The organism is Enterobacter cloacae complex sp. ECC445 (assembly GCF_021892025.1).
Taxonomy (GTDB): domain Bacteria; phylum Pseudomonadota; class Gammaproteobacteria; order Enterobacterales; family Enterobacteriaceae; genus Enterobacter; species Enterobacter chengduensis.
Genome location: NZ_JAKLRZ010000001.1, coordinates 1 through 57,210 on the forward strand (window position 1 = coordinate 1; position 57,210 = coordinate 57,210).

Sequence of the window (57,210 nt, forward strand, 5' to 3'; positions counted from 1 at the left end):
TTTTTAACTAATGTAATGGCTTTAGAAACTAAAAAAATCATTATATTAATATCATGACATCGGCTAATAACGACGAAATAAAAAACTAATCCGATAACGAATTCTTAATTTTTAAAGTTTGGAGTTTCTATTATGAGCACTAACGAACGCATTCTTAGCCCCTTCACATTACCGAATGGCACTGAACTGAAAAACCGTTTGTTAATGGCCCCGATGACCACCTGTACCGGCTACTATGACGGTACCGTCACCAGCGAGCTGGTGGAGTACTACCGGGCCCGCTCCGGCAGCATCGGCACCATCATCGTGGAGTGCTGCTTCGTCGACGATCTCGGTCTCGCCTTCCCGGGCGCCATCGGTATTGATAATGACGAGAAGATAGCCGGGCTGGCGAAAATTGCAGAGGCCATTAAGTCCAAAGGATCCAAGGCGCTGCTGCAGATCTACCACGGCGGCCGCATGGTCGACCCTAAGCTGATCGGCGGCCGTACCCCGGTTGGCCCAAGTGCCGTAGCCGCACCGCGTGAAGGTGCCGCAACGCCGGTTGCGCTGACCGCTGAAGAAGTCGAAGGCATGATCGGCAAGTTTGGTGAGGCTGTGCGCCGCGCCATTCAGGCCGGTTTCGACGGCGTGGAAATCCACGGGGCGAACACCTACCTGATTCAGCAGTTCTACTCACCGAACTCTAACCAGCGCGACGACGAGTGGGGCGGCAGCCGCGATAACCGCGCGAAGTTCCCGCTGGCGGTGCTGGACATCACCCACAAAATGGTGCGCCAGTACGCGGACGACGCCTTCATCATTGGTTACCGTTTCTCCCCTGAAGAGCTGGAAGTTCCGGGCATCCGTTTTGAAGACACCATGTACCTGCTGGAGAAGCTGGCCGCGCGCGGCGTAGACTATCTGCACTTCTCCGTCGGCGCGACCCTGCGTCCTTCCATTGTCGATACCCAGGACCCGACCCCGCTTATCGAAAAATACTGCGCGATGCGTTCTAAAACGCTGGCGCAGGTTTCGGTCATGGGCGTGGGCGGCGTGGTGAATGCTGCAGACGTGAATGACGCGCTGGACCACGGCTACGACCTGATTGCCGTTGGCCGCGCCACCATCGCGTATCCGGACTGGACAGACCGCATCGCGGCCGGCGAAAGCCTGGAGCTGTTTATGGACAGCACCCAGCGCGAAGCGCTGAGCATCCCGGAACCGCTGTGGCGCTTCTCGCTGGTAGAAGCGATGATCCGCGACATGAGCATGGGCGAGTCCAAATTCAAGCCCGGCACCTTCGTTGAGAAAGTGCAGGACGACGCCAACGAGCTGGTGATTAACGTCAGCCTGGAAACCGACCGCATTGCGGATATCGCGCTGGCCTCCGGCCCAAGCGAAGACGTTGAGTTTGTGACCAGCTTTGAAGAGATCCGTACCCGCATTCTGGACGCCAATACCCCGCACGTGGACGCCATTACCGGCGCAACCAGCCAGAGTGAAGCGGTGAAAAAAGCGGTCTCTAAAGCGATGCTGAAATCCAGCAAGGCGCTGGCGGCGGAAGAGGGCGTTGACCCGAACGAAACCCGCAGCGTGGACGTGGTCGTTGTTGGCAGCGGCGGTGCCGGTCTGGCGGCGGCGATTCAGGCTCACGACGAAGGCGCGAGCGTGCTGATCGTTGAAAAAATGCCGACCATCGGCGGGAACACCATTAAAGCCTCTGCCGGGATGAACGCCGCTGAAACCCGCTTCCAGCGCGTGAAGGGCATTCAGGACAGCAAAGAGCTGTTCTACCAGGAAAGCCTGAAGGGCGGCGGCAACAAGAACAACCCGGAACTGCTGCGTCGCTTTGTCGAGAACGCGCCGGAAGCCATTGAGTGGCTGGCAACGCGCGGCATTATGCTGAACGACATCACCACCACCGGCGGGATGAGCATTGACCGTACCCACCGTCCAAAAGACGGTTCTGCGGTGGGCGGCTACCTGATCAGCGGCCTGGTGCGTAACGTCAACAAACGCAACATCGAGGTGATGCTGGATACCTCCGTTAGCGACATCGTTTTCGAAAACGGCGAAGTGACCGGCGTGCGTCTGACCACCGAAGAGAATGAAACCGTCATCGTGGCAACCAAAAGCGTGATTGTCGCCACCGGCGGCTTCAGCGCCAACAGCCAGATGGTGGTGAAATACCGTCCGGATCTGGAAGGGTTCGTCACCACCAACCACAAAGGGGCTACCGGCGGCGGCATCGCGCTGCTGGAGCGCATCGGGGCGGGCACCGTGGATATGGGCGAAATTCAGATTCACCCCACCGTGGAGCAGAAAACCTCGTACCTGATTTCCGAATCCATCCGCGGCGGCGGGGCGATTCTGGTCAATCAGAAAGGGGAACGCTTCTACAACGAAATGTCGACCCGTGATAAGGTCTCGGCGGCAATCATCGCCCTGCCGGAGAAATACGCTTATATCGTCTTCGACGAGCACGTACGCGCCAAAAACAAAGCCGCGGATGAGTATATCGCCAAAGGCTTCGTGACCAGCGCCAGCTCGCCAAAAGCCCTGGCGGAAGCGCTGGGCATGGACCACCACGCCTTCCTGGCCACGCTGGAACGCTACAACGGCTTTGTCGAAAAACAGCACGACGATGATTTTGGCCGCACCACCGCGCTGCGTGCGCCCATCAATGAAGGGCCGTTCTACGCCATTCAGATTGCGCCGGGCGTGCATCACACCATGGGCGGCGTGACCATCAACACCGAGACCTGCGTGCTGGACAGCAGCCACAACGTGCTGCCGGGCGCATTTGCTGCGGGTGAAGTGGTCGGCGGGATCCACGGCGGTAACCGTATCGGCGGTAACGCGGTGGCAGACATCATTATTTTTGGTACCCTTGCCGGACATCAGGCGGCGATGCGCGCAAAAATGGCATAAAGCACCTGTGCTGTAGGCCGGATAAACGCAACGTTATCCGGCGATTTCCCCGGCGGCGCGGTGCCTGCCGGGGCTACATCTGAGGAAACATGCCATGTCTGATAACCGTGTTTACAGCTACTCCGCCGTTCTGATGGGCTCGCCCATCCTCCTGAAACTCTTCTCCCACGACGAAGCCCTCGCGTCCCGCGTGTTTCGACTCATCAAACAGTATGAAGATCTGCTTACCGTCAACCGCGCGCGCTCGCAGGTGATGGACATCAACCATGCGGCTGGGCAACATCCGGTAATCGTCAGCCGAGCGGTGTTCGAGCTGATCCGCTGCGCAAAAGCGGCAAGCCTGCTCAAGGACAGCGCCTTTAACCTGGCGATTGGTCCGCTGGTGAAGCGCTGGAAAATTGGCTTTCGGGGCGACAGCGTACCGCCCGCAGACGAAATCGCGGCGCTGCTTGAGATAACCCGTCCTGAAGATGTCATTCTTGACGAGGCGCAGAGCAGCGTGTTTCTGACCCGAGCAGGGATGGAGATCGATCTGGGGGCCATCGCCAAAGGCTATATCGCTGACCGGGTGCGGGATTACCTTCACAAAGAGGGCGCCGGGCGGGGGCTGATCAACCTCGGGGGAAACATTCAGACGTTAGGCTCGCTGGAAGGCGGCTGGAGCGTGGGGCTGAAAAAACCGTTCGCCGGTGAGGCGCTGATTGGCGCAATGACGGTGGAAAACCGCTCCGTAGTAACGTCGGGCACGTATGAGCGTTTCTTTGAGCAAAACGGCAGGCGCTACCACCATATTCTCGACCCGCGTACCGGGTATCCGCTGGACAACGAGCTGGACAGCGTGACCATCATTTCAAAAGATTCCATCGACGGCGATATCTGGACCACGCTGATGTACGGCATGGGCGTGGAAAAGGGCTGCGCGGTGCTGCGTTCTCGCCCGGATATCGAAGCCATTTTTGTGACCAAAAACAAAGAAGTGGCGATCTCTTCGATGCGCCACTTCCGCTTTACGCTGCTGGATAATACCTACCGCGTTACTGACAGTACTGCTTGAGCAACGCCGTTTGTTCCGGCTGGAGGCGATAGCGATACACCGGGCGGCCGGTGGCGCCGTAGTGGATGCTGGTGAAGAGAATGTTGATTTGCGCCAGCCAGATCAGGTACTTGCGACAGGACACGCGGGAGATATTGACCGCGTTTGCCAGGTCATCGGTAGAAAACTCCATCTCCGGATGAGCGTCAATCCACTGGCAAATCGTGCGCAGCGTTTGCGGCGTTAACCCCTTCGGCAGCTTTTTACTGTCCGCCAGTTCCGGCGCCCCGCCGTGGATCAGCCGGTCGACGTCGGCCTGCTCGTAATACTGATGCGAACCCATCAGATGGTGCTTTGCCTTCCAGCCGTTCAGCGCCTCTTCAAAGCGCGGGAACTGGAACGGTTTAATCAGATAATCCACCACGCCGTAATGGATGGAGGTCTGGATCGTGGCGGCGTCGGCAGCAGACGAGATCATAATCACATCGATCGGGCGGCCGGAGGCGCGGATAACCGGCAGCAGATCCAGCCCGTTATCCTGCTGCATATAGACGTCCAGCAGCACCAGATCGACCGGCTGGCCGGGGTTATTAATGATGGCCTCGGCCTGGCTGAGCGTGGAGGCGACGCCGCAGCAGCTAAAGCCTTCAACCCGGTTGACGTACAGACGGTTGAGGTCGGCTACCATGGCGTCATCATCGACAATTAATACATTTATCACGCGATATTCCTCTCGCTATCCCAGGGGATGTGAACAAAAAATTGGGTAAACACGCCAGGCTCAGACTCGACGGTGATATCGCCGCCAAGGTTCTGAATTTGCTGGCGAGCAAGGAACAGCCCAACGCCGCGGTTTTCACCTTTTGTTGAGAAGCCCTTTGTAAAAATAGCCTCCAGCTGAGTGGGATCGATGCCGGGGCCATCGTCGCTGACCTCGCAGCTGAGCCAGCCGTTCTGATAATGCAGCAGCAGGCCGATCTCACCGTCCTGCTGTCCTTCCATCGCGTCGAGCGCGTTTTCAATGAGGTTACCCAGCGCGGTAATCAGTACCGCGACCTGCTCTTCGCTGGCGGTATCCGGTATCTGGCATTCATCCGCCAGCGTCAGGGTGACGCCCGCTTCTTTCGCCCGATTGATTTTACCCAGCAGGAAGCCGGCGATAACCGGGGATTTTACCTTGCTCTGTATTGTACCGATATCCGTCTGGTAATGATGTGCCGTCTGGAGGATGTACTCCTCCAGCTTGTCGTAACGCTTGATGTGCAGCAGGCCCAGGATCACATGAAGCTTGTTCATAAACTCGTGCGTATGGGTCCGCAGGGCGTCAACGTAGTTCACCATGCCGTCAATACGCTGCATCAGCTGGCTGATTTCCGTTTTATCGCGGAAGGTAGTGATAGCGCCGATCACCCGATCCTGACTTTTCACGGGCACCATATTGCACAGCAGCAGGCGCCCGTTGCAGCTGATCTCCTGATCCTTTCGCGCGACGCCCGTCTTTGAGACGTCACGCAGGCTGGCCAGCAGGGGCGCGCTGGCGTTTTCGGTCTGCTTGCCGGAGGGGAGAAGCAATATTTCTCTGGCCGTCTGGTTGATCATCGTCACGCGCCCGTGAATATCGACGGCCAGCACCCCCTCGCGCAGAGACTGCAGCATCGCCTGGCGCTGTTCAAACAGGGCGGAAATTTCGTACGGTTCAAGGCCAAACAGAATGCGCTTCAGTACCCGCACCAGGCCCCAAATCGCCATGGAGCTCATAAAGATGCTGAATAAAATGGTCCACAGCGCATTAAGCCGCCCGCGGGCAATCTGGTCTTCCACCTTTTTAAGGGAGATACCGACCACCACCACACCAATCTGGTCGTGCTGGCCGTCATAGACGGGGGTGAAGACGCGAAGCGCTTCAGCGAGGGCGCCGCGGTTGACGGAGACGTTCTCTTTACCCTCCAGCGCGGGTTCGAGGTCGTTGCCAATAAAGTGCAGGCCGATAAGCGCTTCGTTCGGGTGCGAGTAGCGAATCCCCCGCATGTCGGTGACCACGGTGAGCAGCAGATCGTTGCGCTGGGTGACGGCTCTGGCGATGGGCTGAATGATGTCCGCCTGCGGGGGCTGCATCAAACCTCGCTTGATTTCGGGGCTGTCGGCCAGCGTGCGGGCAATACCCAGCGCCGTATCTTTCACGTCATCGCGGGTCGCCCGGGTGATTTGAACGGAGTAGAGCGCAAAGACCACCAGCAGCACAGAGGCAATAATCGCGCACACCATCAACGTGACCAGCGTGTTCAGCTTCATGGGGCGCTTGCGCGTCGGAAGGAAAGGCTGCAAATCGCTCATCAATACTCCGCGATAGTAAGAAAGGGGTAATTATCGCCGATGACGCGCTTTTCTTAAAGCCATGTAAAGGCGTGGATTGGGGCCGCTTTTCGTGACCCTCCTCGCAGGTCATCTATATAAAACACTTTATAGTGTGTGGGTACTCATAATAAGGAGGCTGTTTATGAGCATTACGCTTACCGGTTCGGTCAAGGAAAGACGGCACGCCAGCACGATGAATATTGATAGATTGTCCACGCTGGACATGCTGAAGGTCATTCACCAGGATTATGCACTTATTTCTGCTGCCATCGCTCCCTGTTTATCTGATCTCGCCCGCGTGGTGGACAACGCCGCCGCGACGCTCGGCCACGGCGGTCGCCTGGTTATCGTCGGCGCGGGCCCGTCGGGGCGAGTCGTGCAACAGGTTGTCGATGACTATGCGCCGGGCAAAACCCCCGTAATTGCCGTTACGGCCCAGGAAGGGGAAGGGAGCTACGAGCGCGGCGTTGCCGATCTGCAGGCCATCAGGTTTGGTGAACACGATATGATGCTGGCGGTCACGGTCAGCGGAAAAACGCCGTGGGTCTGGGGAGCCATGCGCCATGCGTGGTCGCTGGGTTCACCGGTCGCCATTGTTACCGGTGATGCGCAAAGTGAAGCCGCGCAGCTGGCAAGCATGGTTATCGCTCCCGAGCTGGGTCCCGATGTGGTCGCAGGCTATATCAACACCAAAGCGGGGATTGCGCAAAAAATGATCCTCTCGACGATCGCCACCGGGCTGGCCGTCCGAACGGGGCGCGTATACAGCAACCTGCGGGTGGATCTTGAGGCAAGCAGTACCAAATGGGCTGAACGCCAAATCGCCATTGTGATGGAGGCGGGGGGATGCTCCCGGGCGCAGGCAAAGGCCGCGCTGGAGAGCTGTAACCATCACTGTAAAACGGCGGTATTGATGGTGCTGACGGGGCTGGACGCGTGGAAGGCGCATGAGCTGCTGGCGCAGAATAACGGGTTTATCCGCGTGGCGCTGCAGGAGGCGCCGTAATATCGTAGTTGAAGAAATGAAAAAGGCCGCGATTGCGGCCTTTGGCATTTTGGGGATTAGAACTGGTAGGTCATGCCTACGCCAACGATGTCATCGGTAGAGATACCGTACGCATCATACAGCGCTTCATCGTTGTCCAGCATATTGATTTTGTAATCAACATAGGTGGAGAAGTTTTTGTTGAAGCTGTAGGTCATGCCGAGGTCAATGTAGTTAACCAGATCCTGGTTGAAGCCCTGGCCGTCCAGGTCTTTACCTTTTGAGTAAACCCATGCCAGGGAAGGACGCAGACCGAAGTCGAACTGGTACTGTGCAACCGCTTCGAAGTTTTGAGTCTGGTTGGCGATACCAAAGTTGCCAATTGGCGTCATGTTGCGGGTTTCCGCATACATCATTGCCAGGTAAACGCTGTTTGCGTCATATTTCGCGCCAACGGTCCAGGCTTCAGCTTTTTCGCCACCGGCATAGCCCATATCTTCCAGGCCTTTGCCGTACGCAACCTGCTCGTTAGTACGGTCAGAAGAAGAGTATGCCGCACCCAGGCTCAGGCCGGACAGGTCGCCAGAGAAGTCATAGGAGGTAGACATGCCGAAGCCGTCACCGTTCTGGAAGCGTACGTCTTTATGACCGTTTTTAGTGCCTTCCTGAACATTAATAATATTGCCGTTTTGATCTTCATGCGGGCCACCTTCATTCGCACCCTGATACTGCAGCGCGAAATTCAGACCTTCAACCAGACCGAAGAAGTCCTGGTTACGGTAGGTTGCCAGACCGTTGGCACGGCCGTTCATGAAGTTATCGGTCCAGGTGTAAGAATCACCGCCGAATACCGGCAGCATATCGGTCCAGGCTTCAACGTCGTACACGACGCCGTAATTACGACCATAGTCAAATGAACCGTATTCGCCATATTTCAGGCCAGCGTATGCCAGACGGTTAAAGGATTTGTCACCCGCGCCTTCGGTATCGTTAGCGTAAGTTTTATATTCCCACTGACCGTAACCGATCAGGTCGTTAGCGATCTGAGTTTCGCCTTTGAAACCAATCTGCACATAGGTTTCGTCGCCGTCATCGCCAGCGTTGTCAGAGAAGGTGTGACGCGCATCGACTTTGCCGTACAGGTCAACCTTGTTGCCGTTTTTGTTGTACATCTCAGCCGCATTTGCTGCGCCTGCCATTAATAACGCGGGTACCAGAATTGCCAGAACTTTTCTTTTCATTATATATTCCCTTTAAAGATAATTTATATGAATATATGTAATCACCCTCCGTAATTACAGGGTCGATACTATTCCAGGAGATGGCGTTTAGTTTCAAAAATAAATGTAATTAAATTCTTTGAAATATTGCAAAATATTTCTATTAATCTCTTTATTTTTCTGATGAATCAATGCTTTGAATTCATGTGATTTAATTATTATTAAGTATTTCTCAATTCTATTTTTATATTTGTTTGATTTGGCTGTGTTATAATTCACGCTCTTTTAAATAGCAGGATATGACGATGGAAATTGCCGGGTGGCAGCACATTTTTGAGCGCTGGCTAGAGGAACACCACAGCGCCGACGATACCGCACACGATATTTCGCATTTTCGTCGGGTCTGGATGTCGGCGCAAAAAATCATGGTCCACCAGACGGTGGAGCCGCTGGTGATCCTCACCGCCTGCTATTTCCACGATATTGTCAGCCTGCCGAAAAACCATCCCGAACGCAGCCAGTCATCACGGCTCGCTGCTCGCAAGACGAGCGATATTCTGCGCCGCGACTTCCCGGACTTTCCGCCAGAGCATATTGCCGCCGTCGCGCATGCGATTGAAGCGCACAGCTTCAGCGCCGGGATTGCGCCGCAGAGCATGGAAGCCAAAATTGTGCAGGACGCCGATCGGCTGGAAGCGTTAGGCGCTATCGGTCTGGCGCGCGTCTTTGCCGTCTCAGGCGGGCTGGGCGTGCCGCTTTTTGATGCCAACGATCCCTTTGCCGATGCGCGTCCCCTCGACGACCGGGCGTTTGCCCTCGACCATTTTCAGACCAAGCTGCTGCGATTGCCTGATACAATGCAAACGGAAATGGGCCGCGAGCTGGCGCGTCATAATGCCGATTTCCTGATCCACTTTATGGCGAAACTCAGCGCCGAATTACGCGGTGACTGCATTGGCCTGGATAGCCAGGCGGTGAACCGCTTCCGTCGCAGTTTGCACAATTGAACTGTGGTAATCTGTTTCCAGTCTTTATTCTCCGGTTAAAAGAATGCAGGAAAATCGATCAGTGACAGAGTCCGCGCCCGAGCAGGCTGAGAAATCAACGGCAACGGTGCAGGCGTTGCTGCGCCAGCTGTTGGATATCTATGATGCTAAAACGCTGGCCAATCTGCTGGTGGCGCACGGCGAGAGCCACTGGAGCCCGGCGATCCTTAAACGTCTGCTGACCAGCGAACGCGCGGGGCGTCGCCTGAGCGAAGGCGAGTTTCGCTATCTGCAAAACCTGCTTCCGCGTCCTTCTGCCGCGCACCCGAACTATGCTTTCCGCTTTATCGATCTGTTTGCCGGAATCGGCGGCATCCGACACGGTTTTGAAGCCATCGGCGGGCAGTGCGTGTTCACCAGCGAGTGGAACAAACACGCCGTGCGTACCTACAAGGCTAACTGGTACTGCGACCCGCACGAGCACCATTTCAACGCGGATATTCGCGACGTGACCCTGAGCCATAAAAGCGGCGTTACGGATGAACAGGCCGCCGAGCACATTCGTCAGACGATCCCGGCGCATGACGTTCTGCTGGCGGGCTTTCCGTGTCAGCCCTTCTCGCTGGCCGGTGTCTCCAAAAAGAATGCCCTCGGACGCGCCCACGGCTTCGCCTGCGATACCCAGGGAACGCTGTTTTTTGACGTGGCGCGCATTATCGATGCCCGCCGCCCGGCCATCTTCGTGCTGGAAAACGTTAAGAATTTAAAGAGCCACGACGGCGGGAAAACCTTCCGCATTATCATGCAAACGCTGGATGAGCTGGGCTATGACGTGGCCGACTCGCAGGACATGGGTGCGGATGACCCCAAAATCATTGATGGGAAACATTTCCTGCCCCAGCACCGCGAACGTATCGTGCTGGTGGGGTTCCGCCGCGATCTCAATCTCAAGGGCGATTTCACCCTTCGGGATATCCCGTCTCTCTATCCCGAGCGGCGTCCCACCGTGGCTGACCTGCTGGAGCCGGCGGTCGATGCGAAATTTATCCTTACGCCGATCCTGTGGAAATACCTTTACCGCTATGCCAAGAAGCATCAGGCGAAGGGCAACGGCTTCGGTTTTGGTATGGTCAACCCGAACGATCCGCACAGCGTCACCCGCACGCTCTCCGCGCGCTACTACAAGGACGGCGCGGAAATCCTGATCGACAGAGGCTGGGACAAGGCGCTGGGCGAAAAAGATTTCGACGACCCGCACAACCAGCGTCACCGTCCGCGACGCTTAACGCCGCGGGAATGCGCCCGGCTGATGGGCTTTGAGACCCCGCAGGGTTACCGCTTCCGCATTCCTGTATCGGACACCCAGGCGTACCGCCAGTTTGGCAACTCGGTGGTGGTTCCCGCGTTCGCGGCCGTGGCAAAGCTGCTGGCCTCGCGCATCAGACAGGCGGCGGCGCTCCGTCAGGGTAAGGCCGTCAATGACGGACGTTCACGATAAGGCCACGCGCAGCAAAAACATGCGGGCCATCGGCACGCGTGACACCGCCATCGAAAAGCGCCTGGCCGGGCTGCTGACGCTGGCGGGATTTGACTTCCGCGTGCAGGATGCCGCCCTGGCGGGTCGCCCGGATTTCGTCATCGACGCCTGGCAGTGCATCATCTTTACCCACGGCTGTTTCTGGCACCATCACGACTGCTACCTTTTTAAAGTCCCCGCGACGCGCACCGATTTCTGGCTGGATAAGATTGGCAAGAACGTCGAGCGCGACAGGCGGGATCTTTCGATGCTTATTGCGCAGGGCTGGCGGGTGCTGATTGTCTGGGAGTGTGCGCTGAGAGGCCGCTTAAAGCTGAACGATACCGATCTGCGCGAACGGCTGGAAGAGTGGATCTGCGGCGGCGGCCAGACCGCGCAGATCGACACGCAGGGGATCCACCTGCTTACGGTTTCTCCGCCCCGCAAGGCGTGACCACCGGTTTTGCAGGCAGCAAATATTTGCCCAGGGTAACCAGCACGACGGCAAAAACAATCACCCCTAATGCCAGCCATTCAACGGAAGAGAGCGTTTCTCCCCCCAGTCCCGTCCCGAGCAGCACGGCCACGACCGGGTTAACGTAGGCATAGCTGGTGGCGACGGCCGGGGAGACGTTGCGGATCAGGAACATATAGGCGTTAATGGCAATCAGGGAGCCAAACAGCGCCAGGTAGCCTACCGCCAGGAAGCCCGACAGCGGCGGCAGGGCAGTCAGCTTCTCTCCCGTCAGCGCGGAGGCCAGCAGCAGCACAATCCCGGCGGCGAGCATCTCAATCGCACCGGCCATCATGCCGGTCGGCAGTTCAATACGTGAACCGTAGACGGAACCAAACGCCCAGCTCATTGAGCCAATCAGGATAATCACCGCGCCCCACGGATTCCCGCTCAGGTTGCCCCCGCTGTTGAGCAGAATAATGCCGGCCAGGCCAATGCCTATCCCCAGCCACTCCAGCTTGCGGGTACGGATACCGAAAAGGCGGCTAAAGCAGAGGGTAAACAGCGGTACGGTGGCCACGACCACGGCGGCGATCCCGGACGGGACGTTCTGGTGCTCGGCAATCGTCACAAACCCATTTCCCACCGCCAGCAGCAGCAGGCCGATCAGGGCGGCATTGAGCAGCGGCCGCAGCGGGGGAAGCTTATGCCCGCGCAGCAGCAGGAACGCCAGCAGCAGCACGCCAGCAGAGAGAAAGCGGATGCCCGCCATCATCAGCGGCGGCCAGCTCTCCACGCCGATGCGAATGACAAAATAGGTTGAGCCCCAGATGATGTACAGCGAAAAGAGTGCCCCGATGAGCGGTAGCAGTTGCCGGAAACGCATAATCCCTCACGACGAAATAAAAAGGTCGCTGATAGTAAACGCGAAAACTATCGCGCTGGCGAGACCTTTAATTGTATGGATGATGTGAAATTTCTGTTGACGTAAGGTGGGTGTTTCCGGGTTTGCGCTTTTGCTCCATACTATTCACTTAATTACCAAAAAACGAAGGATGACCATTTTGGCAGGAAGTAGCTTATTAACATTGCTGGACGATATTGCCACCTTACTGGACGACATTTCAGTGATGGGGAAGCTGGCGGCGAAGAAAACCGCTGGCGTGCTGGGAGATGATTTATCGCTTAACGCCCAGCAGGTGAGTGGGGTTAGAGCAAACCGTGAACTGCCGGTGGTGTGGGGCGTGGCGAAAGGCTCCTTCCTGAACAAGGTGATTCTGGTGCCGCTGGCGCTGCTGATCAGCGCGTTTATTCCGTGGGCCATCACGCCGCTGTTGATGATCGGCGGGGCGTTTCTCTGCTTTGAGGGCGTCGAGAAGGTTCTGCACTCCTTTAGCGCGCGCAAGCAGAGCGATACCCCGGAGGTGCGCCAGCAGCGTCTGGAGGCGCTGGCCGCGCAGGATCCAAAAACCTTCGAGCGCGATAAGGTCAAAGGCGCCATTCGGACCGACTTTATCCTGTCGGCGGAAATTGTCGCCATTACGCTGGGCATTGTCTCCGACGCGCCGCTCCTCAATCAGGTGCTGATCCTCTCCGGCATCGCCATTCTGGTCACGGTAGGCGTCTACGGCCTGGTGGGGCTGATCGTGAAGCTGGATGATATCGGCTACTGGCTGGAAGAAAAGTCGAGCGCGGTGGCGAGAGGTATCGGCAAAAGCCTGCTGGTGCTGGCCCCGTGGCTGATGAAGAGTTTGTCGGTGGTGGGCACGCTGGCGATGTTCCTCGTGGGCGGCGGGATCGTGGTTCACGGCATTGCGCCGCTGCACCATGCCATCGAACATTTCGCCTCCGCGCAGGGGGCCGTTATTGCGGCGATCCTGCCCACGCTGCTGAATCTGGTGCTGGGATTTATCATTGGCGCTATCGTGGTCGCGGCGGTGAAGCTGGTTGAAAAACTGCGCGGCACCTCGCACTAATTGTTATCCGTTATGGGATGCAAAAAGACCATTCCTCGTCTAAATTGAAACAGTTTCACCCTGATACAGGAGGCAGGTATGGTCTTTTTGGTCAGTGATGAAGTTAAGCCTAAGAAGGGCGGCCCACGTATGATCGTCACCGGCTATTCCAGCGGAATGGTGGAATGTCGGTGGCACGATGGCTACAGCATCAAGCGGGAAGCATTTCGTGAAGATGAGCTTCAGCCGGGGGACGGGCAGCACAAGCGGGACAAGGCTTAATCACATAACGCCCGGCTTTGCCGGGCGTTTTTATCTCACGTACCGGGCGTAGGGCAGTTATCAGGGAGTGTGTGTGCAGCACGATACCTTTGTTGTAAGACAATCTTTTTTGCAATGGCTGCATAAGCGTAGCAATCCGGGCTTGATTGTTAATCTCTGCTTTCTGTTCGTTCTGGTCTTTTCCACGCTCCTGACCTGGCGCGAGGTGGTGGTGCTCGAAGAGGCGTACATCTCGAGCCAGCGCAACCATCTGGATACGGTGGCGAGCTCGCTGGACAGGGAGCTGCAGAACAGCGTTGACAGGATGCTGTTCTTCCGTCAGGGCATGGGGGATGCGATCCAGACGCCGCTGGCCTTTGACGTCTTAAAGGATGCGGTGTCACGCTTTAATACCGTCCGCATGCTCCCCACCTGGCAGCTTGCCGTTGATAAAAAACGTACCCTTCCCATCAACGGGGTGTCGGATGCGTTCGTTGAAAAAACCACGCTTCTCAATCGTGACGCCGAGCGCATCGGCCATGAAATTTCTGCCGCCCTGGAAGTGGGGTATCTGCTCAGGCTGGCGTCGTCGAGAGAGCAAACGGAAGCGCGGGTGATCTACGTTTCCCGCGCCGGTTTTTTCATTTCCACCGATACGCCGGACCAGGCGGGTGATATCACCGCCCGCTATTACAATCTGGTGACCCAGTCCTGGTTTACCCAGCAGTCCGAGCGTAACAATCGCGCGCGCGGTGCGCTGGTTTATCTCAACGCCTTCATCCTGGACCCGTGATGAACGCACGATCACCGCCAGCGTGCCTATATATTTCGATCGCTACTGGTATGGCGTCGTGGCGATGGACTTTACATTGAGCACGATGCAGCAGCTGCTGGCAGAGGCGACGGAAGACCGAACGGAGGGGGAGTATCAGCTGTACGATACCCGGCTCAATATGATTGCCACGTCTGCCCACGCGGGAAGCCCGGTTAACCACTTTGACGAACGCGAAACGGCGCAGATTGCCCAGGCGATTGAGCACGCGACCGGCGGCGGGATCCGCCTCGGAAGCCGCTTTATTAGCTGGGAGCGACTCGATCACTTCGATGGCGTCGTTCTGCGGATCCACACCCTGCACGAAGGGGTGCAGGACGACTTCGGCAGCATCAGCATCGTGCTGGCGCTGCTGTGGGCGCTCTTTACCGCCATGCTGTTGATCTCGTGGCTGGTTATCCGCCGCATGGTGAGCAACATGTACACGCTGCAGCATTCGCTTCAGTGGCAGGCCTGGCATGACCCGCTTACCCGGCTGAATAATCGCGGCGCGCTGTTCGATCGCGCCAAAATCCTGGCGGAAACCTGTCGTCAGCAGTTGCTGCCCGTCTCGGTGATTCAGCTCGATCTCGATCACTTTAAAAACGTCAACGACCGTTTCGGCCACCAGGCTGGAGATAAGGTGCTCTCCCACACCGCGGGGCTGATTGCGAGCGCGTTACGCAAAAATGATGTGGCAGGCCGCGTCGGCGGGGAGGAGTTTTGCGTCGTCCTGCCGGGGATCGGTCTGGAGGAGGCGAGGGGGGTTGCGGACCGCATTCGCTGCCGGATCAACAGTAAAGAGATCCTGGTGAAGAAAAGCACGACCCTGCGCATCAGCGCGTCGCTGGGCGTGAGCAGCGCGGATGAAGCGGGCCTTTACGATTTTGAACAGCTGCAGTCCATTGCGGACACCCGGCTCTATCAGGCCAAACAGCGCGGGCGTAACCGGGTCGTCTGGCGGGATCAGGACAGGAAGTGATCCAGCCCCTCCTGCCAGCCCGCGGGCCCAGGCTGCCGGGTGTGATAAACCCGCTCGGGGTTATCGTCCCGTAGCGTGATCCCCTGGCGGTTGATGCCCTTGATGACCACCGCGAAGTCGACGCTGTCGAGCAGCGGCGCATCGTTCGGGCCGTCGCCGAGCCCCAGCGTGGTGGGGGCGATCTCTTCCTGCTCGCGGTACTGGGCAATCAGCCAGTTCACCGCCACGTCCTTGCCGCAGCGGGCGTCGAGAATATGCCAGAAGCGCGCCCCCTGCAGACATTTCAGGCCGATGCGCGCCAGCTCCTCTTCAAACTGAACCATTTTCTCGTCGGTATCGCGCCAGATAAGCGTGACGGATGCCTCGTGCCTGCGGGCCAGCGCCGCACGGTAGCGCGTTAGCCCGGTCCACTCGCTGATGACGCGGTCATCCACGTCGTCAAAGGTGGTGAACTTAGCGCCCGTCTGCAGGCGAATGTGCTCGATTCGCGGGCGAATATCCCGATGCGCCGTCCCGCGTATCTGACGCTGGACCTTTTCCCAGCGCACGTCGGGCTGAATCACCGCGCCGTTTTCGGCAATAAAGGGTAAGCCTTCTAGCCCCAGATCCTGCTGAATATCCAGCATCTCTGCCGCAGTCTTGCTGCTGCAGAGAATGACCGGAACCTGGCTATCCAGCAGCCTGTCCAGCCAGGGCATGGCGGGTTGCCAGTCATAGGTATGAATATCCAGCAACGAGCCATCCAGGTCAGAAAAAATCAGCAAGTTATCCCGAAGTGAAGGCATAGCGACTCCTGGTGAGGGGGCTTCACCCTCTAGGAAAATTCTTAAAAACTGACCGAATGCGCCGCTGGAGAAATGGGAACAATTCCAGGCAAGCCCGCATTCGGCGCGTGTTATTGCGCATAGTAGAAAGCATAATGTTAAAAATATTATATTCATCGTAAGAATATATGCTTGTCAGACAAATTCGTTGGAGATAGTGTGGCATGTACATCAGATTTCCTGGTGTAACGAATTTTCAAGTGCTTCTTGCATAAGCAAGTTTTGATCCCGGTCATCCCCATGACCGGGATTTTTTTCGCCCTACCGATTGGCTTCCGACACGCTAAAGTCGTGAATATCAAGCTCGAAGGCCTCGGCCAGCTCGCGGTAGGTGTGATAATCCCTGCCGTTGACGATGACGCGGTCCGAATTATCGTCCGTCCGGCGGACTTCTGACTCGCTGATCTCATTGATGGCGGCCAGCAGGGCATCGACATCCACCTCGACTTCGCGCTTGATGGTATCGCTGTACGCTTTATCGGTCTTCATTAGGGGTTCCTCATTCAGCCGGGTCCAACGATAAGTATAGACTGTAGATAAAAACGCCATTCACGCCGGGCGGCGATGTGCGTTTTTGCGTTTTGTTCTACACTGGCTCAAAACCAGAGGAGGAATGTATGAAGGTCAACGATCGGGTAACGGTTAAAACGGACGGTGGGCCGCGCCGCCCGGGTGTGGTATTGGCAATTGAAGAGTTTAGCGAAGGCACAATGTACCTGGTATCGCTGGAAGACTACCCGCTCGGCATCTGGTTTTTTAACGAACTGGGGCATCCGGACGGCATTTTTGTTGAGAAAGCAGACTAGCACGGCGTCGGGTAGCACAGCGCGCCCGACAGCCTCACAGACGCAAAAATCTCTGGCCAGGCCAGAGATCAAAGGTAGGGTGCACAGGGTTTTAAGCGACTAACGCATGTTGACGAAAATCCCGTTCGTCACATTATCGGTCAGGCGTACCACATGGTAGATCACTTGCTTATTATGCGTTTTAATTTTCCGTTTAATATTTCCTTTGTGTGACGAAACGGTTTTCGCTTTAATATTCATCTGGTCCGAGATCTGAATAGTTCCTTGTCCCGCCATCCACATTCGCAGCATACTTGATTCAGTCCTGCTTAATGATAAGGTGGGTAAGTTAACCGCTCCTACATTTTTTACTTCTTTATTCAAATAATCACCCAGAATGTCATCCAGCGACTCGGGTTTAATCGATTTAGAACTGATCAATAAATTTTTACGGACCAACAAATACTCATCGAAATGGATATTCGCGATCGCCATAAAAACAATAAACAGGGTTTTTGGATGCTGATTAATGATTTGCTTAATGTGCTGACTGTTGGCTGGATCGTGAATGAAACAGTCCTCATTAATAAACACCACGCCTGGTTTTAGTTCGTCACAAGCGGCTGCGAGTTCGTCAACGGTGTGCGCATCGTTGATGTCTCTCTTTCTTACCCCTCTGCTTGCCAGGTACCCGGTTAACCCTAGCCGGGTGTAGCTGCATAAATCCATAATGATCGTTGACATGGCATACCCTCACTCAATGCGTAACGATAATTCACCATCTGCCTGAGAGCTCAAAACAGCCATACGGGATGGAAAAAAAATAATAAACCTGTGAGCATGACAAAGACTTTCAGGCGGACTCACTATCCCGTAAAGTTACGTATAATTTGCCAGGAATCTTCTTAAAGTAAAGTAAATATTAAGTATTGTGAGGTGGTTAGAAACAATTAAACCGCGTCAGATATATCCTGGAAGATGTTTTTCGCGTTTTATTTTAGGAATATCCTCAGAAAGACAATAGCAACAGTGCGGGTTATTATTTGCGTGGCAGTTCGCTAACAATATCCGCTAACAGGTTGAATATCTCGCCGAATAAATGTTCACAGAAGGGAGCGATAAGTGGCATCAGTAATGACATTAATAAAATGCCGACCGTTAAGGTGAGCGGAAAACCAATGACAAACACCGAGAGCTGCGGCGCCATACGGTTGAGTAAACCTAACGCCAGGTTGACCGTCAGCAGCAGGGTGATGATCGGCAGCGCCAGCATCAGCCCGTTCAGGAAAACCAGCCCCGCCGCGCGTGTGAGCGCCAGGAAGGCGTTGCTGTTCACCGGATTATCGCCAATCGGCAGCGTATGGAACGTATCCACCAGCATGGAGATAAGCCACAGATGACCGTTGAAGGAGAGGAACAGCAGCATGGCGAGCAGGTCGATAATGCGCGCGATCACGGGCATGTTGAGATGGCTGCCGGGATCGACAAACGTGGCGAACGATAGCCCCATCTGCAGGCCGATCAGTTCCCCTGCGGTACGCACCGCGGCAAAGGCCAGCTGCATGGTAAAGCCGACGGCGACGCCAATCATTATCTGCTGCAAGGCCACCCACACCGCGTTCACCGAGAAGATCGGAATATCCACGGGGGGCAGTGAGGGCGCGACGATAATGGAGATGATAATGCCCAGACCCACCTTGACGCGCTTGGGTATCGATTTCTCGCTGAGGATCGGGGCGGTGGAAATCAGCGCCATGATGCGCAGCATCGGCCAGAAATAGACGCCGAGCCACTGAACCCACTGGTCGCTGGTGAAGTGCAGCATCGTCAGATCAGCCGATGATGTACGGCAGGTTGGTAAACAGGTTGCGCATGTAGTCCAGCAACAGGTTCAGCATCCACGGCCCGGCCACGATAATCGCCACGAACACGGCGATGATTTTCGGAATAAATGACAGCGTCATTTCGTTAATCTGCGTGGCGGCCTGCAGAATGCTGATAATCAGACCAGTAACCAGCGCGACAAGCAGCAGCGGCGCGGCAACGGCAATCGCGATTTTCATCGCTTCCGTGCCCATCATCATGACCGATTCGGGTGTCATTGCCGTTCCTTAACTGTAGAAACTTTGCGCCAGCGAGCTGACCAGCAGCTGCCAGCCGTCGACCAGCACAAAGAGCATGATCTTAAAGGGCAGGGCAATGGTTGCGGGCGGCACCATCATCATCCCGAGCGCCATCAGGACGCTGGCGATCACCAGGTCGATAATCAGGAACGGAATAAAGATGGTAAAGCCAATCTGGAACGCGGTTTTCAGCTCGCTGGTGACATAGGCCGGCAGAAGAATACGCATCGGCACCGCTTCCGGCCCCTGCAGTTCGCCGGTATTGGACAGGCGGGCAAACAGCGCCAGATCCGCCTCGCGCGTCTGGCGCAGCATAAATTCGCGCAGCGGCTGGGCGCCTTTATCCAGCGCCTCCTGCATGGAGATTTTGTCTTCGCTGAACGGCTGGTAGGCGTCGGTGTAAATCTTATCGATCACCGGCGACATAATGAAAAAGGTTAAAAACAGCGCCAGCCCCAGCAGAACCTGGTTTGGCGGGGCGGAAGGGGTGCCCAGCGCGTTTCGCAGCAGACCAAAGACGATGATGATGCGGGTGAAGCTGGTCATCATCAGCAGGATGGCCGGAATAAACGTCAGGGAGGTGATGAACACCAGCGTCTGTACCGGCAGCGACCAGCTTTGTCCGCCGCCCGCGAGAGGGGTGGAGACCAGACCGGGCAGCTGTGCATAAACCGCGGGAGCAAACAGGCCAACGCCCGCAAGCGTCAGGGATAACAAACGGCGCATCAGGATCTCCCGGAACGCTTAAGCAAACTCTTCATGACGGACTGAAAATCCGCGGGGGCGTCTGCGCGCTCGTCCACCACGGCAGGGGCGGGCGGCAGCTTATGTAATACGCTGATGTTTGAGGCCGTCACGCCCAGGACCAGACGCGCGTCATCCACCTCGACGATGACCACGCGTTCGCGCGGCCCCAGCGTGGTGCTGGCGCTCACCTTCAGGCCGCGAGCACCGGCGGTTTTACCCGCCAGGCCAAAGCGCTTCGCCAGCCAGGCGGCGATAAGAATAAAGGCAATAATACCGAACAATGCCCCGCTCACCTGGAGCAGAGGCGAGCCGGGAACGGCAGAAGGTTGCGATAGTGTTGCCTGGGTTTTCATGCTTAACGGCTCAGACGACGCATACGTTCAGACGGGGTAATGATGTCGGTGATACGCACGCCGTATTTATCGGCTACTACCACGACCTCACCCTGGGCAATCAGATAGCCGTTGATCAGAATATCCAGCGGCTCGCCGGCCAGACCGTCAAGGGCCACCACGGAACCCTGCGTCAGGCGCAGTAGCTCTTTAATGGTCATACGGGTACGTCCCAGCTCAACGGTCAGCTTTACCGGGATATCCATAATCAGGTCGATGTCCTGCAGCGTGCCGCTAACGTCACCGCCGCCGAGCTGCTGGAATACGGCATCCGCAGCGCTTTTGGCCGGAGTCGTTTTTTGCTCGTTTAACGCGTCAGCCCACAGATCGTCCAGTGCTCCGCTGTTTTCATCGGACGGATTGTTCATGTCACTCATTTGGGCTGTTCCTCATTCAGCGAATTCAAAATCGGGTTGATCAAGTGCTCAACGCGTAACGCATACTGACCGTTAATCGTGCCGTACTGGCTTGTCAGCACGGGGACACCATCCACATGGGCAATAATGCGGTCGGGTTTTTCTATCGGCAAAACGTCACCGGGTTGTAATTTCAGGATCTGGGATAACCGCAGCGGGATATCGGCGAAGCTCGCCACCAGCTCAAGCTGTGAATGCTGGACCTGGCGGACCAGGTTTTCTCGCCAGTTCTGGTCTTCGTTGCGGGAGTTCTCCAGCGGCGGGTTCACCAGCAGCTCGCGCAGCGGTTCGATCATGCTGAACGGCAGGCAGATGTTGAACTCGCCGGTCAGGTTACCGATCTCCACGTGGAACGGCGTGTTCACGACGATATCGTTCGGAGAGGTGGTGATATTGGTAAATTTCACCTGCATCTCGGAACGGACGTACTCCACTTCCAGCGGGTTGATCGCTTTCCAGGCGTCGCTGTACGACTCCAGCGCCAGCTTCAGCATGCGGTTAATGACGCGCTGTTCGGTGTGGGTAAATTCGCGACCTTCTACCTTGGTCGGGAAACGCCCGTCGCCGCCGAACAGGTTATCCACCGCGATGAACACCAGGCTTGGGGAAAACACCACCAGGCCGGTGCCGCGCAGCGGCTTAAGATGAATCAGGTTAAGGTTGGTTGGCACCGGCAGGTTGCGGGCAAACTCATGGTATGGCTGAATGCGGATCGCGCCGACCGTGATATCCGGGCTACGGCGCAGCAGGTTAAACAGCCCCATACGGAACTGACGTGCAAAACGCTCGTTAATGATCTCCAGCGCCTGCAGACGTTCACGTACCACGCGGCGCTGGGTATTCGGGTCATAGGGACGAATATCGCTATCGCCGCCAATCCCCGGTTGCGGATCATCGTTTTTATCGCTGTCGCCGTTAAGCAGCGCATCGATTTCTGCCTGAGAAAGAATACTGTCGCCCATGTCGTTACCGCAGAATAAATGCTGTATACAGAACGTCAGTGACTTCCTGCTTAGGTTGGCCGTTTACCAGCGGGGTCGCCAGCGTTTGTTTAATGGCGTCGACGAGCTTTTGCTTACCCACATCGGTGGCCAGCGCCAAAGCGTCCTGACGAGAGAACAGCAGCAGGAGGCGGCTGCGCACTTCAGGAAGGTAATCGTTCAGACGTGAACGGGTGGCTTCATCTTTCAGGCGCAGCGTAATGCCCACATAAAGCACGCGATCCGCATCACCCAGATTGACGGTGAAGGTATCCAGCGGGAAGAACACTGGAGCCGGCGGAGGTGGCGCTTCAGCCTTGGCTGCAGCGGTGGTCGGTTCCTGCTGCATACGCCAGTAACTATAGCCCGCGGTGGCGCAGGCGGCGAGCGTGATCAACACCAGCAGCGGGATCCAGATGGAACGCTTACTTTTTTTGGTGATAGCGGAGTCAGTCATCTGATACGAGCTTCCTGTTTCGGTACAGCTTAATAAGGTGATTATCCCGTGTCCTGCTGCCGTCAAAGCGTGGAAAAGACGGGGATAATCACGCTACCTCTGGCGTTTAGGCGAAGATGTCTACGGCACCGTTACCGCGCGCTGCGGATTGCAGGGCGGCAGGAACAGGCAGTAATTCATCGCTCTCTTCATTAAACCCGCCGGTGTTGCCGGAACGCGAAGCCTGGTGCTGCTGCTGGGATGAGGAGTGCTGCTGCCCGGCGAAGCTCTCGCTGCTGACGCTGCTCTGTGCAAGCTGAATGCCGTTCTCCGCCAGCGAGGTTCGCAGCACCGGCAGCGCGGCTTCCAGCGCCGCACGCACGTGGCTATGCGCGGAGACCATCTGCAGCTGCGCCTGGTTATCATCCAGCTTAAGCGAGATTTGCACCTGACCCAGATCTTCCGGGTGCAGGCGCAGCTCGGCCGTCTGCTGGCCCTGCTTGGTGAACAGCGCGATGTGCTGGCTCAGGGACTGCTGCCATTCGTGGGTGCCCAGCGGCTGGCTTAACACCGGTGCGGTGGCAACGGTGGCGGCAGGCTGGCTGGTGGCATGGCTGGACAGAATCGGCGCCAGGGTGGCCGTTGGGGAGGCCGTGGAGGAGGAACTGGCGAGCTCCTGCTTGTCTGCCGCGGCGGTGACAACCGGCGTGGCTGGCGCATTGGCTGCCAGATCCGGGACGCTGGTTTTCGCCTGGCTCTGATATGGCTCAGCCGTCTGGCCTTTATCATGGCTTCCCGCAGGCGCGTTCAGCGGCAGCTGGCACGCCCCATGTTGAGCGAGCGTCGCGGTACCGAGCGCCGACCGTGCGGCAATACCGTCATTGCCCTCGGCGTGAGCGGTGCGGGTCTGCTGGTGCGGCAGCATGGCCATCAGCGCGCTTAATCCGGCCAGCTCTTCTTCAGTCAGTTCGCTTTTGCCGTCGTCCTTGCCGTTGGCCGCCGTCAGCATTTTCTGGGCATCGCCCTTTGACAGCGGCACCAGCCCGGACATCAGGGTTTCAGGCGCTGTAAGCTGGGCAGTTTCATCGCCGCTCAGGGCTGGCTGACGCGCGAACAGGTCGGCAATTTTGGCCTGCAGGGCGGTATCACCTTTAGCGTCCTGAGCCACTTTTGACAGCTTGCTGCCGGCGGCTTTCAGGTCAGCCAGGGTCAGCGGCGCATCTTTACCCTTGCCCGTAGCGTCCGACAGGGCGCCCGCCAGCAGGGAGAGAAAGTCCTGCGCACCGTCGGCGCCTTTCCCCGTTTGCGTGCCGCCCGACAGGTCGCTGTCGCTCATCAGCAGTTGTTGCAGTGTGATCATTCCGGTTTCCTCATTGATGCGCGCTGGGCAAACTCATCCATTTTTTTCTGATCCAGACGGTTTTCCGCCAGGGTCGAGGCTGCAATCTGCCGGTCCTGTAAGGTTTGCCAGGCCTGCAGCCGCTGTTTTTTCTCGCGCCAGAAGTTCAGCGCGGTATCGACTTTTTGGGTCCACTGGTTAAGCTGCTGGCGATGCTGTTCAATCGCCTTTTCCAGCGTCTGGATAAACTGCTGATAGTTAATCCAGCGCTGGCTGCCAATGCCCTGCGTCATATCGGTATTGAGGTTGGTGCGATACTCATGCTGATAGTCGATTAACATCTTCAACTGTTCTTCAGCCTGCTGGCACCCGCGTCGCATTGCGCCAAGCTGCAATGCGGCATCATCAACTTCTTTTTCAGCCAGATCTTTCAGCGTTGATAACGCGCTGTTTTGCGCCATGACCTTCGCCCTCCACCTGTGTTACACCTGCGGGAAAATCAGCTCCAGTGCCTGAATTGAATCTTCCCAGTCGGCGCGTTCAAAAATGCCTTGTTGCAAAAATGCCTCCAGCTGCGGCCACAGGGTAATCGCCTTGTCGAGCATCGGGTCGCTGCCTTTGGCATAAGCCCCGACGCTGACCAGATCGCGGTTGCGCTGGAAGCTGGAGAGGAGTTGTTTAAAGTTACGCACGCGGGCGTAGTGCTTCTCGGTTATCAGCGCCGTCATTGCGCGGCTGATAGAGGCTTCAATATCAATCGCCGGATAGTGCCCGGCTTCGGCCAGACGACGCGACAGCACGATATGGCCGTCAAGAATGGCGCGCGCGGAGTCGGCGATCGGATCCTGCTGGTCATCGCCTTCCGTCAGCACCGTATAAAATGCGGTGATGGAGCCGCCGCCGCTGATGCCGTTCCCCGCGCGTTCTACCAGGGCCGGGAGCTTGGCGAAGACCGAAGGCGGATAGCCTTTGGTGGCCGGTGGCTCGCCGATGGCCAGCGCGATTTCACGCTGCGCCATCGCGTAGCGGGTGAGGGAGTCCATGATCAGCAGCACGTGCTTCCCGCGGTCGCGGAAATCTTCGGCGATGCGGGTGGCGTAGGCGGCACCCTGCATACGCAGCAGCGGCGACACGTCCGCCGGGGCGGCTATCACCACCGAGCGGGCGCGGCCTTCCGCACCCAGAATATTTTCAATAAAATCTTTTACTTCGCGACCGCGCTCGCCGATCAGCCCCACGACGATAACGTCGGCCTGGGTGTAGCGCGCCATCATGCCGAGCAGGACGGATTTACCGACGCCGGAACCGGCGAAGAGGCCCATACGCTGTCCGCGTCCCACGGTCAGCAGGGCGTTAATCGGACGCACGCCGGTGTCCAGCACATGCTCGATAGGGGTACGCTGCAGGGGGTTAAACGGCTGGGTGATCAGCGCGCCGGTTTCGGTGGTGTCCGGGGAGGGCAGTCCGTCGAGGGGTTTACCGCTGCCGTCCAGCACGCGGCCCAGCAGGGCCGGACCAAGCGGCAGCTGTTTCCCGCTTTGCAGGCCGTCGCCGCTGATGTTTTTCGCATAGACGCGGGCGCCGGGCAGAATGCCTTCCACCTCTTCGAGCGGCATCAGGAACAGGCGCTGGCCGTTAAAGCCGACCACTTCGCTTTCGACTTCACGCGTTTCCTGCCCGTCCTGACGCTCAATGACGCAGGTTGCCCCCAGCGGCAGCTGCAGGCCGGTGGCTTCGAGAACCAGGCCGGTGGCGCGCGTCAGTCGCCCATAGCGACGAACGGAGGGCAGTTGCGTCATCTTCGTCTCGAAGTTGTCGAGCGTGGTGAGCCAGCGGGTGAGGCGCGCGGTCATCAGACGACTCCCGGTGCCGCCAGGCGGCACAGCTCCTGCCAGCGGGTGGCGACGCTGGCATCCAGATCGCCTTCATCCGCAGAGACTTTGCAGCCGCCGTGGTGTAACGACGGGTCGCCGCGCAGGCGCCAGCCGTGCAGGCTAAGCGTTGCGCCCAGGCTCTCTTCCACGCGCTGCAGATCGTCCGGATGGACGCGCAGTTGCGGCTTGCCGCTGAACAGCGGCTCCTGCTGCAGCAGACCCTGAATTTGTTTGATCAGCGCCGTGTTGTCCACCACGGGCGTCTGGCCGATAACCTGGCGCGCGGCTTCCAGCGCCATCTGCATCAGCCGCGAGGCGATCACGCTGTCCAGCGCGTCCAGGGTGTGCTGAAACTCGCTGACCAGCTGCTGCATGCGGGCGTGGAGCGGTGCCTGCTGCTGCCTCGCCTGATCGATACCGTGCTCTAACCCTTTCGCCAGACCCTCCTGATACCCCTGCTCGTGGCCTTTCTGCCGGCCTTCGTTCAGACCGGCACTGTAGCCCTGCTCGTGCGCCTGCATTTGCAGCTGAGCCAGCATCTGTGCCTGCTGTTCCTCTTCGCTCAGCTCGGGCTGCTCGACGTCAGCGTCAGGCGCGTCGGTCGGTATCACGGCTGGCGTGAACTCTGAAAGGGGAGGGGCCAGATCGTCCGGCGTCCAGCGCTTCCACGGCAGCTCGTTAGACATAGGTGTCGTCTCCGCTGCCAATCACCATCTCGCCGGTTTCCGCCAGGCGACGAACAATAAGCAGAATGGCTTTCTGTTCGTTTTCCACCTGAGACAGACGAACCGGGCCGCGGTTGGCAAGGTCGTCGCGCAGGATATCGGCCGCACGCTGGGACATGTTGCGCAGGAACTTCTCGCGCAGCGGCTGCTCGGCGCCTTTGAGGGCGATAAGCAGCGACTCGGAATCCACTTCCTGGAGCAGGCGCTGGATGCTGCGATCGTCCACTTCCACGAGGTTTTCGAACAGGAACATCTCGTCGATGATTTTCTGCGCCAGCTCGCCGTCGAATTCGCGAACTGCGGTAATAACGGCCTCTTCCTGCTGGGTTTTCATCAGGTTGATGATTTCCGCCGCCGTTCTCACGCCGCCCATTTTGCTTCGCTTGAGGTTCTGCCCGTCGAGCAGGTTGTTCAGCACTTCGGTCAGCTCCGCCAGCGCGGCCGGCTGGACGCCGCCGAAGGTGGCAATACGCAGCATCACGTCGTGGCGCAGGCGCTCTTCGAACAGGGCCAGGATATCGGCCGCCTGACCACGTTTGAGGTGAACCAGGATGGTGGCGATAATCTGCGGGTGCTCGTCGCGAATAAGGTCGGCGGCACTCTGCGGCTCCATAAAGTTGAGCGTTTCGATCCCGCTGGCGGTATCGCGCGTTTCCAGAATGTCTTCCAGCAGGCTGGCGGCACGCTCTTCGCCCAGCGCCTTGACCAGCACGGAGCGCAGGTAGTCGTTGGCGTTGACGTTCAGCGCGGCAAACTGTTCGGCTTCCTGCTCAAATTCCGACAGCACTTCGGTCAGCTGCTTGTTGGAGATTTGACGCACGTTGGCCATGGCCGCACTGAGAATTTGTACTTCCCGCTGGGAGAGGTGTTTAAACACCTCTGCCGCGCGATCTTCGCCAATGGTCATCAGCAGGATGACGCTTTTATCGGTGCCCGTAAGCGTATTACTCATGTTCGTTACCCATCCACTGGCGGATGACCAGCGCCACGACGCGCGGATCGTTATCTGACATTTCGCGAATGCGCTGGCTCATGACCTCAGCGCCCATGCGCTGGTTAGCACGACGCTGCTGCATCTGTTCATCTTTGCTGAGGCGAACTTCAACCGCTTCTTCCGTTTCCTGACGCGTATTCATCTGTTCGCGCGCCGCTTTTTCGGCTTCCGCACGGCGCTGGAGCTGCGGACGAACGCCCTTACGCCACAGCAGCCACGCGACGATCAGCACCAGCAGCCAGCGTCCTGCGGACAGCAGCTGGTCGATAAACGCCTGCTGTTGCCAGAACGGCAGTTCACCGCCGGTCTCTTCAACCGCGTTGAACGGCGAGTTCACCACGTTGAGGGTATCGCCGCGCTTCTCGGAGTAACCCATCGCTTCGCGCGTCAGGTTTTCAATCTGCTTCATCTGCTCGGCGGTCAACGGCAGCGGTTTGCCATCCGCCAGCGTTTTGTAGTTCACCACTACCGCCACTGAAAGACGCTGAATATCGCCCACGTTCAGTTTAGTGTGGCGAATCGTCCTATCCACCTCGTAGTTCGTGGTTTCATTGCGGCTGCTGGTACGCGGACCGCTGTTATTCGCCGTTGAGGTGGTCTGCTGGTTATTTTGCTGACCGTTCTGCTGATTGGCCGGCGGCGTTGAGATCGGTGCCGCGTTTGCCGGGGCTGGCTGGTTAGAGAGCGCGCCCGGTACGCCGCCCGGGTATGCACCGCCGACCTGTTCGTTCGAATTGATCTGACGTGAACGCATCACCGCCTGAGCCGGGTCGCCGTTCGGGGTGTATTGCTCTTCGGTTTGTTCTTTATTCGCGAAGTCGATCTGCGCGGTGACCTGCGCGTGCACGTTGCTGTTGCCCACCACCGGGCCGAGAATGGCTTCAATGCGGCGCTGGAGGCGGTTTTCGACATCGGCGGCGTATTTCAGCTGCGCATCGTTCAGGTCGCGACCGGCGGTATTGGACTGCGTCAGCAGGTGACCGCTCTGGTCAACCAGCGTCACGTTACCCGGCGGCAGACCGGCCACGGCGCTGGAGACGAGATGCGTTACCGCGCTGATTTGCCCTTCGTCCAGCGCGCGGCCAGGCTGCAGGTTAACGGTTACGGAAGCCGACGGTGATTTCTGTTCACGAACAAATAAAGAGGGTTTAGGCATCGCGAGGTGCACGCGGGCACTCTTCACCGGGCCGAGTGTTTCAATGGTGCGGGCCAGCTCACCTTCCAGCGCACGCTGGTAGTTCACCTGCTCGCTGAACTGGCTGATACCGAATTTTTCCTGATCCAGCAGCTCAAAGCCAACGGCACCGCCTTTAGGCAGCCCCTGCTGTGCCAGACGCAGGCGCAGCTCATGCACCTTATCTGCCGGAACCTCAAGCGCGCCGCCGTTATCGGCAAAGCGATAGGGGATGTTCATCTGGGTCAGCTGGGTGACGATGGCGCCGCCATCCTGATCGGAAAGGTTGCTGTAGAGCGTCCGGTAGTCAGGGCTTTTCGCCCACAGAACCATCGCTACAAGGATCGCAATTGCGGCAGCGCCTGCCACGATCAACGGGATTTTAGGATTCGCGCGAAGGCGGTTCATCCACTCGAGTGATTTATTCTGCGGCGCTGTCGATGCTGTTGCACTCATTGCGCACCTCTTAAATCCTGGTGGTTTACGTTATTCGTGTAGAGAAACAAAACTGACTCCCGGGTCGGCAAACACGACAAAAGTTCCATATTGATGGCCCTGCCATTATTTGATGATTCGTGATTTTCTATGCGTCAAATAACCTGGTTTTTTCACGCTATTTACCGCCATTATCTTATTGACAAGCTGTTAGTCTTGACCGCGTAAAAAACCATCCAGGGGAGAGTCATGGCTATACAGGGCATCGAAGGGGTAATCAGTCAGCTGCAGGCAACGGCGATGACGGCCCGTAATCAGAATGTGGCAGATCAGCCGCCGAGCATCAGCTTTGCAGGGCAGCTGCATGCCGCGCTTGACCGTATCAGCGATACCCAGACCGCCGCGCGCACGCAGGCAGAGAAGTTCACCCTCGGCGAGCCGGGCGTGGCGCTGAATGATGTGATGACCGATTTGCAAAAAGCCTCGGTTTCCCTGCAGATGGGGATCCAGGTGCGTAACAAGCTGGTCTCTGCCTATCAGGAAGTGATGGGGATGCAGGTTTAAGACCTGTCGATCTTCGCTGGCAGCCGCAGCGCTTTAATGCCACAATATTTTTTTCTTCGAATGCAGGAAAGATGATGAAAAAAATAGCAATTGCTGGCGCGCTGCTGGCACTGACCGGGTGCGTTCAGGTGGATAACTATAACGACGTGATCAAGCATCCTGTCCCGGCAAACCTGGCCGGATACTGGCAGTCGAAAGGGCCGCAGAGCAACCTGGTCAGCCCGGAAGCGATTGCCACGCTGGTGGTGACGGAAGAGGGCGACACGCTGGACTGCCGCCAGTGGCAGCGCGTGATTGCCGTGCCGGGTAAAATCATGCTGCGTTCAGACAGTTATTACAACGTCACGCGCAAGCTGGATATCTACCCGCTGGAGCGCGATGGCGCGACGCTCGAGTACGACGGGCTGGAGCTGCAGAAGGTCGATCGCCCAACGGTCGAGTGCGCGGATTACCTGAGCAAGAATTCGCTGGAGAGCAAGCTGCCTTAGCCGTTTGTTGCCGGGTGGCGGCTTCGCCTTACCCGGCCTACAAAAGTGCCTTCTCGTAGGCCGGGTAAGCGTTAGCGCCACCCGGCATTGTTTCTACAGCGCATCCTCAATAACCCACACGCTGACGCTTCCCCCATTGCAGGTGAAGGTCCCCTCACCATCCGCCGCCGTGGTGACCGTTTCGTCGCGATTGCCGAGAAAATCCCGCCACGTTTTGTTGCCGTAGTTTTCCCCCAGGCAAATCACCTTCTCACCGTCGTCACCGTTCGACAGCACCACCACGCACCCGGGATCGTCATCCGTGCCGCTGCGGCTGAAGGCGATGCAGTTAGGGTGATCAAAAAACAGCGTCTGCACGCCGTGGGCGAAGCGCTGGCGGGCGAGGATCAGCTCGTGGAGCTGCTCAATAACCGGCATGTCAATATGATACGTTTCACCGTCGCCTCCCGTATCGTCATAGCTGGCACCGAAGAGATCCGGATAAAAGACGCTCGGTACGCCATTTTCCCGCAGCAGGATCAGCGCGTAGGCCAGCGGTTTGAACCAGGCTTCGACCGGGGCCTCCAGCGCCTGCAAGGGCTGGGTGTCATGGTTGGCGACGAGCGTTACCGCATGAAACGGATCGGCTTCCACCAGCGTGCCGGTGAAGATTTGGCTCATGTCGTAATCCCGCCCCTGGCGCGACGCCTCGTGGAATTTCATCTGCAGGGGGGCATCAAAGAGCATGGTTTTGCCGTCGACCTGGTCAATGTAGGCCTGAAGTTTATCCACCTCATGGGACCAGTATTCTGCCACGATAAACAGCGGCTGGTCGGCGACCTCCTGGACGTGCTCAATCCACTCTTTGTAAAACCAGGCGGGTATGTGTTTCACCGCGTCCAGACGAAAACCGCTGCAGCCCGTCTGTTCCATCACCCACCGGGCCCAGTATTTGATCTCTTCGGTTACGGCGTGGTTGCGAAAGTCGATATTTTCGCCCATCAGATAATCGAAGTTGCCCATCTCGTCATCAACCTGATCGTTCCAGCCTTCGCCGGTGTAGTCATTGACGATTTTGAAGATGCCGTCTTCATCGGGGTTTTCAATATGGTCGACGCCGCTGAAGCATTTGTAATCCCAGATGAACTGGGAGTACTGTCCGGCCCTGACGGGGAAGGTGTAGCGGGTCCAGGCTTCACACTCGATGGCTTCGTCATCAATTTGCGTGCGGTCCTGCTGATTTACGCGCTGTACGCGCACGGGCTCTTTTTCGTCGGCGCCCATTTTGTGGTTGACCACCACGTCCAGCAGCACGGCTATGTCGTTGCTTTTGAGGGCGTCGATAGCTTCCAGCAGCTGCGTTTTATCGCCGTATTTGGTGGCAATACTGCCCTTTTGATCAAACTCGCCGAGATCGAACAGGTCGTAAGAATCATAGCCAACAGAATACCCGCCGGACGCGCCTTTGTAGGCGGGCGGCAGCCAGATCATGTTGATGCCGATTTCATTAAGATTGGGGGCTAACGCCGTGACCTCTCGCCACAATTCACCGCCAGCAGGGTAATACCAGTGAAAACATTGTAACAGGGTGGGGTTTTTCATCGTCCGTGCTCCGTTTTGAGAACACAGTGAGTATGGGCGAAATGGGGATAAAACGCGGATGAAATCACAAAATAATATTCATCCGCAAAAGACCCTATCCAGACTAGAGATCTGAAGGAAAGAGAACATTTCCTGATAAACGTCCATAAGTTGAGTTCAGATTATGTTGTCTCGATGTCTGCCCAACCAGTGCTTTCAGTTCTTCCATACGCTGGTGCAGCAAGGTTTTCAACTCGACTTCATTATCGAGTATTTTTCTCAGAATAGGGCGTATTTGCGCCTGAATATGAGGCGGAATTTCGCTGGCGTCCTGGAACATGGTAAGTTTTTCAACTGATGTCAGGTAGTCAACTTCGTACGCGATAAGCTCATCCCAGCGCCCTGCCTGGGTAAGAACAAGCATCGTGTTACTGGTTGTTAATAACTGCTGATAATGCTGGAGCAAGCCGAAATGGACGTCCATTAGTAATTGTCCCACATGTTTTGAGAATGAGGGCCTATCTCTTTCCAGGCATCAGCAATGTTATTGAGTAACTCCATTACTTCATTAATGGCATTAATGTCGTTATGAAGATTAGCCTGTAAAAGACGCCTGGTCATATAGTCATAAAGACTATCAAGATTTGCCGCCAGGTCGCCGCCTACCTCGTGGTTTAGACCTGACTGCAAACCGTTGCTGATAATATTGATTGCTTTACTTATGGCCTGCCCTTTACCGGGAATATCACCTTGTTCAATCAAAATGATGGCTTTCTTCATCGCGCTTAATGCGCCATCAAAAAGAAGCACAACCAGTTGATGTGGGCTGGCACTCAGAACCGCTGATTCAACGCCGACCTGAGCATATGCCTGAATTCCCGATTTTGTATACATGGTAAAACCTCAATTCATCATTTATTAACGGTTCATGGCGTTGAACTGTTGGGTCAGATAACTCCCGGTCTGATCCATCTGTGAAACAAGCTGGCTCAGGCTGGTAAATTGTGTTTTGTAACGCGCCATGGTGGCAGTGATCTGCGCGTTTACGCGGTCGTATTCGTCCGACAGTTGTTTCAGTGTCTTGTTAATGCCAGCGGTGGCATTCTGTACTGAACCATCAGTTCCGAGCATGTCTTTCAGCAGACTGCTGGTCTGGGTGGCAAATCCGGTAGTTTTTCCATCGCCGGAAAGGAACGCGACGACGTCAACCGATTTTTCGTTCAGTGCCTTGGTGAGTTTGGTACTGTCCACCGTCAGCTTACCGGTGGTGTCCTGCGTAATCCCCAGCTGCGATAAAGTGGCCAGATCCCCTGAGCCCTGACTGGCAGAAATCATAGAGCGTAGGCGGGTCTGGATATTACGCAGCGTTCCGTCACCCAACAGATCGCCGTTGCTGCTGTCCTGGTTGGTGCTTCCCTGATCGACCGCCGTATATTTCGTTTGATTGGCGATGGTGGTCTGCAGAGAGTTATACGCATCCACAAAAGCCTGAATGGCATCGGTCATTGGCTGGTTGTCTTTGACAATTGACAATGTTTCCGGGCTGCCTTTATTGGTCTTCGTCAGGTTTAAGGTAACGCCCTCAGGTGCATCAGTGATGGCATTACTGCTACGAACGATTTCGATACCGTTGATATTGACTTTAGCGTCGGCAGCGGGGACCTGTTCACTCATCACGTTAGTGGCGCTGGATGGGTCGTAGCTGATGTATTTCGCCAGTTGACTATCATCCGTCGTAATAGTCATCTCGTTTGCTGTACCCGTATCACGGGAAGTCAGCGCCAGGTAATAGCTGTTGTCATCCGCTTTGATGATGCTGGCGCTTACGCTTCCCTGCTTCGCGTTAATAGCGTCACGCACGTCGGCAAGGCTGGTCTTATCGCTCGCCAGAGTGATCGTTAACGGATCTTTCTGCCCCGGCTGAGTGATTGTAAGGGTGCGCGTGCTCATGCTGCTGTCGCCGAGTTCGGTATCCTTGCTGCCGACTTTTGGGCTCAACAGTGACTGCGCTGCCGCCAGCTGCGTCACTTCTACGGAATAAGAGCCCGCCGCTGCGCTGCTGGCAAGCGTCGTACTAAACGCCGTGTTAGTGCTTGAAACTTTTGATTGTGCAATAGCAGAGGTATTTTTTAACGCATCTGAAGCAGTCTGTAATTTAGTGAGTGCTGTCTGCACCACTCCCCATGCTGTCAGCTTGGCTTTATATGACGTTTGCTGGGTAGTGATAGGCGTTAGCTTGGTTTGCTCAGCTGTCTGTAAATTGTCATACAACGTATTGAGATCCAGTGAAGTACCTGCGCCGAGTGAACTAATACTTGCCATTTTTTCATCCTTTATTAAGACAATCGCTGGATGGTCTATCGGCAGAAACGAGAAAAAGATTAGCGGTTTTTAAAAAAAACAATGCGTAAATAAAGCAGGAGAAATTCAGGCAGTTTACAGGTTTAAAAAAATGATTTTTTTTCCTAAAGCTTGAGAAAGGGCGGTCGATAACCTGATTGACGGTGAGAAAGCCGTAGGTAGATGCCTAAATCTGACAACTTTTTCAAAGGAATACATCATGGCTGTTATTAATACTAACACCCTGTCTCTGATGACTCAGAACAACCTGAGCAAATCTCAGTCTTCTCTGGGCACCGCGATCGAGCGTCTGTCCTCCGGTCTGCGTATCAACAGCGCGAAGGATGATGCTGCTGGTCAGGCAATCGCTAACCGTTTCACCTCTAACATTAACGGTCTGACCGTTGCTGCACGTAACGCCAACGACGGTATCTCTCTGGCACAGACGGCAGAAGGCGCACTGGGTGAAATCAACAACAACCTGCAGCGTATCCGTGATCTGACCGTTCAGGCGCAGAACAGCTCTAACTCTGCTTCCGACATCGACTCCATCCAGGCTGAAGTTAACCAGCGTATGGAAGAAGTGAACCGTGTGACCAAGCAGACCGACTTCAACGGTATCAAAGTTCTGGATACCGGCACTGGTTCAAGCACCTACAACTTCCAGGTTGGCTCTAAAGATAACGAAACTATCGGTATCACTCTGAGTTCTAGCGATAGCTTCAACCTGGCTGCTGCTGGTAACACCGGCGCGACGCTGAACACCAAAGCGATGACAACGGGTGATGTTGTTAACGGTAACCAGCGTACGACTGCGGCAGAAGGTTTCGACGTTCTGCACGGTGCGGTAACGGGTGGTACTGGTGGTACAGCCGCAGGTTCTACCCCACTGGCAGACATCGATAAGGCAATCAAATCTGTAGACAACCAGCGCAGCCTGCTGGGTGCGTCTCAGAACCGTTTCGAGTCCACCATCACCAACCTGAACAACACCGTGAACAACCTGTCCGCTGCCCGCAGCCGTATCCAGGATTCCGACTACGCGACTGAAGTGTCAAACATGTCCCGCGCGCAGATCCTGCAGCAGGCTGGCTCTTCCGTACTGGCTCAGGCCAACCAGGTTCCACAGACCATGCTGTCCCTGCTGCGTTAATCGCCGTTATGACAGACAAAAAGCGCCGCATGTCGGCGCTTTTTTCGTTTAAAATCAAAGTGAAATAAAGCAAGAAAAAAACATCAAAAGATCTAAAGTTTGTAAATGCCCTGTCGATAACCTTTATGAAGGCGATGAAGCCTCTGGCAGCTAGCCGGAACTCATAATCAATTAAAGGATACTTACCATGGCAGTGATTAATACTAACACTCTGTCGCTGATGACTCAGAACAACCTGAGCAAATCTCAGTCTTCTCTGGGCACCGCGATTGAGCGTCTGTCCTCCGGTCTGCGCATCAACAGTGCAAAAGACGACGCTGCTGGTCAGGCGATCGCTAACCGTTTCACCTCTAACATCAACGGTCTGACCGTTGCTGCACGTAACGCCAACGACGGTATCTCTCTGGCACAGACGGCAGAAGGCGCACTGGGTGAAATCAACAACAACCTGCAGCGTATCCGTGATCTGACCGTTCAGGCGCAGAACAGCTCTAACTCTGCTTCCGATATCGACTCCATCCAGGCTGAAGTTAACCAGCGTATGGAAGAAATTAACCGTGTAACGACTCAGACCGACTTCAACGGCATTAAAGTGCTGAACACCGGCACTGGCTCCAGCAGCTACAGCTTCCAGGTAGGTTCTAAGGATCAAGAAACCATCTCTATCAGCCTGAGCAGCTCTAACGCCTACAACCTGTTCAATGCCTCCGGCGCAACCTCTGTGACCTCTGGTCAGACCATCAACGGTAATGCACGTTCTACTGCAGCAGAAGGTTTCGACGTTCTGAGCGGTACCGTAACCTCCGGTGGTACTACTGATGGTAGCCCGCTGGCAGACATCGATGCGGCAATCAAATCTGTAGACAATCAGCGCAGCCTGCTGGGTGCGTCTCAGAACCGTTTCGAGTCCACCATCACCAACCTGAACAACACCGTGAACAACCTGTCCGCTGCCCGCAGCCGTATTCAGGATTCCGACTACGCGACCGAAGTGTCCAACATGTCCCGCGCGCAGATCCTGCAGCAGGCTGGCTCTTCCGTACTGGCCCAGGCCAACCAGGTTCCGCAGACCATGCTGTCCCTGCTGCGTTAATTTTGATAACGCTAAAAAGGCATCTTCGGATGCCTTTTTTATTTCCCAATCGCCAGATTTAAGCCCAATTATCCAACCTATTTTTCCTCTTAAACCGTCTTCTATCCCTCACAATATTGCATTACTGAAAATAGAACTGTAGGCGTCCTTGTGGCGGCGTTGGGGATAAAAATGCCTGAAATTCTGATAAGTGTGGACAAACTGGACGCATGGTCTGCTTCCTGCACGGAAGTGCTCGACATAGCTGATGCCCTGCTAAGACGGGAATGGCATGTGATTCTCTGTACCTCGTTTATCGGGAAGCGTCTTCAGCCAGAAGTGGCCAGACTGCAGGCAACGGGAGCCCTGACAGTTGTTACAGAGAATGCGGGAGAACTGGCCGCACGCTACGACGTTATATGGGTCGTCAAAGGCTTTTTTAGTGAGAAACTGCTTACAGCGCTGCATGAGCAGAAAACGGCGGGATCTTTTATCTTCCGCCATTACAGTGATTACAACGATCTTTATATTCCATGGGGCGCCGGGCTTGAGAATGCTCTGGCAACGCGAGTGCTTGGCCTGTCGGCGTTTACGCAGACCATCCTGCTACAGACGGGGATCCAGGAAGACAAGCTGCATCTGATGCCGTGGCTCGTGCCTGACGCTTACTGCGACGTTTACGCTAATCGCGAGGCGCAAGCGTTGCGTCGGATTCTCTATATCGCGGATAAAATGTCCGCTGAAATGTATGAAGTGCAGCAGCGCGCAGCCCAGTCGCAGATACGCATTGAATGGCTCGATTTAAGTGCTCAATCCGGGCGTATTGAACCGGAGTGGCTCGCGGGTTATGACGTTGTTATTACGGATGAACAGTATGTTCCTAAAGCGCTTGTTCTCGGCGTACCGGTCTTTTTAGCCCACGGAAACTATGTTGAAGGGTATTTGAACGATACAAATCTTGCGCACTATGAGGCTAACTATTTCTCTGGGGTAAATTTGCGTTTTTGCCCGGGTGCAGACGAGTGGATTCAACTGCTGACCGACGGTTATAACGATGCCAATAAATGGGTGCAGAAAAATCATCAGACGTTCGTATCACGCTGGAGCCTTGAGCAGAATATTCTCGCTGTGCTGGATTTTCCTGTTTCGCAAAGGCCTTACACGCTTTCTGAAAAAGATCGCTATGCGCTGGCATTCCACAGCAAAGCGCTGCTGCTCCAGCAGAGCGAAAACTACTCTATTACCCGCTGGATAAAGGATCGAAATATCACGAACGCGCGTCGTGAGGCTTTGCGTGCCTGTGCTGATGCCTTTCCGGACCGCGCCAGACTGGGTGTTGTTATCCTCGCGCAAAATAAAACGACTGAAGAGTGCCAGATTACCCGTGCATCGGCGCTCGCTCAATCGCTAGTGCCGATCTCTGTAGAGGTGGCGCATTCTGTTTCCGATATTAATGCGTTACTGGAAAACAGCCCTGCTCAGGCGCTGCTGATGCTCCCTGCGGGCTACACCCTGTTAGATGACGCGCTGCTGCGGTTCGCTGAGCACCGAATTCATCATCCAGAGGCAAGTGTCGCCTATTGTGATGAAATGATGGTTGCCGAAAACGATGAACCTGTTGTCACCTTGCGCCCCGGGGTTAATATCGATCTCCTGCGCAGTAAGCCTTACGTTGGACAGGCGCTGCTCATTGATTGCCATGCGGCAAAGGTCGCAGGAGGGCTAAACCCTCTCTTTGCTTATACGCCATTTACCGATTTGCTCTGGCGTCTGGTCGAGCTACAGGGTATCAGTGTCTTAACGCATGTGCCTGAAGTGCTGCTCTGCAATTCTGAACCTGCGCAACGCTGGACTGAGCTGCCAGGTCTTATGGAACAGCATCGGAACGGCGTGCTGGCACATCTTACGCGACTTGGTATCTCTGCCTCCTATGAGACCGAAGCCGTTAAAGCTCTACCGCGCCTTCGCTATCACTGGGATGCCCAGCCGATGGTCTCAATTATAATCCCCACGCGCGATCGGTTTGCTTTACTAAAGAACTGCATTGAAAGCCTGATGGAAAAAACCCGCTACGCGCGCTACGAGCTGATGATCGTTGATAACCAGTCAGTAGAGGGCGATGCCTGTCAGTTCCTGAACGATCTAGCGAATCTTGGGCTGGAGCAGGTGCGGATATTGCGATATGACGCCCCATTCAATTTTGCAGAAATGGGCAACGCGGCCGCGCAGCAGGCGAGGGGAGACGTGCTCGTTTTCCTTGATAACGATTGTGAAATCATTGATGGCGCGTGGCTGGACGCGTTACTGGAACACGCATTACGCCCGGAGGTGGGCGTGGTAGGGGCTCGCCTGGAGTTTAAGGATGGCCGGATCCAGCATGGTGGGTATCTGACCGGCGTCCAAAACGGTGTGGAAGTTGCTTTTGCAGGCGCGGGCGGCGCTGACTCAGGTTTTCAGGACTATCTTTGCGTCCCGCATAACGTAACGGCAGTGAGCGGTTCTTGTATGATGCTGCGAAAAGAGGTGTTTTTCGCGCTTAATGGATTTACGCAAGAACGTTATCCCGTCTATTTTGCCGATGTTGATCTGGGAATAAGGCTGCAAAAGCAGGGCTATTTAAACGTCTGGACGCCCTGTTCGCGCGTTCAACATATGGGCGGAGCGACACGCCTTCTGGCCGATAAGTACCAGGTTCCTGAACGACCGATGCTGGAACACTACGCACAGTTGCGTAACGAGTGGAAGGCAGAGCTGCTCATAGATCCTTCTTATCATCCGCTTATGCAAAAATCCGGCGCGCTTTTCACCCTGAGTGAAAACAGTGCGCGTCTGCATACCCCTTTGCCGGGACGTCCTTTACCCGTTGTGCTGGCGCATCATGTCGACTGGAATGGCTGCGGGCATCACCGGGTTATGCAGCCGTTTAAAGCCATGGAGCGTCACCATATGCTGGAGGGGGGGATGATGAACAGCATTCCCTCCGTCATGGAAGCCGCGCAACTTCAGCCAGATGTGATTTTACTTGAGTCACTCACCGGGAGCCGCTTCCCGAATATTATTCAGCAGCTGCGTGAGGTCTGTAATGCCAAAGTTATCATCGAGTACGATGATTTCTTACTTAACGTACCGTTAAAAAATGGTAATCGCGATAATTACCCGCAGCACATGGTGAAGAGCTTTCGGAAAATACTCGAAAGTGCAGACAGAATTGTTGTCTCAACGGCGCCGCTTGCTGAAGCCTACAGCCGTTTCCATCATGATATCCGGATTGCGCAAAACCGCCTTGCACCCGACCAGTGGGAACATTTGCTGAGTCAGCGGGGGGTGGGTAAAAAAATACGCGTTGGTTGGGCGGGGGGAAGCACCCATGCAGGGGATCTGCAAATCCTGCTACCTCTGATCAAGGCGCTGGAGAATGACGTTGAATGGGTCTTTATGGGAATGAAGCCGCGTAATGTCCACTGTGAGTTCCACCCTGGCGTTCCTTTCGAGATGTACCCTGAAAAGCTGGCCAGCCTGAATCTCGATCTGGCACTGGTTCCTCTGGAAATCAATCAGTTCAATGAATGCAAGAGTAATTTACGGCTGCTGGAAATTGGTACCTGTGGAGTACCGATCGTTGCCACGGATATTGCTCCGTACCGTTGCGGGCTACCGGTCACCCTGGTTGAAAACCGCTATAAAGACTGGATGAAAGCCATTCAGCCGTACCTCAATGACGCGGATTACCGTATCCGCCAGGGGGATGAACTACGGAGTGCCGTACAGCGCAACTGGTATCTGCGCGAAAATGGACTTAATGACTGGCAACAAGGTTGGTTGGCACAATGACTATGCATATAGATCTTCATTCTCCCTACCTGATTGCCGCACCGGACTACCGTGAGTCGTCGTTGGGTATTCAGGTGCTTCACCGCTTGTGCCATATGATCAATGAGCGTGGTGGTCGCGCCTGGATGGTTGGTTGTACCGTCAACCCCGAATGGAATGCGCCAGCGCTTACGCAAGAAGCCTATGAGCAGGTCATCTCCAGCGGCAGGTCCTGGATTGCTGTTTACCCGGAGGTAACGACGGGAAATCCTTTTTCTGCGCCGGTAACCGTCCGCTACATGTTAAACAGGGAAGGGGTCATCATGCAAAACGCCATTGAGGCCGGAGCTGACGATCTCTTTTTCTGGTACCGCCCTGAGTTTGCAGACAAAGAACCCGATCCGAATATTCTGGGGATTGAATGTTATGACCTCTCACTCTTTCAGGATGACCAGCCGGTTAAAGATAAAGACTTTCTCTACCTGAACAGGATCCCCGAATCCGCGATTGATTTATCGGGGTTGCCAGAAAACATCACTATTTTGTCGATGCGCAATCCTTTGTCATTACGCGAGCTGGCGATGCTTTTGAAACGCGGGCGGGTGCTTTATACCTATGAGTCATCAGGAACCTGCCTGCTAGCCATGCTATGTGGCTGCCCGGTCGTTTCGTTGTCGGTTCCGGGATATGAACATTATGCGTTGAACGAGCAGTCGTTACAGGATATTGGTGGTGCCGGTTTCGGTTACTCTGATTCACCGGAAGCACTGGACCACATTCGTGCAGGACTACCGATTGTTCGCGACGTTGTTCTGGCCAAAAGGCGACTTCTGGAAACCCAGTTTGATCGCTTCCTGTCTCTAACCCAGGCGAAAGCGCAGCAGCAGGATGACGTAAAGGAGCGCAACTCATTCGGCCACTGGATTTCTCACCGCACTTTGCCGACGACGGTCACGGCAGAAACCCGTCTGCTGCACGTTATCCTGTGCCTGAATGCGCAGGTGAGCGCTATCGACGCATCCGTCGCCTCACTTACCCGTCAGGGCATTGATTCACGGACGATTCTTCTTGTTGCGCCAGAACCAGGGTATCGCGCGACGGCCATGGATATTCGCATGGTTTCGGTAGATAGCTGGGTTAGTGCTGTCAGGCAGCTGGCGGAAAAAGAGGCCTTCGACTGGCTGCACTGCATCGATGCGGGTGTTGAATATACTGCGGAAAGCATTGGGTTAATGCGTAATATGCTCTCGCAGGCCGGGGAATGTCAGGCCATTTATACGGATGAGGCGGTACGCGCCAGTGGTGGTGAAATCACTCCGATACGTAAACCGGATTTTAATCTCGATCTTTTCCTCGCTTCGCCTCACCGTTATTTACGACGCGTCTGGTTCCGGCGCGAGAGCTGGCTTGCCGCAGGTAAATTTCACCCTGAATTCAGCCAGGCGTTCGAATTTGACGCGTTGATCGATTACCTGCTGCAATGGGGTACGGGCTGTATCGGGCATATTACGGATATTATTACCCTGGTGCCTGCCTCCGTTTTTGACTTCCCGTCTGCGCTTGAAGAAGCAAAGATTCTCGAGCGTTATCTGCAGCATCGTGGATTTTCTCAGGCCAGCGCCGTACAGCAAAAAAATCTGACGTGGCGTATTAGCTACCCACAGCCAGAACGTGAAAAAGTCAGCATTCTGCTTGATGCGGGTGATGAACCAGCGCGACTGATCCGCTGCGTTGAGAGTCTGATGAAGAATACCGAGTGGCAGAACAAAGAGATTCTGCTGGCGGTGGCTGAAAACGCCAATGCAGAGATGATTGATCTCATCAAGCAGATGCAGGAGGTGATGCCATTAACGGCGATCGTCTGTGGCGCTGAGCAAAACTACGCAAGTCGCATGAACTGCCTGGCGCAAAATGTGACTGGTGATTTTATTTTACTTCTGGATCTCCATACGCTTTTTGTCCTGAAAAACTGGCTGACGACATTGCTGAGCCATGTGATTCGCCCTGAAGTAGGAAGCGCAGGGCCAAAATTTATCACCACTGACCAACGGTTGCTGAGTGCGGGTATGATCGCTGGGGGTGAGGGTTGGGTCGGACATGTAGGTCAAGGGGAACACTGGCAAACAGAAGGCGAGCTGTCACGCTACCAGTGCGAACAAAACTATTCCATTCTGAGCAGTAACTGCCTGCTGGTCAAGCGTGAAGCATGGCAGCGCGTCGGCGGGTTGTCGGCTGAATTCGACGACCCGCATGTGATTGATATTATTCTGCCTCTGAAGCTAAAGCGTGCTGGTTATCTTGCCGTCTGGACGCCGTTCAGCGTTGTGGTATCGGACAATACACGGCTTCTCGAAAAGGTGTGCGTCAGCGAGAATTCTCAACGTCAGACATTACTCGCCGAGATGCCAGAGGTTTTCACTGACGATCCGGCCTATAACCGCTATCTCAGTCTACAACGTCCGTTGTTCCGCCATGGGCCTCTTACGACCAACGGGCCTGAAGATCTCTCCTTGACGCGCGCAATGGTTCTGTTGCTTAAAAATGGTGAGGACTGCGAATACTCGAAACGTATTGCCGACCTGCTGCAGAATCTGTCGACAGATAACGCGATCTGCCTGATACGTGATTCTTCCGATCTGTCAGTGCCAGAAATATTGCGTCTCGTACCGAATATTGTGGTGCTTAGCCATGCCCCGGATAAGTCGCTATCTGCACGTCTTACGGCGGTGAGTCGGATTATCCCTTTGCGAATTTATGCGCTGGCGGATTCAGCCGGTTCAGGCAATAACGGTCAGGAGCAGGTAAGTGTGGTGACGCAGTGGCTAACCTGGTCTGCAGAGCGTGAAGCTCAGCTAAGCAAACGAAAAAGGCCGGTGTCGCGTCTGCCGGTGTTGCTGGGGCGTGAATGGGTGTCGCAGGCGAGGCCGACTTCGTCCGAACGCAGACGCGTATTGTGTATACCGGAAGCGTTATCCGTAAAAGAGCGAGAATTCATTAGCCGGGTTATCGCCGCCACGCACGCCAGGGTGGACTGGATAATTTTGGGGGCATGGCCCGCGGCGTGGCTGCCTATGGTCGCAGAAACGGTTCGCTGGCACGGGGAATGGATGTCACCTGAGCAGCTGCATCAGCTGCGAGCCGACATAGCCATTATTTTCAGGCTGAACAGCGACCACAACCGTTTTAAAGATGACTATCAGGCGGTTCAGCTCGCAGCCTGTGGGATAGCAATTGTCTCTAGCGATGTTCCTTCATTGCACAACGATCTCCCTTTCCGGCGCCTTAAAGCTGACCCACAGGTCTGGCAGAACGAAATCGTTAATGCCGACAGCTACGCGGTTAGTCAGCAGGAGATTGACGCCTTCATTTACGATCGGGAGTCCATCCCAGAGGTTATCCGCAGGTTATTTATGTAACGCAGGGCACTTTCGAGGCGTTTTTTACCCGGAAAGCTGGGCCGTTTAGGTAATTGAGTCCTGAAAGGGGTCTTGTTTTACCGATAGCAACGGTGTCCTCATCGCTATGATGGGGCACCACCCCTTAGTCCACAGGTTCTCATATGAGTGATAACGTCTATGTTACCAGCCCGCTTTTGCCTCCCCTCGAGGAGTTTCTTCCTTATCTGGAAAAAATTTGGCAAAACCGGATCCTGACAAACGGCGGCGAGTTTCACCAACAGCTTGAACAGGATCTGGCGCGTTATCTTGGCGTAAAGTACGTGAGTTTATTCTCGAATGGTACGCTTGCCCTGCTGACGGCTATGCAGACGCTGCGGATCCGTGGCGAGGTGATCACCACCCCGTATTCCTTTGTTGCAACCTCTCATAGTTTGCTTTGGAATGGACTCACTCCGGTCTTTGCGGATATTGATCCCGATACGTTTAATATTGACCCTGAGAAAATTGAATCGCTCATCACGCCGCAAACGTCAGCAATATTACCGGTGCATTGTTACGGTATTCCTTGTGATACCGTACGTATTCAACAGATCGCCGATACATATGGACTAAAGGTTATTTACGACGCTGCCCATTGTTTTGGAGTAAAAGAGAATAATACCAGTGTCCTGAACCACGGCGATCTTTCGGTCGTGAGTTTCCATGCCACCAAAGTATTTAATACCTTTGAAGGTGGTGCGATTATTTGTCATGACATTAAAACCAAACAGCGAATTGACTATCTGAAAAATTTTGGTTTTGCTGATGAGGTCACCATCATGGCCCCAGGTATTAATGGCAAAATGAATGAAGTCCAGGCGGCAATGGGGTTGCTTCAGTTGCAGCATATTGACGCGGCTCTGGCGGAACGCAAAGCGATTTATGAGCGGTATGTAAAGCTGCTGGATGAATGGCTGCCGGAACTTCGCTATATAACACCATCTTGCTCGATTGAATGGAATTTCGCCTATTTCCCCGTTCTCTTTGAGGGTAACATTCTAAGCGCGCGCGATGAAGTTTACAGTGCCTTACGGCAGCAGGGGATTTTTGCACGACGCTATTTCTATCCTCTAATTAGTGAGTTTCAGATGTACCGTCAATTTGCAACAGCTGATGCCCAACATCTTCCTGTCGCGTGGTCGATTTCTCGGGGTATTCTCTGCCTACCTATTTATCCTGGCCTGACGTATGAAAATCAGATCCGGATCGTGGAAATTATTAGTAAGACATTTTCTCCGCATAAAAATGCACAGTGCGTCGCAACTAGTGAGTTATAAATAAGGATTATCAGTTGTGAAAATTGCAGTAATGCAACCTTACTTTCTACCCTATATTGGTTATTTTCAACTGATGTCTGCGGTTGACCGCTTTGTTCTATTTGACAACGTGCAGTACGTCAGGCAGGGCTGGATCAATCGCAATCGTATTTTGCAACATAATCAACCCGGCATTGTTACTCTTCCATTAGCGAAGGATTCTCGCTTTCTTGCAATCAACAGTCGTCACTTGTCAGATAATTTTATTCGTGAGGATGTGCTCAATCAATTTCTTGATGCCTATCGTCACGCACCTTACTTTCATACGGTATTTCCGCTTGTAGAAGAGATTGTTAATTGTTCTTGCGATAATTTGTCAGACTATCTTGGTAACTCATTGATGGTATTGCGTCAGGTATTATCTCTGGAGTGTGAAATTATGCTCTCGTCTGATATTGCCATTGATCATAAATTGCGTGCTCAGGACAAAATATTGTCCATTTGCTCGGTTCTGGAGGCTCATACATATATCAACCTTCCTGGTGGTCGCGCACTTTATGACAGCGAAAGCTTTCAGCAGCAAGGTGTCAACTTACAGTTTATCCAACCGAAGAATATTTGTTATCCACAGTTTGGTGCTGAGTTTGTCCCTTGGCTCTCAATTATCGATGTCATGATGTTTAATAGTAAAAATGAGGTAATCAACCTTTGCCGTCATGGCTGGACTGTGAGTGGTTAAGGAGCATGCGATGATATCACGCGTCAACACCGCCACTGCCATGCAGATTGCAGGGCATCTTCATCTTGGCGAATCCGATTTTGTCGAGCATCTCATGCGGCAGGTTAATATTGAACGTTATGCTGCTAAAATTAAAAAATATGGCTGTACCTTTGAAGCGTGGAGCGATAACCAGTTAATTGGCCTTGTTGCGGCATATCTGAATAAGGAAAAACGGACCGGATTTATTACTAATGTTTCTGTACTACCTGGTTGGCAATCTTGTGGCATCGGGGATGAGTTATTGCGCAATAGTATTCTTTATCTTGAAGAGGCGGGTGTTGAACAGATAGCCCTTGAAGTGCTTAGCATCAGAGAAAAGGCTATTAGATTGTATTCAAAACATGGATTTATCATCTCTTCTTCTGAACAGGATACGCTCATGATGGTGCGAAAAAGTAGAGTGTCCGGTCCGTCCTAATCCCGTTAATTTGGATCGGGGAAGGAGTAAGGCAGAAATAACCCCCCATTTCACCCACTATTCCCCCGATTAAAACCCCTGCAGAATCGGATAATCATGCCGATAACTCAACTAACGCAGGGCTGTTTATCGTGAATTCACTCTATACCGCTGAAGGTGTAATGGATAAACACTCGCTGTGGCAGCGTTATGTCCCGCTGGTGCGTCACGAAGCATTGCGCCTCCAGGTGCGCTTGCCGGCGAGCGTGGAACTTGACGATCTGCTACAGGCGGGCGGTATCGGGTTATTGAATGCAGTTGACCGATACGACGCTCTGCAAGGAACGGCATTTACGACTTACGCAGTTCAGCGTATTCGTGGTGCGATGCTGGACGAGCTGCGCAGCCGTGACTGGGTGCCGCGCAGCGTTCGCCGCAACGCGCGCGAAGTGGCGCATGCGATGGGGCAGCTGGAACAGGAACTGGGACGTAACGCAACGGAAACCGAAGTGGCGGAACGTCTTGGCATTGCTGTTGAAGAGTATCGTCAGATGTTGCTCGATACCAATAATAGCCAACTCTTCTCTTATGACGAGTGGCGCGAAGAGCATGGCGATAGCATCGAACTGGTGACGGATGAGCACCAGCAGGAAAACCCGTTACACCACTTAATGGAAGGGAATTTACGCCAGCGCGTGATGGAGGCTATTGAAGCTCTGCCTGAACGCGAACAGCTGGTATTAACCCTTTATTACCAGGAAGAGCTTAACCTCAAAGAGATTGGCGCTGTTCTGGAGGTGGGAGAGTCGCGGGTGAGCCAGCTGCACAGCCAGGCCATCAAACGCTTACGAACCAAGCTGGGTAAGTTATAGGTGATTGATTCACCTGAAAAATGCCGCACAACGTATTGACAACCAGGAGTTATCATGACGGTGCAGCAATCTAAAAGACGGCCTTTAAGCCGCTACCTGAAAGACTTTAAACACAGCCAGACGCATTGCGCCCACTGTAACAAGTTACTCGATCGTATCACGCTGGTTCGCCGGGGCGAAATCGTTAATAAGATTGCGATTTCGCGTCTCGACACGTTAATGGACGAAGCAGCATGGCTCGAAGAGCAAAAAGAGTGGGTGGCGCTTTGCCGTTTCTGTGGCGATCTCCACTGCAAAGAGCAAAGCGACTTCTTCGACATTATCGGCTTCAAGCAGTTCCTGTTTGAGCAAACGGAGATGAGCCACGGCACCGTTCGCGAGTATGTGGTTCGCCTGCGCCGCCTCGGGCAACATCTGACCGTCAACAATATTTCTCGCGATCTGCTGAAGACCGGCTATCTGGACGAAAATCTGGAGCCGTGGCTGCCTGCGACCAGCACCAACAACTACCGAATTGCGCTGCGCAAGTATGCGCAATACAAGGTACAAATGCCGGGTGCGATAAAGCAGAAAGCCCACGTGGGAACAACTTCTGATATATATTAAAAAAGAATAAGATGTAGCGCAGTCGCCTTTGACGTTGCAGGCGATTTCTCTACACTACGTAAAAATTCCACTATATCGGGGTATTTATGAAATTTGCACTTCTGGGTCGTCAGGCGCTGATGGGCGTTATGGCCGTTGCGCTGGTTGCGGGCATGAGCGTGAAAACGTTCGCCGCAGAAAACCTGCTGAATAAAGTGAAAGAGCGCGGTACGCTGCTGGTTGGGCTGGAAGGAACCTATCCTCCGTTCAGCTTCCAGGGCGATGACGGTAAGCTGACCGGTTTTGAAGTGGAGTTTGCCGAAGAGCTGGCGAAGCACCTCGGCGTGAAAGCGTCCCTGAAGCCGACCAAATGGGACGGTATGCTGGCGTCGCTGGATTCCAAACGTATTGACGTGGTGATTAACCAGGTGACCATCTCCGACGAGCGTAAGAAGAAATATGACTTCTCTACGCCGTACACCGTGTCCGGTATTCAGGCGCTGGTGAAAAAAGGCAACGAAGGCACCATCAAAGCGGCTGCGGACCTGAAAGGGAAGAAAGTCGGCGTGGGTCTGGGTACTAACTACGAAGAGTGGCTGCGCCAGAACGTGCAGGGCGTGGACATCCGCACCTATGATGATGACCCGACGAAATACCAGGATCTGCGCGTGGGCCGTATCGACGCCATTCTGGTTGACCGCCTAGCGGCGCTGGATCTGGTGAAGAAAACCAACAACACCCTCGCGGTGGCGGGTGATGCGTTCTCCCGTCAGGAATCGGGCGTGGCCGTTCGTAAAGGCAACGAAGACCTGGTCAAAGCGATTGACTCCGCGATTGCTGACATGCAAAAAGACGGCAGCCTGAAGGCGCTCTCCGAGAAGTGGTTCGGGGCAGACGTCACCAAATAAGTCTTTGACGTGAAAAAAGGCGCTTTTAAAAGCGCCTTTTTTATTTCTTACGCGTCTGCGTGCATAATGAAAAATATCACATTTTGTCAGAGTTACCGGAGAACCCATGTCACTACAGAATTTAACGCGCTTTCCCCGCCTGGAGTTTATCGGGGCGCCTACGCCGCTGGAGTACCTGCCGCGATTTTCTGATTATTTAGGGCGCGATATTTTTATTAAGCGTGATGACGTGACGCCGATGGCAATGGGGGGCAACAAGCTGCGCAAGCTGGAGTTTCTGGCGGCTGACGCACTGCGCGAGGGGGCGGATACGCTCATTACCGCCGGGGCTATCCAGTCCAACCACGTTCGTCAGACGGCGGCCGTGGCGGCGAAGCTCGGGCTCCACTGCGTGGCACTGCTGGAAAACCCGATCGGCACGCGGGCAGAAAACTATCTCACCAACGGTAACCGACTCCTGCTGGATCTGTTTAACGTGCAGGTCGAAATGGTGGATGCGTTGACCGACCCGACGGCCCAGCTTGATGAGCTGGCGACGCGTCTGGAAGCGCAGGGTTTCCGTCCGTACGTTATCCCCGTCGGCGGTTCTAACGCGCTGGGCGCGCTGGGGTACGTGGAAAGCGCGCTGGAAATCGCGCAGCAGTGCGAGGGGGCGGTGAGCCTCTCCTCCGTCGTGGTCGCGTCCGGCAGTGCGGGCACGCATGCCGGGCTGGCGGTGGGGCTGGAGCAACTGCTGCCGGACGTCGAGCTGATTGGCGTGACGGTATCCCGCAGCGTCGCGGATCAAAAGCCAAAGGTGGTCACTTTACAGCAGGCGGTCGCAGAGCAGCTGGCGCTGAAGGCAAAGGCCGATATCCTGCTTTGGGATGACTATTTTGCGCCGGGCTACGGCACGCCGAACGAAGAGGGTATGGAAGCGGTTAAGCTGCTGGCGCGCCTCGAAGGCATCCTGCTCGATCCGGTCTATACCGGCAAAGCAATGGCCGGACTGATTGACGGCATTGCGCAGAAACGCTTTAAGGATGAAGGGCCGATCTTATTTGTCCATACCGGCGGAGCGCCTGCGCTGTTTGCCTACCATCCTCATGTCTAAAAATCAGGTCGAAAAATAATAATGCAAGAAAGTATTCAACTGGTTATTGATTCTCTGCCGTATCTGCTGAAAGGTGCGGTATTTACGTTACAGCTCAGTATCGGCGGGATGTTCTTCGGGCTGGTATTGGGATTTGTGCTGGCATTAATGCGCATGTCGCCCATCCTGCCGGTACGCTGGCTGGCGCGCTTCTATATCTCCGTGTTTCGCGGCACGCCGCTTATCGCCCAGCTCTTTATGATCTACTACGGCTTACCGCAGTTTGGTATCGAGCTGGATCCGATCCCCGCAGCGATGATTGGCCTGTCGCTCAATACCGCAGCGTACACCTCTGAAACGCTGCGAGCGGCCATCTCCTCCATCGACAAAGGGCAGTGGGAAGCGGCGGCCAGTATCGGGATGACGCCGTGGCAGACGCTGCGTCGCGCCATTCTGCCGCAGGCGGCGCGCGTAGCGCTTCCACCGCTGAGCAACAGCTTCATTAGCCTGGTGAAAGATACCTCCCTGGCGGCAACGATCCAGGTACCGGAGCTGTTCCGTCAGGCGCAGCTGATTACGTCACGCACGCTTGAGGTCTTTACCATGTATCTGGCCGCCTCGCTGATTTACTGGGTGATGGCGACGGTGCTGTCTGCCCTGCAAAACTACTTCGAAAACCAGCTTAACCGCCAGGAGCGTGATCCAAAATGAGTGCTATCGACGTCAAAAACCTGGTGAAAAAATTCCACGGTCAAACGGTGCTCCACGGGATCGACCTGGAGGTGGAGCAGGGTGAAGTGGTGGCGATTATCGGGCCGAGCGGTTCGGGAAAGACGACGCTGCTGCGCAGCATTAACCTGCTTGAACAGCCGGAAGGCGGCACCATTCGGGTCGGGGAGATAACGATTGATACCGGGAAGTCTATCAGCCAGCAGAAAGGATTGATTCGCCGCCTGCGCCAGCACGTCGGCTTCGTTTTCCAGAACTTCAACCTCTTCCCGCACCGCACGGTGCTGGAGAACATTATCGAAGGGCCGGTGATTGTAAAAGGTGAATCGAAAGAGGACGCAACGGCGCGCGCGCGCGAGCTGCTCGCTAAGGTCGGGCTGGCGGGGAAAGAGACCAGCTATCCGCGTCGTCTGTCGGGAGGGCAACAGCAGCGCGTGGCGATAGCGCGCGCGCTGGCGATGCGCCCGGACGTGATTCTTTTTGATGAACCGACCTCTGCGCTCGATCCGGAACTGGTAGGCGAAGTGCTGAACACCATTCGCCAGCTGGCGCAGGAAAAACGGACGATGGTGATCGTGACGCACGAGATGAGCTTTGCACGCGACGTTGCTGACAGAGCCATCTTCATGGATCAGGGACGGATTGTGGAGCAGGGGCCAGCGAAAAGCCTGTTTGCTAACCCACAGCAGCCGCGAACCCGTCAGTTCCTTGAAAAATTCCTCATGCAGTAGCATTTTTGCGCTAATTTGCTCCAGAAATTTAGCCTGGAGCAAATTATTCTCTCGCTGTGCGCTATCCTTTGTTTTTTTATTCCATCCCGCTCGGATAAACCTTATCGAGAGTAAAGTTAATCGTGCAATTGCCGATATTTTGTCGTTTGAAAAAAGTTTTATGTGTTAGGTTATATTCACCATAATAATGATTATCTTTTCAGAGGCTTCATTTAGTAAGTATGAGGGATTCAGACTTTTTCACCTGGCGACGGGATTGCTTCCTCCGGTTTCAGGAATTGACCTGTGCCGACGAGGTATATCAGGAACTAGAGCGACAAACGCAGGCGCTTGAGTTCGATTATTACGCGCTCTGCGTGCGTCATCCCGTGCCATTTACGCGGCCAAAGATATCGCTGCAAACCACGTATCCAAAGCCGTGGATGGCGCAATATCAGTCCGCGAACTATTTCGCGATTGATCCGGTTTTAAAACCGGAGAATTTCATGCAGGGTCATTTACCCTGGACCGACGCATTATTCGCTGACGCGCAGGAATTATGGCATGGCGCGCAGGACCACGGTTTACGCGCAGGAATAACGCAGTGCCTGATGTTGCCTAATCACGCGCTCGGCTTCCTGTCAGTTTCACGTACTAGCGTACTGGAAGGGCCGTATACCCATGAGGAAATTGAACTGCGTCTGCAAATGCTGGTGCAAATGGCCTTAACTTCGCTGATGCGTTTTGAAGACGGGATGGTCATGCCACCCGAAATGAAATTCAGCAAACGTGAACGTGAAATTCTGAAATGGACTGCGGAAGGAAAGACGTCTGCGGAAATAGCGATCATCCTCTCCATCTCGGAGAATACCGTTAACTTCCATCAGAAGAATATGCAGAAGAAATTTAATGCACCCAACAAGACCCAGATCGCGTGCTACGCGGCGGCAACGGGGCTGATCTGACGGGAGAAGACGTTCTGCGTGACAGACGAGCGAACGGCTGAATGCGCTGCATTCAGCCGTTTTTTGTTACTGGCGGTAGGCTTGTTTGATTTGCTTAACGGTGTTAGCAAATACCGCAGATTCAGCCTGGTCTTCCATCTCCGCGATTTGTTTTTCCATTTTAATGATCACACGACCGGCATCCGCCTGGCCCATCGCCTGCAGCATCAACGTTAGCAGCGCTTTCAGGCAGTTTACTTCCTGTGCCAGTTCCTGGTTATTCTCCGCAGTGGCAAATTCAGGTGTGCTCATTTATTTTCCTCATTATTAAACGGCGCTAAAGCGCGACGACGAAAGTCAAGGCGGCGGAGTATACCACAAGCTAAAGCAAAAAATGCAGCGGTTGTTTTTCGTACTTTTACGCAGATGTTTAATTGCGTAAACAGGACGTACCGGTAAACTGAACCGAAGTTAAAGGCTATTAATTGTTTATACCCGGTTTGCTTGTCGTTAATTATTGTTACAAAAATTTGAGGAGTGTTCTTTTTGCAGGGAAACGCTGCACGTTTTTTGTAACTTTTTGAATACAGATGCTTAAAAAAAGCCGCAAAAGCCCTGTATCCACGGGCTCTCTTTCCACGGACTGTACAGCCTAATTTCCAAAAACGAGAGCAAAATCGAATAGCCGGTTTTTTTAACGTTTTAATCTTGTGAGGAAAACCGTTAATATAAACCAAATTATCACTCAGTAGCGTTATCCCTATTCTGGAGACATTTCCTTTGATCAACGTCCTTCTTGTTGATGACCACGAACTGGTGCGCGCAGGGATACGACGCATTCTTGAAGATATTAAAGGTATTAAAGTTGCCGGTGAGGCGTGCTGTGGCGAAGACGCGGTAAAATGGTGCCGCACTAACTCGGCCGATGTGGTACTGATGGATATGAACATGCCCGGTATCGGTGGTCTTGAAGCAACCCGCAAAATCGCCCGTACCTTTGTTGATACGAAAGTCATCATGCTGACCGTGCATACCGAAAACCCGCTGCCCGCGAAAGTGATGCAGGCGGGTGCAGCGGGTTACCTGAGTAAAGGCGCTGCGCCGCAGGAAGTCGTCAATGCTATCCGCTCCGTGTTTGCCGGGCAGCGTTACATTGCTTCCGACATTGCCCAACAGATGGCGCTAAGCCAGATTGAACCCGAGAAAACCGAATCACCGTTTGCGAGTTTGTCTGAGCGTGAATTGCAGATTATGCTGATGATCACCAAAGGCCAGAAGGTGAATGAGATCTCGGAACAGCTGAATCTCAGCCCTAAAACGGTGAACAGCTATCGTTACCGGATGTTCAGTAAACTGAACATCCATGGTGATGTTGAACTGACGCATCTGGCCATCCGGCATGGTTTGTGTAATGCGGAGACGTTGTTAAGTCAGTGAGTGATGTGTTCGATTCAAAGGCATTTCTGAAAACCGTAACCAGCCAGCCTGGCGTCTATCGCATGTATGACGCTGGCGGTACGGTTATCTATGTGGGGAAGGCCAAAGACCTTAAAAAACGCCTTTCCAGCTATTTTCGCAGTAACCTGGCCTCCCGTAAGACCGAAGCGCTGGTTTCCCTCATTCAGAATATTGATGTCACCGTCACGCACACGGAGACGGAAGCCCTGCTGCTTGAGCACAACTACATTAAGCTCTACCAGCCGCGCTATAACGTCCTGCTGCGTGATGATAAATCCTACCCGTTTATTTTTCTGAGCGGCGACACCCATCCGCGCCTCGCCATGCACCGCGGTGCTAAACACGCGAAGGGCGAATATTTCGGCCCGTTCCCAAACGGCTATGCCGTGCGTGAAACGCTGGCGCTGCTGCAAAAAATCTTCCCGATCCGCCAGTGCGAAAACAGCGTTTACCGTAACCGCTCGCGCCCGTGCCTGCAGTACCAGATTGGACGCTGCCTGGGCCCCTGCGTAGCCGGCCTGGTGAGTGAAGAAGAGTATGCCCAGCAGGTGGATTATGTGCGCCTGTTCTTAGCCGGAAAAGACGATCAGGTCTTAACGCAGCTGATCGCGCGGATGGAAAAAGCCAGCGCCGCGCTCGAGTTCGAAGAAGCTGCGCGTATCCGCGACCAAATTCAGGCGGTGCGCAGAGTCACTGAGAAACAGTTTGTCTCCAATACCGGTGACGATCTCGACGTCATTGGCGTCGCCTTTGACGCCGGGATGGCCTGCGTGCACGTGCTGTTTATACGCCAGGGCAAAGTGCTCGGCAGCCGCAGCTATTTCCCGAAAGTGCCGGGGGGAACCGAACTGGGTGAAGTGGTGGAAACCTTTGTCGGGCAGTTCTATCTGCAGGGGAGCCAGATGCGCACGCTGCCTTCTGAGATCCTGCTTGATTTTAATCTTGACGATAAAACCCTGCTCGCCGATTCCCTCTCTGAACTGGCGGGCCGTCGGGTTAATGTACAGACCAAACCGCGCGGCGATCGCGCGCGCTATCTGAAGCTGGCGCGAACCAACGCGGCGACGGCACTCACCACTAAGCTGTCGCAGCAGTCGACGGTACACCAGCGCTTAACGGCTCTGGCGACGCTGCTGAAGCTGCCGGAAGTGAAGCGGATGGAGTGTTTCGACATCAGTCATACGATGGGGGAACAGACGGTGGCGTCCTGCGTGGTGTTTGATGCCAACGGCCCACTGCGCGCCGAGTATCGCCGATATAACATCACCGGAATCACGCCGGGCGATGATTATGCGGCCATGAATCAGGTGCTGCGTCGCCGCTATGGTAAAGCCATCGAAGAGAGCAAAATCCCGGATGTGATCCTGATTGACGGTGGGAAAGGGCAGCTCGGCCAGGCGAAAGCGGTATTTGAATCGCTTGACGTCAGCTGGGATAAAAACCATCCGCTGCTGCTGGGGGTGGCAAAAGGAGCAGATCGTAAGGCTGGCCTGGAGACGCTGTTCTTCGAGCCGGAAGGTGAGGGCTTCAGCCTGCCGCCGGACTCTCCGGCGCTGCACGTTATCCAGCATATTCGCGATGAGTCCCACGATCACGCCATCAGCGGCCACCGCAAAAAACGGGCGAAGGTGAAAAACACCAGCGCCCTGGAGACGATCGAAGGCGTTGGGCCAAAACGTCGCCAGATGCTGCTGAAGTATATGGGCGGATTGCAAGGATTACTCAGCGCCAGCATGGAGGAAATTGCAAAAGTGCCGGGTATTTCGCAAGGGCTGGCAGAAAAGATCTACTACTCGTTGAAACATTGAGGGCTCTGTAGCAACATAGAGCTAAATTTTACTGACAACAAATAGTTACCGTCACTATGCAATATAATATCCCTACGTTGCTCACTCTCTTTCGTGTCGTGCTTATACCGTTCTTTGTGCTGGCGTTTTACCTGCCGGTTGTCTGGGCACCTTTCGCCTGCGCACTGATCTTCCTTATTGCCGCGGTAACCGACTGGTTTGACGGCTATCTGGCCCGTCGCTGGAATCAAAGCACCCGTTTCGGCGCCTTCCTCGATCCGGTAGCGGATAAAGTGATGGTTGCTATCGCCATGGTGCTGGTGGCCGAGCACTATCATACCTGGTGGGTGACGCTGCCTGCGGCCACCATGATCGGCCGTGAGATCATTATTTCTGCTCTGCGCGAGTGGATGGCGGAACTGGGCAAACGCAGCAGCGTGGCGGTCTCGTGGATTGGTAAAGTCAAAACGACGGCGCAGATGGCGGCGCTGGTCTGGATGCTCTGGCGTCCGAACGCCTGGGTTGAGTGGGCGGGGATTGGCCTCCTGTGGGTGGCGGCAGTGCTGACGCTGTGGTCAATGCTGCAATATTTGAACGCCGCGCGTGGGGATTTGCTTGATCAGTGATCGTTTCGCCGTAATTTTCAGCAAACGATCCGGGGATGCAAAAAATAACGTTGACTCATAACGTCATATCAGTAGAATGCAACGCATCGAACGGCGGCACAGCAAGCCGGACGATAGTGAAATCAAGTGGTTAGACGTTTACTTGATGACATGCGGGAATAGCTCAGTTGGTAGAGCACGACCTTGCCAAGGTCGGGGTCGCGAGTTCGAGTCTCGTTTCCCGCTCCAGATTAAAGACATGCGCAACAGCGGGTGTCAGTTAGAAAAGTTTTACGGCGCGTTAGCAAAGCGGTTATGTAGCGGATTGCAAATCCGTCTAGTCCGGTTCGACTCCGGAACGCGCCTCCACTTTCTTCCCTGGCCGGATGGTGGAATCGGTAGACACAAGGGATTTAAAATCCCTCGGCGTTCGCGCTGTGTGGGTTCAAGTCCCACTCCGGCTACCATGGGAAACAAAGAATAATCAAAGCAATAAGCAGTGTCGTGAAACCACCGAAAGGTGGTTTTTTTGTGCCTTCAATTTGAGTTTTTTCGCCCCAAAAGCAGAGCGAGTTTTCGCTAACTTGCAACCATTCTTAAACAAACATTTCACTCGCCAGACACATGTTATCGCCGCTGATAAACTAGATGATATCCACCCTGAAGATCGGAAGGTTATTGTCGTGCAATATGAAGAACAGCAGCTTATCAACGGCCTTTTTGAACGTCTGAAACAGGCCGGACAACAAAACAGCCAGCGGGATGCAGATGCAGAGCGTCAGATCGCTGAATTTGTCAGACAGCAGCCTGCGGCCCCCTACTATATGGCGCAATCGATCTTGATTCAGGAAGCGGCGCTGAAACGTCTGCAGGCCCGGGCTCAGGAGCTTGAAAGCGAATTAGCCGCGGAAAAAAGCAAACCCTCTACGGGCGGCAGTTTCCTCGGCGGCCTGTTTGGTGGCGGGAAAAGCAACCCGCAGCCAAACAGCAGCTGGAATGCCCAGCCGCAACAGCCTCCGGCGCCGGATTACTCGCGGGCGCCAGCGCCGGCTCCTCGCGGCGGCGGTTTTATGGCTGGCGCGCTCCAGACCGCCGCTGGCGTGGCCGGTGGCATCGCGCTAGCCGAGATGCTGACCAATATGTTCCATCAGTCGCGGCCGGAAGAGATCGTGAATATCATCGAAGAACCGACAATGCCCGTCGGTGGTGAGCCATTTGTCGGTAATCAATACGGTGACGTAAATCATGTCTCCGACACCCGTTTTCTCAACCAGAACGATCCGCTCGGTAATAATAATGACGGCTGGCTGAGCGATGATGTTGATGACGATTACAGCAATGATGACGACAGTTTTATGTAACGACGTTAACGCTGGATATAGTAAGTGGTCTTGCGGTTAATGCCAGTCTCTAAGATGGCTGGCATTGTTCTTAAAAAGACTGAATAGTCACGGCAGGAGTGAAACCTTTATCAGTGATTACCCTGTAAGAGAGCCTCCGGCTTTTGCGCTGTGTGGGCACAAGTCTCACTCCTGCTACTATGGGAAAAGTAGAGTAAAAATAAATGATAAGCAGCGTCGTATAAACCATCGAAGGTGGTTTTTCATTACCTGCAATTTTCCTTTACGAAGATGCATTCTAAGAGGATTTCACGCGAGCGCCTATCCAATCAGTTTTTCTGTCCTCACACAACGGGTACTATTTTTACTTTCCGGCAATAAATTGCCGTTTGTCGCAAATTCTTATGGCCGGAAATTGCCTGTTTACCTTCAAGATCTGAAATGCCTTTTGCTTTCAGATCGTTGAAGGGGAAATCAATCGACAGGTCCTGAGCTGCGAGTTAAAACCATCACGAGTGTGTCTAAACAATCTGTCAGGGAGTAGTTCTGCATCTCTTGAAGGTTGCTCAATTACTGGTGGTGCGTTTATTGCTTCCGGGGAAAAAATTAAATATCAACAGTCCGACT

Annotated in this window: 54 protein-coding genes, 3 tRNA genes and 2 pseudogenes; 33 read left to right on the forward strand and 26 right to left on the reverse strand. The window is 54.7% G+C overall.

The features are described from left to right. The first annotated feature begins 132 nt into the window (after positions 1–132). Both L6R44_RS00005 and L6R44_RS00010 read left to right on the forward strand, forming a co-directional pair. Entirely contained in the window at positions 133–2,913 is a 2,781-nt protein-coding gene (locus L6R44_RS00005; protein ID WP_237422850.1) for a flavocytochrome c, read from the forward strand. A gap of 94 nt (positions 2,914–3,007) precedes the next feature. Next, on the forward strand, positions 3,008–3,967 hold the full coding sequence (locus L6R44_RS00010) for an FAD:protein FMN transferase (RefSeq protein ID WP_237422851.1): 960 nt from the start codon (positions 3,008–3,010) through the stop codon (positions 3,965–3,967). Here the strand turns inward: L6R44_RS00010 and dcuR are convergent. Both dcuR and L6R44_RS00020 read right to left on the reverse strand, forming a co-directional pair. Beyond that, complete coding sequence (gene dcuR / locus L6R44_RS00015) at positions 3,948–4,667, reverse strand: two-component system response regulator DcuR (protein WP_032641461.1); 720 nt, start codon at positions 4,665–4,667, stop codon at positions 3,948–3,950. The two genes, L6R44_RS00010 and dcuR, sit on opposite strands and share 20 nt — an antisense overlap. Further along, positions 4,664–6,280: a sensor histidine kinase gene (locus L6R44_RS00020; RefSeq protein WP_237422852.1), complete on the reverse strand. Its 1,617-nt coding sequence runs from the start codon at positions 6,278–6,280 to the stop codon at positions 4,664–4,666. Before L6R44_RS00020 ends, dcuR begins: the two co-directional genes overlap by 4 nt. A 163-nt stretch (positions 6,281–6,443) precedes the next feature. Between L6R44_RS00020 and L6R44_RS00025 the strand changes: the two genes are divergently transcribed. Further along, positions 6,444–7,307: an N-acetylmuramic acid 6-phosphate etherase gene (locus tag L6R44_RS00025; RefSeq protein ID WP_237422853.1), complete on the forward strand. Its 864-nt coding sequence runs from the start codon at positions 6,444–6,446 to the stop codon at positions 7,305–7,307. A 56-nt stretch (positions 7,308–7,363) separates the two neighbouring features. On the opposite strand, the gene ompC is transcribed toward L6R44_RS00025, so the two are convergent. Beyond that, positions 7,364–8,527, reverse strand: coding sequence for a porin OmpC (gene ompC / locus L6R44_RS00030; RefSeq protein ID WP_237422854.1), 1,164 nt, complete (start codon positions 8,525–8,527; stop codon positions 7,364–7,366). A gap of 284 nt (positions 8,528–8,811) precedes the next feature. Between ompC and L6R44_RS00035 the strand changes: the two genes are divergently transcribed. From L6R44_RS00035 to L6R44_RS00045, 3 genes are all read left to right on the forward strand, one after another. Further along, entirely contained in the window at positions 8,812–9,513 is a 702-nt protein-coding gene (locus tag L6R44_RS00035) for a phosphohydrolase (RefSeq protein WP_237422855.1), read from the forward strand. Positions 9,514–9,574: 61 nt separating this feature from the next. Further along, entirely contained in the window at positions 9,575–10,990 is a 1,416-nt protein-coding gene (locus L6R44_RS00040) for a DNA cytosine methyltransferase (RefSeq protein ID WP_337249832.1), read from the forward strand. Next, entirely contained in the window at positions 10,971–11,462 is a 492-nt protein-coding gene (locus L6R44_RS00045; protein ID WP_237422857.1) for a very short patch repair endonuclease, read from the forward strand. The genes L6R44_RS00040 and L6R44_RS00045 overlap by 20 nt, the downstream gene beginning before the upstream one ends. Here L6R44_RS00045 and yedA read toward each other — a convergent pair. Further along, on the reverse strand, positions 11,434–12,348 hold the full coding sequence (yedA, locus tag L6R44_RS00050; protein WP_237422858.1) for a drug/metabolite exporter YedA: 915 nt from the start codon (positions 12,346–12,348) through the stop codon (positions 11,434–11,436). The two genes, L6R44_RS00045 and yedA, sit on opposite strands and share 29 nt — an antisense overlap. Positions 12,349–12,517: 169 nt before the next feature. On the opposite strand from yedA, the gene L6R44_RS00055 reads away from it, so the two are divergent. The 3 genes and pseudogenes from L6R44_RS00055 to dgcQ all read left to right on the forward strand — a co-directional run bounded on the left by L6R44_RS00055 (position 12,518) and on the right by dgcQ (position 15,471). After that, positions 12,518–13,438, forward strand: coding sequence for a DUF808 domain-containing protein (locus L6R44_RS00055; RefSeq protein ID WP_374206854.1), 921 nt, complete (start codon positions 12,518–12,520; stop codon positions 13,436–13,438). 78 nt (positions 13,439–13,516) lie between these two features. Then, positions 13,517–13,699 (forward strand): YodC family protein, encoded by a 183-nt coding sequence (locus L6R44_RS00060; protein WP_008500307.1) that lies wholly within the window; start codon positions 13,517–13,519, stop codon positions 13,697–13,699. Positions 13,700–13,772: 73 nt separating this feature from the next. After that, positions 13,773–15,471: pseudogene (gene dgcQ, locus L6R44_RS00065) on the forward strand (cellulose biosynthesis regulator diguanylate cyclase DgcQ). Here dgcQ and L6R44_RS00070 read toward each other — a convergent pair. Together L6R44_RS00070 and yodD are read right to left on the reverse strand one after the other, a co-directional pair. Further along, positions 15,456–16,256 (reverse strand): mannosyl-3-phosphoglycerate phosphatase-related protein, encoded by an 801-nt coding sequence (locus tag L6R44_RS00070; protein ID WP_237422859.1) that lies wholly within the window; start codon positions 16,254–16,256, stop codon positions 15,456–15,458. The pseudogene dgcQ and the gene L6R44_RS00070 overlap by 16 nt on opposite strands. 300 nt (positions 16,257–16,556) lie before the next feature. After that, the gene (yodD, locus tag L6R44_RS00075) at positions 16,557–16,784 is read right to left on the reverse strand and encodes a YodD family peroxide/acid resistance protein (RefSeq protein ID WP_032641438.1); all 228 of its coding nucleotides are present in this window, start codon (positions 16,782–16,784) and stop codon (positions 16,557–16,559) included. A 128-nt stretch (positions 16,785–16,912) separates the two neighbouring features. Here yodD and dsrB point away from each other — a divergent pair, with 128 nt between their 5' ends. Further along, positions 16,913–17,101 (forward strand): protein DsrB, encoded by a 189-nt coding sequence (gene dsrB, locus L6R44_RS00080; RefSeq protein ID WP_008500312.1) that lies wholly within the window; start codon positions 16,913–16,915, stop codon positions 17,099–17,101. A gap of 99 nt (positions 17,102–17,200) precedes the next feature. Here the strand turns inward: dsrB and rcsA are convergent, their stop codons facing one another. From rcsA to fliF, 14 genes and pseudogenes are all read right to left on the reverse strand, one after another. Then, positions 17,201–17,824 carry a transcriptional regulator RcsA gene (gene rcsA, locus L6R44_RS00085; RefSeq protein WP_008500313.1) on the reverse strand — a complete coding sequence of 208 codons (624 nt, stop codon included), beginning with the start codon at positions 17,822–17,824 and terminating at the stop codon, positions 17,201–17,203. A gap of 288 nt (positions 17,825–18,112) precedes the next feature. Further along, a pseudogene (fliR, locus tag L6R44_RS00090) lies at positions 18,113–18,905 on the reverse strand (flagellar biosynthetic protein FliR); the annotation flags it as partial. Positions 18,906–18,912: 7 nt separating this feature from the next. Next, positions 18,913–19,182 carry a flagellar biosynthesis protein FliQ gene (fliQ, locus tag L6R44_RS00095; RefSeq protein ID WP_008500315.1) on the reverse strand — a complete coding sequence of 90 codons (270 nt, stop codon included), beginning with the start codon at positions 19,180–19,182 and terminating at the stop codon, positions 18,913–18,915. A 9-nt stretch (positions 19,183–19,191) separates the two neighbouring features. Continuing rightward, on the reverse strand, positions 19,192–19,929 hold the full coding sequence (fliP, locus tag L6R44_RS00100) for a flagellar type III secretion system pore protein FliP (protein ID WP_008500316.1): 738 nt from the start codon (positions 19,927–19,929) through the stop codon (positions 19,192–19,194). Beyond that, positions 19,929–20,303 carry a flagellar biosynthetic protein FliO gene (fliO, locus tag L6R44_RS00105; RefSeq protein ID WP_032641435.1) on the reverse strand — a complete coding sequence of 125 codons (375 nt, stop codon included), beginning with the start codon at positions 20,301–20,303 and terminating at the stop codon, positions 19,929–19,931. Before fliO ends, fliP begins: the two co-directional genes overlap by 1 nt. A gap of 2 nt (positions 20,304–20,305) precedes the next feature. Then, complete coding sequence (gene fliN, locus L6R44_RS00110; RefSeq protein WP_014170738.1) at positions 20,306–20,719, reverse strand: flagellar motor switch protein FliN; 414 nt, start codon at positions 20,717–20,719, stop codon at positions 20,306–20,308. Continuing rightward, on the reverse strand, positions 20,716–21,720 hold the full coding sequence (gene fliM / locus L6R44_RS00115; protein ID WP_014170737.1) for a flagellar motor switch protein FliM: 1,005 nt from the start codon (positions 21,718–21,720) through the stop codon (positions 20,716–20,718). The genes fliN and fliM overlap by 4 nt, the downstream gene beginning before the upstream one ends. A 4-nt stretch (positions 21,721–21,724) precedes the next feature. Further along, on the reverse strand, positions 21,725–22,195 hold the full coding sequence (gene fliL, locus L6R44_RS00120) for a flagellar basal body-associated protein FliL (RefSeq protein ID WP_237422861.1): 471 nt from the start codon (positions 22,193–22,195) through the stop codon (positions 21,725–21,727). Positions 22,196–22,301: 106 nt separating this feature from the next. Beyond that, a complete protein-coding gene (gene fliK / locus L6R44_RS00125) occupies positions 22,302–23,534 on the reverse strand; it encodes a flagellar hook length control protein FliK (protein ID WP_237422862.1) in 1,233 nt (410 codons plus the stop codon). Then, the gene (gene fliJ / locus L6R44_RS00130; RefSeq protein WP_006811155.1) at positions 23,531–23,974 is read right to left on the reverse strand and encodes a flagellar export protein FliJ; all 444 of its coding nucleotides are present in this window, start codon (positions 23,972–23,974) and stop codon (positions 23,531–23,533) included. Before fliJ ends, fliK begins: the two co-directional genes overlap by 4 nt. 21 nt (positions 23,975–23,995) lie before the next feature. Next, the gene (gene fliI, locus L6R44_RS00135; RefSeq protein ID WP_032641431.1) at positions 23,996–25,366 is read right to left on the reverse strand and encodes a flagellar protein export ATPase FliI; all 1,371 of its coding nucleotides are present in this window, start codon (positions 25,364–25,366) and stop codon (positions 23,996–23,998) included. After that, positions 25,366–26,073, reverse strand: a complete 708-nt coding sequence (gene fliH, locus L6R44_RS00140; RefSeq protein ID WP_237422863.1) for a flagellar assembly protein FliH — start codon at positions 26,071–26,073, stop codon at positions 25,366–25,368. Before fliH ends, fliI begins: the two co-directional genes overlap by 1 nt. Continuing rightward, positions 26,066–27,064 (reverse strand): flagellar motor switch protein FliG, encoded by a 999-nt coding sequence (fliG, locus tag L6R44_RS00145; protein WP_008500327.1) that lies wholly within the window; start codon positions 27,062–27,064, stop codon positions 26,066–26,068. The genes fliH and fliG overlap by 8 nt, the downstream gene beginning before the upstream one ends. Continuing rightward, a complete protein-coding gene (gene fliF / locus L6R44_RS00150; RefSeq protein WP_032641427.1) occupies positions 27,057–28,736 on the reverse strand; it encodes a flagellar basal-body MS-ring/collar protein FliF in 1,680 nt (559 codons plus the stop codon). The genes fliG and fliF overlap by 8 nt, the downstream gene beginning before the upstream one ends. A gap of 228 nt (positions 28,737–28,964) precedes the next feature. On the opposite strand from fliF, the gene fliE reads away from it, so the two are divergent. Then, positions 28,965–29,279 carry a flagellar hook-basal body complex protein FliE gene (gene fliE / locus L6R44_RS00155; protein WP_032641425.1) on the forward strand — a complete coding sequence of 105 codons (315 nt, stop codon included), beginning with the start codon at positions 28,965–28,967 and terminating at the stop codon, positions 29,277–29,279. 74 nt (positions 29,280–29,353) lie between these two features. Then, positions 29,354–29,767 carry a lipoprotein YedD gene (gene yedD / locus L6R44_RS00160; protein ID WP_237422864.1) on the forward strand — a complete coding sequence of 138 codons (414 nt, stop codon included), beginning with the start codon at positions 29,354–29,356 and terminating at the stop codon, positions 29,765–29,767. A gap of 93 nt (positions 29,768–29,860) precedes the next feature. On the opposite strand, the gene amyA is transcribed toward yedD, so the two are convergent. The 4 genes from amyA to fliD form a co-directional block, all read right to left on the reverse strand. Then, on the reverse strand, positions 29,861–31,348 hold the full coding sequence (gene amyA, locus L6R44_RS00165) for an alpha-amylase (RefSeq protein ID WP_237422865.1): 1,488 nt from the start codon (positions 31,346–31,348) through the stop codon (positions 29,861–29,863). Positions 31,349–31,451: 103 nt separating this feature from the next. After that, positions 31,452–31,811 (reverse strand): flagella biosynthesis regulatory protein FliT, encoded by a 360-nt coding sequence (gene fliT, locus L6R44_RS00170; protein ID WP_032641418.1) that lies wholly within the window; start codon positions 31,809–31,811, stop codon positions 31,452–31,454. Beyond that, positions 31,811–32,221: a flagellar export chaperone FliS gene (gene fliS, locus L6R44_RS00175; protein WP_032641416.1), complete on the reverse strand. Its 411-nt coding sequence runs from the start codon at positions 32,219–32,221 to the stop codon at positions 31,811–31,813. Before fliS ends, fliT begins: the two co-directional genes overlap by 1 nt. Before the next feature lie 24 nt (positions 32,222–32,245). Beyond that, entirely contained in the window at positions 32,246–33,649 is a 1,404-nt protein-coding gene (gene fliD, locus L6R44_RS00180) for a flagellar filament capping protein FliD (protein WP_237422866.1), read from the reverse strand. A 238-nt stretch (positions 33,650–33,887) separates the two neighbouring features. Here fliD and L6R44_RS00185 point away from each other — a divergent pair, with 238 nt between their 5' ends. The 14 genes from L6R44_RS00185 (at position 33,888) to sdiA (ending at position 51,414) form a co-directional block, all read left to right on the forward strand. Then, positions 33,888–34,820 carry a flagellin N-terminal helical domain-containing protein gene (locus tag L6R44_RS00185; RefSeq protein WP_272930002.1) on the forward strand — a complete coding sequence of 311 codons (933 nt, stop codon included), beginning with the start codon at positions 33,888–33,890 and terminating at the stop codon, positions 34,818–34,820. Between the two features lie 187 nt (positions 34,821–35,007). Continuing rightward, positions 35,008–35,913 (forward strand): flagellin N-terminal helical domain-containing protein, encoded by a 906-nt coding sequence (locus L6R44_RS00190; RefSeq protein ID WP_032641412.1) that lies wholly within the window; start codon positions 35,008–35,010, stop codon positions 35,911–35,913. Between the two features lie 171 nt (positions 35,914–36,084). Beyond that, positions 36,085–39,723 carry a glycosyltransferase gene (locus L6R44_RS00195; RefSeq protein WP_237422867.1) on the forward strand — a complete coding sequence of 1,213 codons (3,639 nt, stop codon included), beginning with the start codon at positions 36,085–36,087 and terminating at the stop codon, positions 39,721–39,723. Next, the gene (locus tag L6R44_RS00200) at positions 39,720–43,118 is read left to right on the forward strand and encodes a glycosyltransferase (protein WP_237422868.1); all 3,399 of its coding nucleotides are present in this window, start codon (positions 39,720–39,722) and stop codon (positions 43,116–43,118) included. The genes L6R44_RS00195 and L6R44_RS00200 overlap by 4 nt, the downstream gene beginning before the upstream one ends. 143 nt (positions 43,119–43,261) lie before the next feature. Beyond that, entirely contained in the window at positions 43,262–44,416 is a 1,155-nt protein-coding gene (locus L6R44_RS00205; protein WP_032641405.1) for a DegT/DnrJ/EryC1/StrS family aminotransferase, read from the forward strand. A gap of 16 nt (positions 44,417–44,432) precedes the next feature. Further along, on the forward strand, positions 44,433–45,134 hold the full coding sequence (locus tag L6R44_RS00210) for a WbqC family protein (protein WP_237422869.1): 702 nt from the start codon (positions 44,433–44,435) through the stop codon (positions 45,132–45,134). Positions 45,135–45,144: 10 nt separating this feature from the next. Continuing rightward, positions 45,145–45,594, forward strand: coding sequence for a GNAT family N-acetyltransferase (locus L6R44_RS00215; RefSeq protein WP_032641402.1), 450 nt, complete (start codon positions 45,145–45,147; stop codon positions 45,592–45,594). A gap of 131 nt (positions 45,595–45,725) precedes the next feature. Next, the gene (locus L6R44_RS00220; protein WP_014170714.1) at positions 45,726–46,445 is read left to right on the forward strand and encodes an RNA polymerase sigma factor FliA; all 720 of its coding nucleotides are present in this window, start codon (positions 45,726–45,728) and stop codon (positions 46,443–46,445) included. A gap of 54 nt (positions 46,446–46,499) precedes the next feature. Continuing rightward, positions 46,500–47,051, forward strand: coding sequence for a flagella biosynthesis regulatory protein FliZ (gene fliZ, locus L6R44_RS00225; protein WP_237422870.1), 552 nt, complete (start codon positions 46,500–46,502; stop codon positions 47,049–47,051). Positions 47,052–47,137: 86 nt separating this feature from the next. Beyond that, on the forward strand, positions 47,138–47,938 hold the full coding sequence (gene tcyJ, locus L6R44_RS00230) for a cystine ABC transporter substrate-binding protein (protein WP_237422871.1): 801 nt from the start codon (positions 47,138–47,140) through the stop codon (positions 47,936–47,938). Positions 47,939–48,044: 106 nt separating this feature from the next. Next, on the forward strand, positions 48,045–49,031 hold the full coding sequence (gene dcyD, locus L6R44_RS00235; RefSeq protein ID WP_032641396.1) for a D-cysteine desulfhydrase: 987 nt from the start codon (positions 48,045–48,047) through the stop codon (positions 49,029–49,031). Positions 49,032–49,052: 21 nt separating this feature from the next. Further along, entirely contained in the window at positions 49,053–49,721 is a 669-nt protein-coding gene (tcyL, locus tag L6R44_RS00240) for a cystine ABC transporter permease (protein WP_014884380.1), read from the forward strand. Beyond that, on the forward strand, positions 49,718–50,470 hold the full coding sequence (gene tcyN, locus L6R44_RS00245; RefSeq protein WP_023336161.1) for an L-cystine ABC transporter ATP-binding protein TcyN: 753 nt from the start codon (positions 49,718–49,720) through the stop codon (positions 50,468–50,470). Before tcyL ends, tcyN begins: the two co-directional genes overlap by 4 nt. Positions 50,471–50,691: 221 nt before the next feature. Next, positions 50,692–51,414: a transcriptional regulator SdiA gene (sdiA, locus tag L6R44_RS00250; RefSeq protein WP_032641394.1), complete on the forward strand. Its 723-nt coding sequence runs from the start codon at positions 50,692–50,694 to the stop codon at positions 51,412–51,414. Between the two features lie 66 nt (positions 51,415–51,480). On the opposite strand, the gene L6R44_RS00255 is transcribed toward sdiA, so the two are convergent. Together L6R44_RS00255 and L6R44_RS00260 are read right to left on the reverse strand one after the other, a co-directional pair. Continuing rightward, the gene (locus L6R44_RS00255; protein ID WP_008500345.1) at positions 51,481–51,705 is read right to left on the reverse strand and encodes a DUF2594 family protein; all 225 of its coding nucleotides are present in this window, start codon (positions 51,703–51,705) and stop codon (positions 51,481–51,483) included. Beyond that, positions 51,702–52,181: a hypothetical protein gene (locus L6R44_RS00260; protein ID WP_237422872.1), complete on the reverse strand. Its 480-nt coding sequence runs from the start codon at positions 52,179–52,181 to the stop codon at positions 51,702–51,704. Before L6R44_RS00260 ends, L6R44_RS00255 begins: the two co-directional genes overlap by 4 nt. Between L6R44_RS00260 and uvrY the strand changes: the two genes are divergently transcribed. The 7 genes from uvrY to L6R44_RS00295 all read left to right on the forward strand — a co-directional run bounded on the left by uvrY (position 52,174) and on the right by L6R44_RS00295 (position 56,604). Then, positions 52,174–52,830: a UvrY/SirA/GacA family response regulator transcription factor gene (gene uvrY / locus L6R44_RS00265; protein WP_013096026.1), complete on the forward strand. Its 657-nt coding sequence runs from the start codon at positions 52,174–52,176 to the stop codon at positions 52,828–52,830. The two genes, L6R44_RS00260 and uvrY, sit on opposite strands and share 8 nt — an antisense overlap. Beyond that, positions 52,827–54,659 (forward strand): excinuclease ABC subunit UvrC, encoded by a 1,833-nt coding sequence (uvrC, locus tag L6R44_RS00270; RefSeq protein ID WP_077064132.1) that lies wholly within the window; start codon positions 52,827–52,829, stop codon positions 54,657–54,659. Before uvrY ends, uvrC begins: the two co-directional genes overlap by 4 nt. Positions 54,660–54,715: 56 nt before the next feature. Then, complete coding sequence (gene pgsA / locus L6R44_RS00275; RefSeq protein ID WP_008500348.1) at positions 54,716–55,264, forward strand: CDP-diacylglycerol--glycerol-3-phosphate 3-phosphatidyltransferase; 549 nt, start codon at positions 54,716–54,718, stop codon at positions 55,262–55,264. A 152-nt stretch (positions 55,265–55,416) separates the two neighbouring features. Beyond that, positions 55,417–55,492 (forward strand) — tRNA-Gly (locus L6R44_RS00280). A 46-nt stretch (positions 55,493–55,538) separates the two neighbouring features. Beyond that, positions 55,539–55,612, forward strand: a tRNA-Cys gene (locus L6R44_RS00285). Between the two features lie 11 nt (positions 55,613–55,623). Next, positions 55,624–55,710, forward strand: a tRNA-Leu gene (locus tag L6R44_RS00290). Between the two features lie 216 nt (positions 55,711–55,926). Beyond that, positions 55,927–56,604 (forward strand): DUF2076 family protein, encoded by a 678-nt coding sequence (locus tag L6R44_RS00295; RefSeq protein WP_237422873.1) that lies wholly within the window; start codon positions 55,927–55,929, stop codon positions 56,602–56,604. Positions 56,605–57,210: the final 606 nt, after the last annotated feature.

Coding starts and splice junctions, on each gene's coding strand:
- L6R44_RS00005 (WP_237422850.1), top strand. CDS start 133: ATGAGCACTAACGAACGCATTCTTAGCCCCTTCACATTACCGAATGGC.
- L6R44_RS00010 (WP_237422851.1), top strand. CDS start 3,008: ATGTCTGATAACCGTGTTTACAGCTACTCCGCCGTTCTGATGGGCTCG.
- L6R44_RS00020 (WP_237422852.1), bottom strand. CDS start 6,280: ATGAGCGATTTGCAGCCTTTCCTTCCGACGCGCAAGCGCCCCATGAAG.
- L6R44_RS00025 (WP_237422853.1), top strand. CDS start 6,444: ATGAGCATTACGCTTACCGGTTCGGTCAAGGAAAGACGGCACGCCAGC.
- ompC (WP_237422854.1), bottom strand. CDS start 8,527: ATGAAAAGAAAAGTTCTGGCAATTCTGGTACCCGCGTTATTAATGGCA.
- L6R44_RS00035 (WP_237422855.1), top strand. CDS start 8,812: ATGGAAATTGCCGGGTGGCAGCACATTTTTGAGCGCTGGCTAGAGGAA.
- L6R44_RS00045 (WP_237422857.1), top strand. CDS start 10,971: ATGACGGACGTTCACGATAAGGCCACGCGCAGCAAAAACATGCGGGCC.
- yedA (WP_237422858.1), bottom strand. CDS start 12,348: ATGCGTTTCCGGCAACTGCTACCGCTCATCGGGGCACTCTTTTCGCTG.
- L6R44_RS00055 (WP_374206854.1), top strand. CDS start 12,518: ATGACCATTTTGGCAGGAAGTAGCTTATTAACATTGCTGGACGATATT.
- L6R44_RS00060 (WP_008500307.1), top strand. CDS start 13,517: ATGGTCTTTTTGGTCAGTGATGAAGTTAAGCCTAAGAAGGGCGGCCCA.
- L6R44_RS00070 (WP_237422859.1), bottom strand. CDS start 16,256: ATGCCTTCACTTCGGGATAACTTGCTGATTTTTTCTGACCTGGATGGC.
- yodD (WP_032641438.1), bottom strand. CDS start 16,784: ATGAAGACCGATAAAGCGTACAGCGATACCATCAAGCGCGAAGTCGAG.
- dsrB (WP_008500312.1), top strand. CDS start 16,913: ATGAAGGTCAACGATCGGGTAACGGTTAAAACGGACGGTGGGCCGCGC.
- rcsA (WP_008500313.1), bottom strand. CDS start 17,824: ATGTCAACGATCATTATGGATTTATGCAGCTACACCCGGCTAGGGTTA.
- fliQ (WP_008500315.1), bottom strand. CDS start 19,182: ATGACACCCGAATCGGTCATGATGATGGGCACGGAAGCGATGAAAATC.
- fliP (WP_008500316.1), bottom strand. CDS start 19,929: ATGCGCCGTTTGTTATCCCTGACGCTTGCGGGCGTTGGCCTGTTTGCT.
- fliO (WP_032641435.1), bottom strand. CDS start 20,303: ATGAAAACCCAGGCAACACTATCGCAACCTTCTGCCGTTCCCGGCTCG.
- fliN (WP_014170738.1), bottom strand. CDS start 20,719: ATGAGTGACATGAACAATCCGTCCGATGAAAACAGCGGAGCACTGGAC.
- fliM (WP_014170737.1), bottom strand. CDS start 21,720: ATGGGCGACAGTATTCTTTCTCAGGCAGAAATCGATGCGCTGCTTAAC.
- fliL (WP_237422861.1), bottom strand. CDS start 22,195: ATGACTGACTCCGCTATCACCAAAAAAAGTAAGCGTTCCATCTGGATC.
- fliK (WP_237422862.1), bottom strand. CDS start 23,534: ATGATCACACTGCAACAACTGCTGATGAGCGACAGCGACCTGTCGGGC.
- fliJ (WP_006811155.1), bottom strand. CDS start 23,974: ATGGCGCAAAACAGCGCGTTATCAACGCTGAAAGATCTGGCTGAAAAA.
- fliI (WP_032641431.1), bottom strand. CDS start 25,366: ATGACCGCGCGCCTCACCCGCTGGCTCACCACGCTCGACAACTTCGAG.
- fliH (WP_237422863.1), bottom strand. CDS start 26,073: ATGTCTAACGAGCTGCCGTGGAAGCGCTGGACGCCGGACGATCTGGCC.
- fliG (WP_008500327.1), bottom strand. CDS start 27,064: ATGAGTAATACGCTTACGGGCACCGATAAAAGCGTCATCCTGCTGATG.
- fliF (WP_032641427.1), bottom strand. CDS start 28,736: ATGAGTGCAACAGCATCGACAGCGCCGCAGAATAAATCACTCGAGTGG.
- fliE (WP_032641425.1), top strand. CDS start 28,965: ATGGCTATACAGGGCATCGAAGGGGTAATCAGTCAGCTGCAGGCAACG.
- yedD (WP_237422864.1), top strand. CDS start 29,354: ATGAAAAAAATAGCAATTGCTGGCGCGCTGCTGGCACTGACCGGGTGC.
- amyA (WP_237422865.1), bottom strand. CDS start 31,348: ATGAAAAACCCCACCCTGTTACAATGTTTTCACTGGTATTACCCTGCT.
- fliT (WP_032641418.1), bottom strand. CDS start 31,811: ATGGACGTCCATTTCGGCTTGCTCCAGCATTATCAGCAGTTATTAACA.
- fliS (WP_032641416.1), bottom strand. CDS start 32,221: ATGTATACAAAATCGGGAATTCAGGCATATGCTCAGGTCGGCGTTGAA.
- fliD (WP_237422866.1), bottom strand. CDS start 33,649: ATGGCAAGTATTAGTTCACTCGGCGCAGGTACTTCACTGGATCTCAAT.
- L6R44_RS00185 (WP_272930002.1), top strand. CDS start 33,888: ATGGCTGTTATTAATACTAACACCCTGTCTCTGATGACTCAGAACAAC.
- L6R44_RS00190 (WP_032641412.1), top strand. CDS start 35,008: ATGGCAGTGATTAATACTAACACTCTGTCGCTGATGACTCAGAACAAC.
- L6R44_RS00195 (WP_237422867.1), top strand. CDS start 36,085: ATGCCTGAAATTCTGATAAGTGTGGACAAACTGGACGCATGGTCTGCT.
- L6R44_RS00200 (WP_237422868.1), top strand. CDS start 39,720: ATGACTATGCATATAGATCTTCATTCTCCCTACCTGATTGCCGCACCG.
- L6R44_RS00205 (WP_032641405.1), top strand. CDS start 43,262: ATGAGTGATAACGTCTATGTTACCAGCCCGCTTTTGCCTCCCCTCGAG.
- L6R44_RS00215 (WP_032641402.1), top strand. CDS start 45,145: ATGATATCACGCGTCAACACCGCCACTGCCATGCAGATTGCAGGGCAT.
- fliZ (WP_237422870.1), top strand. CDS start 46,500: ATGACGGTGCAGCAATCTAAAAGACGGCCTTTAAGCCGCTACCTGAAA.
- tcyJ (WP_237422871.1), top strand. CDS start 47,138: ATGAAATTTGCACTTCTGGGTCGTCAGGCGCTGATGGGCGTTATGGCC.
- dcyD (WP_032641396.1), top strand. CDS start 48,045: ATGTCACTACAGAATTTAACGCGCTTTCCCCGCCTGGAGTTTATCGGG.
- tcyL (WP_014884380.1), top strand. CDS start 49,053: ATGCAAGAAAGTATTCAACTGGTTATTGATTCTCTGCCGTATCTGCTG.
- tcyN (WP_023336161.1), top strand. CDS start 49,718: ATGAGTGCTATCGACGTCAAAAACCTGGTGAAAAAATTCCACGGTCAA.
- sdiA (WP_032641394.1), top strand. CDS start 50,692: ATGAGGGATTCAGACTTTTTCACCTGGCGACGGGATTGCTTCCTCCGG.
- L6R44_RS00255 (WP_008500345.1), bottom strand. CDS start 51,705: ATGAGCACACCTGAATTTGCCACTGCGGAGAATAACCAGGAACTGGCA.
- pgsA (WP_008500348.1), top strand. CDS start 54,716: ATGCAATATAATATCCCTACGTTGCTCACTCTCTTTCGTGTCGTGCTT.